Source organism: Pseudoalteromonas sp. OF5H-5 (assembly GCF_021530695.1).
In the GTDB taxonomy this organism is placed as follows: Bacteria; Pseudomonadota; Gammaproteobacteria; order Enterobacterales; family Alteromonadaceae; genus Pseudoalteromonas.
This window is the reverse complement of sequence record NZ_JAKGBF010000003.1, coordinates 1-57,671: the sequence shown is the minus strand read 5'-3', so window position 1 is coordinate 57,671 and position 57,671 is coordinate 1. Positions and strand designations below refer to the sequence as shown.

General features: G+C 43.4%; 52 protein-coding genes, 1 pseudogene and 1 riboswitch (1 of these 54 running past the window's edge). Of the genes and pseudogenes, 25 read left to right on the top strand and 28 right to left on the bottom strand.

Annotated elements, in window-relative coordinates; translation table 11 throughout:
• On the top strand, positions 1–67 hold the final stretch of the coding sequence (locus L1271_RS05205) for an MATE family efflux transporter (protein ID WP_235367105.1). 1,307 nt of this gene lie to the left of the window's left edge; only the last 67 of its 1,374 coding nucleotides appear in the window; its start codon lies beyond the left edge, outside the window; its stop codon occupies positions 65–67.
• A gap of 40 nt (positions 68–107) precedes the next feature.
• Here the strand turns inward: L1271_RS05205 and L1271_RS05200 are convergent, their stop codons facing one another.
• Complete coding sequence (locus tag L1271_RS05200; RefSeq protein ID WP_235367098.1) at positions 108–641, bottom strand: dihydrofolate reductase family protein; 534 nt, start codon at positions 639–641, stop codon at positions 108–110.
• 86 nt (positions 642–727) lie between these two features.
• On the opposite strand from L1271_RS05200, the gene L1271_RS05195 reads away from it, so the two are divergent.
• On the top strand, positions 728–1,285 hold the full coding sequence (locus L1271_RS05195; protein ID WP_235367096.1) for a TetR/AcrR family transcriptional regulator: 558 nt from the start codon (positions 728–730) through the stop codon (positions 1,283–1,285).
• A gap of 59 nt (positions 1,286–1,344) precedes the next feature.
• Here the strand turns inward: L1271_RS05195 and L1271_RS05190 are convergent, their stop codons facing one another.
• On the bottom strand, positions 1,345–2,139 hold the full coding sequence (locus tag L1271_RS05190; RefSeq protein ID WP_235367095.1) for a helix-turn-helix domain-containing protein: 795 nt from the start codon (positions 2,137–2,139) through the stop codon (positions 1,345–1,347).
• A 144-nt stretch (positions 2,140–2,283) separates the two neighbouring features.
• Here L1271_RS05190 and L1271_RS05185 point away from each other — a divergent pair, with 144 nt between their 5' ends.
• Positions 2,284–2,664 (top strand): DUF3224 domain-containing protein, encoded by a 381-nt coding sequence (locus L1271_RS05185; RefSeq protein WP_045988631.1) that lies wholly within the window; start codon positions 2,284–2,286, stop codon positions 2,662–2,664.
• 19 nt (positions 2,665–2,683) lie between these two features.
• Here the strand turns inward: L1271_RS05185 and L1271_RS05180 are convergent, their stop codons facing one another.
• The 3 genes from L1271_RS05180 to L1271_RS05170 all read right to left on the bottom strand — a co-directional run bounded on the left by L1271_RS05180 (position 2,684) and on the right by L1271_RS05170 (position 6,665).
• Positions 2,684–3,301 (bottom strand): HAD family hydrolase, encoded by a 618-nt coding sequence (locus tag L1271_RS05180; protein WP_069021016.1) that lies wholly within the window; start codon positions 3,299–3,301, stop codon positions 2,684–2,686.
• Positions 3,302–3,460: 159 nt separating this feature from the next.
• On the bottom strand, positions 3,461–5,962 hold the full coding sequence (locus L1271_RS05175; RefSeq protein WP_235367093.1) for an ABC transporter permease: 2,502 nt from the start codon (positions 5,960–5,962) through the stop codon (positions 3,461–3,463).
• Entirely contained in the window at positions 5,952–6,665 is a 714-nt protein-coding gene (locus tag L1271_RS05170) for an ABC transporter ATP-binding protein (protein WP_010376092.1), read from the bottom strand. Before L1271_RS05170 ends, L1271_RS05175 begins: the two co-directional genes overlap by 11 nt.
• On the opposite strand from L1271_RS05170, the gene L1271_RS05165 reads away from it, so the two are divergent.
• Positions 6,664–7,284, top strand: a complete 621-nt coding sequence (locus L1271_RS05165) for an arylesterase (RefSeq protein WP_010605587.1) — start codon at positions 6,664–6,666, stop codon at positions 7,282–7,284. The two genes, L1271_RS05170 and L1271_RS05165, sit on opposite strands and share 2 nt — an antisense overlap.
• 101 nt (positions 7,285–7,385) lie before the next feature.
• Here the strand turns inward: L1271_RS05165 and L1271_RS05160 are convergent, their stop codons facing one another.
• The 6 genes from L1271_RS05160 to L1271_RS05135 all read right to left on the bottom strand — a co-directional run bounded on the left by L1271_RS05160 (position 7,386) and on the right by L1271_RS05135 (position 13,962).
• Entirely contained in the window at positions 7,386–8,126 is a 741-nt protein-coding gene (locus tag L1271_RS05160; RefSeq protein ID WP_010605588.1) for a reprolysin-like metallopeptidase, read from the bottom strand.
• A gap of 16 nt (positions 8,127–8,142) precedes the next feature.
• Positions 8,143–8,844, bottom strand: coding sequence for a hypothetical protein (locus tag L1271_RS05155; protein WP_102058179.1), 702 nt, complete (start codon positions 8,842–8,844; stop codon positions 8,143–8,145).
• Between the two features lie 334 nt (positions 8,845–9,178).
• Positions 9,179–9,772, bottom strand: coding sequence for a 1-acyl-sn-glycerol-3-phosphate acyltransferase (locus L1271_RS05150; protein WP_206471867.1), 594 nt, complete (start codon positions 9,770–9,772; stop codon positions 9,179–9,181).
• Between the two features lie 279 nt (positions 9,773–10,051).
• A complete protein-coding gene (locus tag L1271_RS05145; protein WP_010605591.1) occupies positions 10,052–10,939 on the bottom strand; it encodes a hypothetical protein in 888 nt (295 codons plus the stop codon).
• 111 nt (positions 10,940–11,050) lie between these two features.
• Positions 11,051–11,539, bottom strand: coding sequence for a DUF6702 family protein (locus L1271_RS05140; protein ID WP_235367092.1), 489 nt, complete (start codon positions 11,537–11,539; stop codon positions 11,051–11,053).
• The gene (locus L1271_RS05135) at positions 11,539–13,962 is read right to left on the bottom strand and encodes a M1 family metallopeptidase (RefSeq protein WP_235367091.1); all 2,424 of its coding nucleotides are present in this window, start codon (positions 13,960–13,962) and stop codon (positions 11,539–11,541) included. Before L1271_RS05135 ends, L1271_RS05140 begins: the two co-directional genes overlap by 1 nt.
• Before the next feature lie 459 nt (positions 13,963–14,421).
• On the opposite strand from L1271_RS05135, the gene L1271_RS05130 reads away from it, so the two are divergent.
• The 4 genes from L1271_RS05130 to L1271_RS05115 all read left to right on the top strand — a co-directional run bounded on the left by L1271_RS05130 (position 14,422) and on the right by L1271_RS05115 (position 20,282).
• A complete protein-coding gene (locus L1271_RS05130; protein WP_010376069.1) occupies positions 14,422–14,661 on the top strand; it encodes a hypothetical protein in 240 nt (79 codons plus the stop codon).
• Positions 14,662–14,742: 81 nt separating this feature from the next.
• Positions 14,743–15,942, top strand: a complete 1,200-nt coding sequence (locus tag L1271_RS05125; protein ID WP_010605594.1) for an exonuclease SbcCD subunit D — start codon at positions 14,743–14,745, stop codon at positions 15,940–15,942.
• A 4-nt stretch (positions 15,943–15,946) separates the two neighbouring features.
• Positions 15,947–19,606 (top strand): AAA family ATPase, encoded by a 3,660-nt coding sequence (locus tag L1271_RS05120; protein ID WP_235367089.1) that lies wholly within the window; start codon positions 15,947–15,949, stop codon positions 19,604–19,606.
• A gap of 10 nt (positions 19,607–19,616) precedes the next feature.
• On the top strand, positions 19,617–20,282 hold the full coding sequence (locus L1271_RS05115; RefSeq protein ID WP_235367087.1) for a class I SAM-dependent methyltransferase: 666 nt from the start codon (positions 19,617–19,619) through the stop codon (positions 20,280–20,282).
• Positions 20,283–20,584: 302 nt separating this feature from the next.
• Here the strand turns inward: L1271_RS05115 and L1271_RS05110 are convergent, their stop codons facing one another.
• On the bottom strand, positions 20,585–21,127 hold the full coding sequence (locus L1271_RS05110; protein WP_328266060.1) for a DUF6942 family protein: 543 nt from the start codon (positions 21,125–21,127) through the stop codon (positions 20,585–20,587).
• Between the two features lie 439 nt (positions 21,128–21,566).
• Here L1271_RS05110 and L1271_RS05105 point away from each other — a divergent pair, with 439 nt between their 5' ends.
• From L1271_RS05105 to L1271_RS05095, 3 genes are all read left to right on the top strand, one after another.
• The gene (locus tag L1271_RS05105) at positions 21,567–22,103 is read left to right on the top strand and encodes a lipocalin family protein (RefSeq protein WP_102058187.1); all 537 of its coding nucleotides are present in this window, start codon (positions 21,567–21,569) and stop codon (positions 22,101–22,103) included.
• Positions 22,104–22,299: 196 nt separating this feature from the next.
• Positions 22,300–24,228, top strand: a complete 1,929-nt coding sequence (locus tag L1271_RS05100) for an alkaline phosphatase PhoX (RefSeq protein ID WP_010376054.1) — start codon at positions 22,300–22,302, stop codon at positions 24,226–24,228.
• A gap of 66 nt (positions 24,229–24,294) precedes the next feature.
• A complete protein-coding gene (locus L1271_RS05095) occupies positions 24,295–25,950 on the top strand; it encodes a hypothetical protein (RefSeq protein WP_235367083.1) in 1,656 nt (551 codons plus the stop codon).
• Between the two features lie 485 nt (positions 25,951–26,435).
• Here the strand turns inward: L1271_RS05095 and L1271_RS05090 are convergent, their stop codons facing one another.
• The 3 genes from L1271_RS05090 to L1271_RS05080 are packed head-to-tail and all read right to left on the bottom strand — an operon-like array spanning position 26,436 to position 28,653.
• The gene (locus L1271_RS05090; RefSeq protein WP_235367081.1) at positions 26,436–26,768 is read right to left on the bottom strand and encodes a DUF3325 domain-containing protein; all 333 of its coding nucleotides are present in this window, start codon (positions 26,766–26,768) and stop codon (positions 26,436–26,438) included.
• Complete coding sequence (locus L1271_RS05085; RefSeq protein WP_235367079.1) at positions 26,768–28,351, bottom strand: PepSY-associated TM helix domain-containing protein; 1,584 nt, start codon at positions 28,349–28,351, stop codon at positions 26,768–26,770. The genes L1271_RS05090 and L1271_RS05085 overlap by 1 nt, the downstream gene beginning before the upstream one ends.
• On the bottom strand, positions 28,348–28,653 hold the full coding sequence (locus L1271_RS05080; protein ID WP_010605602.1) for a hypothetical protein: 306 nt from the start codon (positions 28,651–28,653) through the stop codon (positions 28,348–28,350). Before L1271_RS05080 ends, L1271_RS05085 begins: the two co-directional genes overlap by 4 nt.
• Positions 28,654–28,854: 201 nt before the next feature.
• Here L1271_RS05080 and L1271_RS05075 point away from each other — a divergent pair, with 201 nt between their 5' ends.
• Together L1271_RS05075 and L1271_RS05070 are read left to right on the top strand one after the other, a co-directional pair.
• Positions 28,855–29,421 carry a uracil-DNA glycosylase family protein gene (locus tag L1271_RS05075; protein WP_010605603.1) on the top strand — a complete coding sequence of 189 codons (567 nt, stop codon included), beginning with the start codon at positions 28,855–28,857 and terminating at the stop codon, positions 29,419–29,421.
• 199 nt (positions 29,422–29,620) lie between these two features.
• Positions 29,621–29,977, top strand: coding sequence for a hypothetical protein (locus L1271_RS05070; RefSeq protein WP_010605604.1), 357 nt, complete (start codon positions 29,621–29,623; stop codon positions 29,975–29,977).
• Between the two features lie 51 nt (positions 29,978–30,028).
• On the opposite strand, the gene L1271_RS05065 is transcribed toward L1271_RS05070, so the two are convergent.
• Positions 30,029–30,874, bottom strand: a complete 846-nt coding sequence (locus L1271_RS05065) for an SDR family oxidoreductase (protein ID WP_235367077.1) — start codon at positions 30,872–30,874, stop codon at positions 30,029–30,031.
• A 103-nt stretch (positions 30,875–30,977) separates the two neighbouring features.
• On the opposite strand from L1271_RS05065, the gene L1271_RS05060 reads away from it, so the two are divergent.
• From L1271_RS05060 to L1271_RS05045, 4 genes are all read left to right on the top strand, one after another.
• Positions 30,978–31,874, top strand: coding sequence for a LysR family transcriptional regulator (locus tag L1271_RS05060; protein WP_235367074.1), 897 nt, complete (start codon positions 30,978–30,980; stop codon positions 31,872–31,874).
• Positions 31,875–32,218: 344 nt separating this feature from the next.
• On the top strand, positions 32,219–32,536 hold the full coding sequence (locus L1271_RS05055; RefSeq protein ID WP_102058193.1) for a helix-turn-helix domain-containing protein: 318 nt from the start codon (positions 32,219–32,221) through the stop codon (positions 32,534–32,536).
• A gap of 154 nt (positions 32,537–32,690) precedes the next feature.
• Complete coding sequence (locus L1271_RS05050; protein ID WP_235367063.1) at positions 32,691–32,933, top strand: hypothetical protein; 243 nt, start codon at positions 32,691–32,693, stop codon at positions 32,931–32,933.
• The gene (locus L1271_RS05045) at positions 32,930–33,583 is read left to right on the top strand and encodes a hypothetical protein (protein ID WP_235367061.1); all 654 of its coding nucleotides are present in this window, start codon (positions 32,930–32,932) and stop codon (positions 33,581–33,583) included. Before L1271_RS05050 ends, L1271_RS05045 begins: the two co-directional genes overlap by 4 nt.
• 89 nt (positions 33,584–33,672) lie before the next feature.
• On the opposite strand, the gene L1271_RS05040 is transcribed toward L1271_RS05045, so the two are convergent.
• From L1271_RS05040 to L1271_RS05030, 3 genes are all read right to left on the bottom strand, one after another.
• Positions 33,673–34,398 carry an ABC transporter permease gene (locus L1271_RS05040; RefSeq protein WP_174169110.1) on the bottom strand — a complete coding sequence of 242 codons (726 nt, stop codon included), beginning with the start codon at positions 34,396–34,398 and terminating at the stop codon, positions 33,673–33,675.
• A gap of 2 nt (positions 34,399–34,400) precedes the next feature.
• Positions 34,401–35,288: an ABC transporter ATP-binding protein gene (locus tag L1271_RS05035; RefSeq protein WP_235367059.1), complete on the bottom strand. Its 888-nt coding sequence runs from the start codon at positions 35,286–35,288 to the stop codon at positions 34,401–34,403.
• 147 nt (positions 35,289–35,435) lie between these two features.
• Positions 35,436–35,945, bottom strand: coding sequence for a DUF2141 domain-containing protein (locus L1271_RS05030; protein ID WP_010376030.1), 510 nt, complete (start codon positions 35,943–35,945; stop codon positions 35,436–35,438).
• 270 nt (positions 35,946–36,215) lie between these two features.
• Here L1271_RS05030 and L1271_RS05025 point away from each other — a divergent pair, with 270 nt between their 5' ends.
• From L1271_RS05025 to L1271_RS05015, 3 genes are all read left to right on the top strand, one after another.
• Positions 36,216–36,503 (top strand): pirin-like C-terminal cupin domain-containing protein, encoded by a 288-nt coding sequence (locus L1271_RS05025; protein ID WP_442960394.1) that lies wholly within the window; start codon positions 36,216–36,218, stop codon positions 36,501–36,503.
• Positions 36,504–36,512: 9 nt separating this feature from the next.
• Complete coding sequence (locus L1271_RS05020; protein ID WP_235367052.1) at positions 36,513–37,496, top strand: glutathione S-transferase family protein; 984 nt, start codon at positions 36,513–36,515, stop codon at positions 37,494–37,496.
• Between the two features lie 165 nt (positions 37,497–37,661).
• A complete protein-coding gene (locus L1271_RS05015) occupies positions 37,662–41,060 on the top strand; it encodes an ATP-binding protein (protein ID WP_235367050.1) in 3,399 nt (1,132 codons plus the stop codon).
• A gap of 46 nt (positions 41,061–41,106) precedes the next feature.
• Here L1271_RS05015 and L1271_RS05010 read toward each other — a convergent pair whose 3' ends face one another.
• The gene (locus tag L1271_RS05010) at positions 41,107–41,682 is read right to left on the bottom strand and encodes a DJ-1/PfpI family protein (RefSeq protein WP_211865402.1); all 576 of its coding nucleotides are present in this window, start codon (positions 41,680–41,682) and stop codon (positions 41,107–41,109) included.
• A gap of 238 nt (positions 41,683–41,920) precedes the next feature.
• Between L1271_RS05010 and L1271_RS05005 the strand changes: the two genes are divergently transcribed.
• The gene (locus L1271_RS05005) at positions 41,921–44,086 is read left to right on the top strand and encodes a M3 family metallopeptidase (RefSeq protein ID WP_235367044.1); all 2,166 of its coding nucleotides are present in this window, start codon (positions 41,921–41,923) and stop codon (positions 44,084–44,086) included.
• A gap of 62 nt (positions 44,087–44,148) precedes the next feature.
• Here L1271_RS05005 and L1271_RS05000 read toward each other — a convergent pair whose 3' ends face one another.
• The 4 genes from L1271_RS05000 to L1271_RS04985 form a co-directional block, all read right to left on the bottom strand.
• On the bottom strand, positions 44,149–44,826 hold the full coding sequence (locus L1271_RS05000) for a LiaF domain-containing protein (RefSeq protein ID WP_235367032.1): 678 nt from the start codon (positions 44,824–44,826) through the stop codon (positions 44,149–44,151).
• Positions 44,827–45,269: 443 nt separating this feature from the next.
• Positions 45,270–45,833: a manganese efflux pump MntP gene (locus L1271_RS04995; RefSeq protein WP_010605615.1), complete on the bottom strand. Its 564-nt coding sequence runs from the start codon at positions 45,831–45,833 to the stop codon at positions 45,270–45,272.
• 7 nt (positions 45,834–45,840) lie between these two features.
• Positions 45,841–46,011, bottom strand: a riboswitch (yybP-ykoY riboswitch).
• A 93-nt stretch (positions 46,012–46,104) separates the two neighbouring features.
• Positions 46,105–47,406 (bottom strand): sensor histidine kinase, encoded by a 1,302-nt coding sequence (locus L1271_RS04990; protein ID WP_235367025.1) that lies wholly within the window; start codon positions 47,404–47,406, stop codon positions 46,105–46,107.
• Positions 47,393–48,769 (bottom strand): sigma-54-dependent transcriptional regulator, encoded by a 1,377-nt coding sequence (locus L1271_RS04985; protein WP_235367024.1) that lies wholly within the window; start codon positions 48,767–48,769, stop codon positions 47,393–47,395. The genes L1271_RS04990 and L1271_RS04985 overlap by 14 nt, the downstream gene beginning before the upstream one ends.
• A 175-nt stretch (positions 48,770–48,944) precedes the next feature.
• Here L1271_RS04985 and L1271_RS04980 point away from each other — a divergent pair, with 175 nt between their 5' ends.
• From L1271_RS04980 to L1271_RS04970, 3 genes are read left to right on the top strand one after another with little or no spacing between them, the layout of a single operon-like run.
• On the top strand, positions 48,945–50,192 hold the full coding sequence (locus tag L1271_RS04980) for an efflux RND transporter periplasmic adaptor subunit (RefSeq protein ID WP_235367023.1): 1,248 nt from the start codon (positions 48,945–48,947) through the stop codon (positions 50,190–50,192).
• A 22-nt stretch (positions 50,193–50,214) separates the two neighbouring features.
• Entirely contained in the window at positions 50,215–50,904 is a 690-nt protein-coding gene (locus tag L1271_RS04975; protein WP_010605619.1) for an ABC transporter ATP-binding protein, read from the top strand.
• Positions 50,897–53,323, top strand: coding sequence for an ABC transporter permease (locus tag L1271_RS04970; RefSeq protein WP_235367022.1), 2,427 nt, complete (start codon positions 50,897–50,899; stop codon positions 53,321–53,323). Before L1271_RS04975 ends, L1271_RS04970 begins: the two co-directional genes overlap by 8 nt.
• Positions 53,324–53,367: 44 nt before the next feature.
• Here L1271_RS04970 and L1271_RS04965 read toward each other — a convergent pair whose 3' ends face one another.
• Together L1271_RS04965 and L1271_RS04960 are read right to left on the bottom strand one after the other, a co-directional pair.
• On the bottom strand, positions 53,368–54,828 hold the full coding sequence (locus tag L1271_RS04965; protein WP_235367021.1) for a dihydrolipoyl dehydrogenase: 1,461 nt from the start codon (positions 54,826–54,828) through the stop codon (positions 53,368–53,370).
• Positions 54,829–54,956: 128 nt separating this feature from the next.
• Complete coding sequence (locus L1271_RS04960) at positions 54,957–55,685, bottom strand: glutathione peroxidase (RefSeq protein ID WP_010605622.1); 729 nt, start codon at positions 55,683–55,685, stop codon at positions 54,957–54,959.
• 186 nt (positions 55,686–55,871) lie between these two features.
• Here L1271_RS04960 and L1271_RS04955 point away from each other — a divergent pair, with 186 nt between their 5' ends.
• The gene (locus L1271_RS04955) at positions 55,872–56,405 is read left to right on the top strand and encodes a DinB family protein (RefSeq protein WP_102058209.1); all 534 of its coding nucleotides are present in this window, start codon (positions 55,872–55,874) and stop codon (positions 56,403–56,405) included.
• Positions 56,406–56,551: 146 nt separating this feature from the next.
• Here the strand turns inward: L1271_RS04955 and L1271_RS04950 are convergent, their stop codons facing one another.
• Positions 56,552–56,815: a hypothetical protein gene (locus L1271_RS04950; protein WP_095727608.1), complete on the bottom strand. Its 264-nt coding sequence runs from the start codon at positions 56,813–56,815 to the stop codon at positions 56,552–56,554.
• Between the two features lie 263 nt (positions 56,816–57,078).
• Positions 57,079–57,671: pseudogene (locus tag L1271_RS04945) on the bottom strand (hypothetical protein); the annotation flags it as partial.

The following is a 57,671-nucleotide window of genomic DNA, read 5'->3' as shown; positions in this document are numbered from 1 at the left end:
GCGTGATTTATATCAGTTAAAGCATGCAGAGATGGAGGCTACGTCAGGTGATAAGCAGTGCGCTTAGTTGCATACTGTAGGCGCTTATTTTAAGCGCCTTCTTAGGGTTACCTTTGGCGTATGTAGTAATTTTTTACCACGCAATCTAAATATCTCACAGCATTCACATGTCTAAATTTAAGCGGTTCGTTTAATCCTCCGAATAAAGGTATTCCGCCACCTAAAATAGTTGGAATGGTCGTGATAATTAGCTCATCAATGAGATCTTGTTGAAGAAAGCTTTGTATGGTTTTTCCGCCATCAATGTAAAGGTTTTTAAAGCCCTGCTGAGCCAGTTGTTTGACGATATCTGTCAGTTCACCTCGTACAAGCGACACCTTATCTGAAAAGGCTTTTGGTACATCTTTAAGCGTATTACTTAGTACAAAAACAGGTTTATTGTATGGCCATTCGCAATCAAATCCTTGGATTGTCTCAAAGGTATTACGTCCCATGATGATGGCATCTACGCGGGCCATAAAATCGGCGAACCCCAAGTCTGAACCTTCAGAGTTGGGTAAATCGTGTAGCCAGTCTAAGCAGTTGTTTTTACCCGCGATAAAGCCGTCTAGACTTGCCCCAATATAGACGATGTTTGCCATCTTATACTCCAATTGAACTCTAAACTATTTCAAGATAAAATAAATTCTACGGCGTAGAATTTATTTTATCTTAGCGAGAGTAAACAATGAGTGTCAAGGATAAGAAGCGTGGCCGACCATTAGCTGAAGGTGAAGCACTAAGTCAGGAGCGGATCATACAAACAGCCAAATTGCAGATGAAGGAAAGCAGAAAAGTGCCTAGTATTCGAGCGTTGGCGAGCAGCCTAAATGTCGATGCGATGGCAATTTATCATTACTTTAAAAACAAACAGGCTTTGCTTGAAGCTTTGACCTGCTCTTTAGTCGATGAAATCTATGAACCTAGCTGCGCTGAAAAGTGGCAAACAGAACTACAAAAGCTCAGTGCAAGTTATTTACAGCTACTCGATGACTATCCAGGGTTGTTAACTGTGCTGCTATCAATGGACTCAGTAGGTCCAGCTCAAGTATTTCAAACTCGATTTGAAGAAGTGACTCAAACGCTTGAATTACAAGGGCAGGCACAACAAGATGCGATTTGCTTACTGGTTGATTATTTACATGGGGTAGCACTCGCTATGGAGTGTCACCCAGATAGAGAAGCGTTAAATGTCTCGATGACAAGCGGTGCAATTGCACTAATTTGTAAAGCGATTGAGGCTTAAGTGTCATTGCGTTGTGGCGTTGTAAAGGGGCATTACAACACATAGAGGCGAAGTACCTGTTAGGGGCGCTTGAGATAACGGTTTGGAGTGGTGCCGATTATTTCTTTAAAATCTCTTATAAGGTGGGACTGATCGGTATAGTCCAACTGAGCAACAATATCTGCCATCGTAGTCACATTGGATTCAAGCATTGCAAGTGCTTGGTGCAGGCGATACTTTCGAATTAGCCATTTAGGACTAAAACCTATGTAGTGTTGGCAAAGCCTTTGTATTTGTCGTATTGGCATGTCGCAGTGTTTAGCAAGTTGCTCAACCGTAAAAATATCGCTGTGATCTTGCAAGGTGTTGAGAATATATTCAGCCATAGCAGCACCTGTGCTTTGAGGGAGTGTAAACGACATTAAAAATTGTGATAGCACTTTTACCCGCTCTGCATCATCACTTGCCATGGTTAATGAAGAAACCAGCGGACTCGATGGCACATCGCAAAGATGCTCCCAAGAAAAGGTTTTATCGACACATGCCAAAGGGGTGATATTAAATTGCTCCACTAGGGCACCGACCCTAAATTTAACCCCCAAGAGCTGCCCTTTTCCACGCATTGTGTAATCGTATACTTTGCTTACAGGGCCAATAATTTTTATTTCATCGGTACTTTGCAGCAAATGAAAGTTGGGATCTGGTAAGTTTCTTTGTGTATGAGTTTTATTATCCGGCAAACACCAGTCGACAAACCAAAATTGCTCGACAAGATCTTTTAACTCTGTGCATGGGAAATACCGTCTAAGCTGGTAGTTTGGCGCGCTTTGTTGTTGGTGAAGTACGCCGTTGATTGGGCTAAGGTTAGATTTCATCGCTGCCTTGTTATGGATAGAGCTTATTGTTTGATGTCGTGTTTTTACAATACCAATTTTAAATTGCGTGCTAGATTTAAAACAAGCTGCATGAAACTGCAGAGCAAGGTCAAACTCTTCTACTATAAAATTAAGGGAAATGCGATGCAACTAACAGGTGTGTACGAAATTATCAATTGGCAAGAAACCACAGAAAAACAATTTGATGATGGTGCTAAACTCTCCAAAGCCGTGGTGAGCCTCAGTTATGAAGGCGAAATTGAAGGCAGTAGCGAAGTTTATTATCAGCTTCACTATACCGAAGAAGGAGATGTTGAGTTTAATGGCTTTGAAGCAGTAACCGGGGGCTTTTCTGGGCAACAAGGTAAGGTTGTATTGATGCACGATGGTCGTTTTAAGCACGGTAAAGCACATAGTAATTTTACGGTGGTACAGAGCGATGTTGACGCGATTGCGGTGGGTGACAAAGGGTCATTTGAGTCGACTGAGGGAAAAAAGGCAAACTACCAAATAACACATAACTGATAGCTTCAATGTTATTGCGCTAGGCTAAGTAGCGGTGTCTTCTCATGTCTAGCGTGTACAGCGCATCAACTAACTCAGCAAAGTGACTAATGACGACATCTGCTTGCTCTGCGTAGTGAGGTTTGTCATTGGGGGCAAACAAGCATGACGGCATATTGGCGTTATGTGCTGCCTCTATATCGTAGAGGTAATCGCCAACATAAACACATTGATAAGGTGGCACTTGCCAGGTCTGAGCAACTTGCAGCAGCGCGGCTGGGTCTGGTTTGGCTGGCGCATCGTCTCTTGTTAAAATCAATGGAATTGGCAATCCCGCTGTTTTAAGCTTCAATCGCGCCGCTTTTGCAAAGTTTCTGGTCACAACGGCAAGCGGGACCCCCATTCTCGAAAGGTGCGCAACAGACTCCTTAACCCCAGGAATAACTTCACAGTGCTGTGCGTCACATAATTCATGTTGGTGGACGATGTTCATGGCCTCTTCACGCATGTAAGGTGAAGGCAATGTACTGATAAAACTGAGTAAGTCTTGCCCTACCGGACAGCCAATTTGCGCCCGAATAAGTGAGAAGTCGAGTTCAGATGTCACTAGTGTGCCATCTAGGTCAAAAATAATGCCTTTAACCGGTATCCTATCCATTTTTAATATCCTTTGGTTTCGCATGTGTACTGCGTAGCCCTACTTAAAGGTAGGTACGTAATTGAAGTTTGTAAAGATCAAGACGATGGAGTTTTGCTTTTGCGAGATGAGTGGCTCACTGATGGTAACGGTGAGCCACTTTTTAGTCTTTTCGAAGTTTTATGCGAGTTTGCGTAGTAGCCCTTGCGTGTTTTGTTTCATGGTGTTCGCCACCATAAAGTAACCAATCACAGCGACGAATGTTGCGCCAGTTGCAGGCCCTAATAGCCAAATATAGGGGTGCAAACGGCCATCCACATCGAATGTTTGAACTTGGATCACCAACAGTGCAATGTCACTGACCACGGCAGCTACCAGTCCTGCTAATCCGCCAAGTAATAAAAATTCATAAAGCGTGGCGAGTTTTATCAAACGACCTCTGGCACCGAGTGTGCGCAAGATAACGATTTCCTGCATACGTTCGGCAAGGCTTGCCTGAACCTGAGAAATGAGCACCAAAGAACCGCTGATAAGCACGATACTAAGTACAAAGCTAATCGCCAGTGAGACTTGAGAAATCATCGATTGTGCCTGTTTGAGCTGGCTCTGAATGTCGATCATACTAATTGTTGGATACGCTTTCAAAAACTGACTAATAACCTTAGTGTCTGCTATTTCAAGCTTGGCGGCAGTAAAGTAAGTCACAGGGAATTGGCCGGCGATTTTATCGTTGAATATCATCACAAAGTTAGGTTTCAGCGAGCCCCAATTGACACTACGTAAACTCGTCACTTTGGCTTCAATTGTTTGACTATTGATTAGGAAGCTAAGCGTGTCCCCCACTTTTATCCCTACCCGCTCGGCAAGCCCTTGAGCGACGGAAACTTGAAGCGCATCAGAGTCATCAAACCACTCGCCATCGACTACTTCATTACCCGCTGGCAATTCATCTAACCAAGTAAGATTGAGCTCGCGCCCTACCCCATCACGTGCATCTTCGTCTTTTTCTTCACCCTCTTGCAGTGAGACCCTGCGTGCAAACTCTTCGCCATTTAGCGCATTTACACGACCCAAAAAGACGGGATAAAAATGTTCATGTTTGATGCCACTTTCATCGAGTTTGCTTTGCATTGGCTGAATTTCTTGTTCCATGATATTGATAAAAAACGCATTGGGTGCGTCTTCAGGAACTTGCATCTGCCAATCTGAGATCATGTCATTTTTCAGCACCACTAAAAACAACATTAATTTGATAGCCAGAGCAAAGCTAATAAGCTGTACCGCATTTGCATTGGCACGTTTTTGCAGTGTGGCAATGGCAAGAGACCAACTTGATCCCGGGCTCAACCCTAGTTTTCTGCCCGCTGAAAATAATAGTCGTGAGATCACGTATAGCACGACCATGAGTAGCAAGGTTGCGCCGAATAAAATCGCGGTGATCTTAATATCGCGACTAAATAGCCACATTAACCCGAAAATTGTTAATACTGAAAGCGCCATATGAATTCGACTAATCGCGATGGTGTCTCCAAGGTTGCGTCTTAGGACGCGCAGCGGCGGGATATCAAATAAATCTAATAGTGGTTTTAATGAAAACATCATTGCGCATACCACACCCACGGCAATGCTCAACAGCCAAGGCCTAAACCCTGCTTCAGGCAGGGCCGTATCCATAAAGTTAATCAGGTAAGCGGCCCCAACACTTTGCAGCCCGTAACCGATAGCAAGACCGACTACAACGGAAAAAAAGGTCACTAAAGAAAGGTGTAAAAGATAAATACGGCGGATGGTTTTGCGACTACCTCCGAGCGTTTTCATCATGGCGACGGGATCATATTGGCGCTCACAGTAGCGCTTTGCAGAAACCGCCATCGCTACGGCAGCGAGCATGATCCCAAATAGTCCAGCAAGGAGCAAAAAGCTCTCTGAGCGAGCTAAGTTTTCACCTAAAGGTGATTGCCTATCTTTTATTCCCTGCCAAGATTGGTTGCTTTTGAGTTGTGGCTTGAGCCAAGTGTAGTACTCTCCCAGCTGCTGCTCTGAGCCCGAAAATAATAGTCGGTAGAATACTCGGCTCCCGGGTTGAATGGCTTTAGTCACCGCAATATCATCATGATTAATAAGGACGCGTTTGTTCCCCGCCAGCGAGAAGAAAGGGGCATCAGGCTCGCTAATAAGCACCTTACTCACTGTAAACTGCCCTGCCCCTATTTCTACCACATCGCCAATTTTAAGGCCAAGGGAATAAAACAAGCCTTCGCTGAGCCATACATTGCCCTTTTTCGGAGCGGCTTGAACTTGGTAATTCTCGCCATTAAGGCTATCTCTTAAAGTAAGTTTACCTCTAAGTGGATATGTATCTGTCACCGCTTTTAGCGCGCCAAGTATTAACTCATCGTTGGCAAATAACATCGAGTCAAAATACACTTGCTTGGCGGTATTTAAGCCAAACTCTCGTGCTGTGGTCAGTACTCGGTCGTCGAAATCATGGTTGCTCGAAAGCCGCCTGTCAGCAGCGATAAAGTCTGCGGATTTTTGTTCTAGATTCAAACGGATCCGCTCGGTAATGGAAGACAAGCTAAACACAGTCAATACTGCAAGCGCAATTGCAGCTAGGATGATGGTGAGCTCGCCTCGTCTAAATTCCCTAGAGAATAAAGTAAGTGCTAACTTAAACCACATTGACAGCCGCTCCTTGTTTTATTACTTCTAGTTTTCCAGCTTCAATATGAATGATGCGATCACACTGTTGAGCGAGTTGCTCATCATGGGTAACAAGCACCAAAGTGGTGCCATTCTCTTTGTTTAGGTCAAACAGCAAACGCTCGATAAGATGGCCGTTCTTGCTGTCTAAATTAGCCGATGGTTCGTCGGCGAATAGGATTTTGGGTTTGCCAACAAAGGCTCTGGCTATAGCCACTCGTTGCTGTTCGCCACCCGAAAGTTGTGAAGGATAGTGCGTTAGACGATGAGACAAGCCAACTTTTTCTAATAACTCTGTCGCTTGATTTTTTGCACCTTTGTCCCCAGCTAATTCAGCAGGAAGCATCACATTTTCAAGTGCTGTTAAGCTTTGCACTAACATAAATGACTGAAATACGAAGCCGACTTTTTCTGCTCGCAGTTGAGCTCGAGCTTCTTCATCCATTTTTTGTAATGATTCGCCATCTAAATGAACTTCTCCTTTGGATGCGATATCTAATCCGGCAAGCAAACTAAGTAAGGTTGACTTACCTGAGCCTGAAGCGCCAACGATAGCCACGGACTCACCTGACTTGACAGTGAAATCGATATCACTAAGGATAGTGAGATTACCTTCAACGGTAGAGACCTGTTTAGTAAGGCCTTTTACTTGGATCATATTTAACTGAGAAAGCACTGACATGAAGTACTATTTCCTAAAGTTGTTGTTCATACTTGTTATTGTAATGACGCCGTTAAGCGCAAATGCCAAGCAAAAACTCATGATAGTTGGTGATAGCTTAAGCGCCGCTTATGGCCTGAAACAAGATGATGGTTGGGTTAAATTGTTACAAAATAAATACGAAACAGAACAAAATCCGATCGAAATTATCAATGTTAGCGTTAGCGGTCAAACAACAGGTAATGCTGTGGCAAAAATAAATCAGCAATTGAAAACGATTTCGCCTACTCATGTATTAATCGAATTGGGTGGTAATGATGGCCTACGCGGATTTCCTGTAAAAAGGTTAAAGGCAAATCTCACACTGCTGGTGCAATCTAGCCAACAAGCAGGCGCCAACGTTGCCGTAATGGAAATCCAAATCCCCCCTAATTTAGGTCCTCGCTATACCAGTATGTTTACCGAGAGCTACCAACAAGTGACAGAGCAAACCGGTAGCTACCTAATGCCCTACTTTATGCTAGAAGTGGCGGCCAAACCGGAATTAATGCAAAGCGATAACTTACACCCCAACAAAGAAGCGCAACCTCTAATCCGCGACTTTATGTATCAAGAAATCAATCAATGGCTGGAAAAATAAGCATACAAAGCACAAAAAAACCCGCTAAGAGCGCGGGTTTGGGTGTGTTTTAGTTTGAAACTTTAACTTATTGCAGTAGTGCTTAATTAACTACATTGCGATTACTTGAAGTTTGCGATACTCGTTTTAGTCGCATCTACCGTTTTCCAAGCATATGATTGACCAACTACACCATAAGGCACGCCGCCAAGAGACCAGTTCGGGTTAGCAAAGTAGTCGTATTGTGTTGCATTACCAAATACATGTGGATAAGCCATGATACTAGCAAAGTTGTCTTGTACACCGTGGCCCATGCCATCAACGTATACACCACCGCTGGTGTCACCTTGTTTGCGTGAATGCGCTAGACCTTGGTTGTGACCAAGCTCATGTACAAAGGTTGTTGCACCACAATCGATACCTGTAATGCTGAACATACGGTTGCTCATGCTTGAATATAGGTTGCCATTGCTACCTTGACCTACCCAAGCTAGACCACATGTGATGTAGTTACCATTGCGCTCACCTGTACCAAGTACCGCAACCATATCTGCACGCCAAGTATTACGAAGGTTAGCTACATAGCTACTGTTAGTCACAGAATCTAACCAAGCACTCGTTGGTGTGATGTTGTAGTTACCTAAGTTTTGTGTACCTGCAAGACGTAGTTGCAGATCGATGCCATTTTGGCTGTAAACTTGGTTTGTAAACGCAATCAGCTGATTGATTTTAGTATTAATGTTTGACGTAGCAGCCGCAGATTGATCGGTATAAAGAATGCCGATATCGACGGTTACTGCTGATGCGCTTGCAGATAGAGCGAGTGCCGTTGCCAGCGATGCTGCCTTTACTGTTGTTTTCATTGTTTTTCCTTTCTTTTTAGTTAACGTTACTTTTGGGTTGAAAAATATCTTTCTTCACAGAAACTGAGTTATGGTCTGTTTCGTCATGGCTATCATGCGGATGTAGTTCTTCTTCTTTGTGGGAGCGGTATAAGTCTCGCTTGGCAGCAATCCAGCCAAATTGATCTTTTGATTCAAATACATAGTTGCCACTTGGGGCGGTAAGTTGACCATATACGGCGTCTTTGCCTACGGTTAAAACGGTGGTATGGAAACGACCATCAGCACCGGTTACCTTACCAAAAACACTTTTATCGCCGTTTTCCGCTAAAGATATGCCTGTCACTTCTGCTACAAATGACTCTTGTGTTTGCGGAATTAACAATTCAAAGTTATCACCGCCTTCTAATTCTCTTAGTGTAGGTAAGTCAAACTCAATATACGCTTCGTTGCTTAAATCTTGTGGTAAAACCTTTGCGGCTGAAAGCACTGCTTTTGCTTTATTTGATACCTTATTCACAGCGTAAAAGTCGTTGCCCTTTTGTATTGGCGTCGCTGTAGGGGTGACCTGCTCAGGGCTCGATTCAAGCGTCTCATGCTTTGGAGTTGCCTGGTTATCAGTTTCTAAGTTGTGTGAAGCTTGAATTAAATTTACCTGTGAAGGTTGAGCTTCTGGCATCATTTTCCAAAAGGCAATTCCAATAAAACCAATAAGTAATGCAACAATGAGCACTCGCATAATTCACCACGATGACGTTAATAAGTAGTGAAATACTATTCATGATGCGGCCTTCTTATCAACTTTTAATTTACTGAATGTTTTCATTGTTGATGGTTAAAATTAAATATCTTCATGATATATATGTATAAATGTCATTAACAAATCTTTACAATGTGAGCGTGTTAAGTGTGTTATGGCTTGTAATTGTCAAGCTAATGTAATCAAAGTGTGCTGTTTCAAAGTGTTTGATTGGATTAGCTTTATTTTTTGAAATAGCTGATAGTTTTATTATTTTTTGTCTGAAATAATGGTATTTCAATTTAATCTTTTTGATCTTCATCGATATTTTTATTCATAGTCCTGATGCGTGTGCAGGGTATTTTGCCATTTGTTTTGAAAATTGTAGTTTGACTTGATTAAGTAACTGATCTGGCGTGAGCTCTGTTGTATTGTCGATCGCAGGCATAATAACAAAAGTTTTACTGCGGTAGTCTATTGCCATAGGCACAATGGGGACTTCGGCGGATTGCGCAATGTAGATGAAGCCTTTTTTCCATTCTGGAGTGTATTTACGAGTTCCTTCTGGAGCTAAGCCCAAAATCAATTTGTCGCTGGCATTAAAAATATCGCGAACCTGCGTGACCATACCATGCGGTGTATCTCGCCTAACCGGAATTCCACCCCATTTGCGTAATAACCAGCCAAATGGTGGGGTAAAAATGGTGTGCTTGCCTAAAAAGCGAATTTCAACATCAAGTGCAAGCTTGACAGCAATGCCAATAAAAAAGTCCCAGTTTGACGTATGCGGCGCGACGGCTGCTACAAACTTTTCTTCACTTGGGAAGGTGCCAGCTATCTTCCATCCCATCATCTTAAGCATCAAGCTACCAAGCTTTCGACCAATCGGGCTGTTTGAGCGTGGGATATTGGGTGGAATATTGATCAAGGTAATGGCCTTCTTTATTTGTGTTATTTGTTGGTGGTGAATTCATTCTAGCTGAAAGTTCTAGGGCCTGTTGACCGTTGCTGCAAAAACAAACTTGAAAGATAAACAGGGCTTAGGCACTAAGCGCTGGTGTGCGATGTTATCGTATAAAACGAATTACTGATTAGGCTGATAAATCTACAAAAAACTAGTAGATCCTTTACTTACACATACCAATCCCAAATTAATTAACCAAAGCCGATAATTCAAGTGTCAGTAGCTTATCACGCTGGACTGGGCCTAGTTGGGCGATATGCACTGGTGGATAGGTTGCCAAGTATATTTGGCGTTAAACAGGGTATCCCTTGTGTGACCACTCAAGTTTGGGTTTTGAAGTTTTAAAGCTTTCCTATCCTCAAATTTGGCTTTTGCAATGGCTTCACGAGTAATTGGATGATTGAAAAATAGTCTATCAAACGAGCCGTCTTCTATTGCTTTGTTGAGGCCATAGCTAAGGCGTTCTTTGAGTCGACTATTATTTTTATTGACGAAAAAGTACATAGCAGTGGGATAACAAAACGCGAACCTAGACTCTACTACTGTGCTATCCATGCTTTGTAACTCTGTCCATGGTTCGTGAAGTGCGCGAGGGAAGAGCTCAAAGCGTTTTTCTTCTAACATCTTTGGTAGCAAAGAAGCCATGCTAGTGACTACAACAAAGCCATTTTTTTCGTAGATTGAAGTATCGGGCCAGTCGATACCACTACCAAGCGTGAAACTCATTAATTGGGCGGGAGAGTGAAGCAAAGAGAGTCTTTCTTCGGTATCTTTGTGGATGAGAAATAAACGCGCGCCCATCATTCCTTTTAGTAGCGGCACATATACCGTCGCTAAACTCTTTTCTCTTTTGATGGATGTCATACTCCAGTGAACATCTAAAAGCTTCCCTTGCTCCAAAATTTCTAAGGTGCGTCCTTGAGGGGTATGATCGAAAGAGTTTTCACTGAGTTGGTAAGCGCCATATTTATCGCGGCTCTTATTTAGAGCCAGCCTTAATAACGCGATGTAGTAGTCTTGTTTTGGATCTGCAAATTCTTTAGAGATGTTATAGCGCACTAAATCGTTTGCACAGACGCTAAATGACGTCAGTAATATGCAGGTCAACACCAGCTTTATTGAGGCTATCATTCCTTTTCCTCATCGTGCATTAAAAAGTATTCTTTAACTTTAGCGCAGAACTTGAGTTGATAAAGTAAAAAAGGCACCGGAGTGCCTTTTAACTTTAGCGAGTTAGATAACCTAAAACGTGATGCTTAGCCAATCATCATTACCATCAAAGTGCAACGACCTGACTTTTCCTTTGCCTTCAAAGTTTACTAAATTGACTTGTTCTGACCACACATCTCTGAGTGCATTATGGCGCATTTTAAGTTCATTTATTGGTGAGAACAGCGGTGTTTCTTGATATACCCAAAAAAATTGGCCATCAATTTCCGCACCAACCAAATTTAAGGGCAGCACTTTACCTGCGCCTGTTTTTAATTCAACGCGCTTACTGACATAATTCGCAAAGCTTACTCTATCAGCAACATTGTTAAATATATCGGCATTGTGACTAAATAGGCTCTCTACCGCATGCTCAGTATCATGGAGATAGAATCTGTGCATGATTTCGATATTACCACTGCGTTCGTTAAATAACACCGTGGTGACCGCTGCTTTTAATTGGTGCGCTTGACAAAGCGGTGAAATCAGCACAAATAAACAGGCTAAGCGCCAGGTTTTCATTAGTTATCCTTTTTCTCTTCAAGTGGTTTTAGCTCGGCTTTAACGTCTTGCATGATATCGCGATACACTTTACCTTCACGTTCTTTCTTTTTATAGAGCTCTAGGCGAGATTCTATAATGCGTCTTGGGTAATGGTTATTCTCAATATCAACGTCAGCAGTTTCCCACCGCGGGTCAACGGTCACGGACGCAAGCGGTTTATCTTTATCTGTAATAATTAGCTTGCTGACGTTACGGGCATTGCGACGCCAAATCTCGGCAGGGATAGTCCGCTCTTCTTTGCTACCATCTTGGTACGTGAGCTCAAGTAAGATTGGCATCACGAGTCCACCGACATTACCAAACTTAAGTACGTAATAGTTTTTGTCTTCTTTTACCGCGCGCTCAAGAGTACGTTTTTCCCAAGGTTTAAGCTCAGATAAAAACTCACGATACTCATTTCGTTCTTCATTGGTTACCGTAAACTGGTCATTACTATCGTAAAAGTCTGTTATGTCTTGGTTTTTATCAATCCAAAGTGCGCGCCCTTGTTCTTGATTGCGTTTGACGAATAACGACATTGGTTTGTTCTTTTCAAACTCTCGTAGGCGGCCAAAATCGATGTCTGGGTTTTTGGTGTCCAACCGCAATTGATAGATTTTATCTAATGAGATATCGACATGATCTGTGCTGTAAAACCAGCCACGCCAGAACCAATCTAAATCGACCCCAGAAGCTTCCTCCATCGTTCTAAAGAAATCTGCTGGCGTTGGGCGTTTATATTTCCAGCGTAGGGCATATTCTTTAAATGCAAAATCGAATAGCTCACGGCCTAAAATCACCTCGCGCAGAATATTAAGCGCTGCAGCAGGTTTCGTGTAGGCATTTGGGCCTAAGTGCAATACGCTGTCTGATTGCGTCATGATTGGAGACTGATCTTCAGATTTCATGTAGGCAGCAACATCTCTTGGCTCAACGCCCCAAGGAATGGTGGGATCCCATTCGCGGCCAGCAACGCCATCTAAAAAGCTATTGAGGCCCTCATCCATCCATGTCCATTGGCGCTCGTCTGAGTTGACTATCATAGGGAAGTAGATGTGCCCTACTTCGTGAATGACAACGCCGATTAAAAAACGTTTCTCGGCCAGTGAATAGGTGCGAGAGCCATCATCTTGCAATTTCGTACGCGGACCATTGAAAGTGATCATCGGATATTCCATCCCACCGACAGGACCATTTACTGATTGCGCGGTTGGATAGGGGTAATCAAACGAGAAGCGTGAATAGACTTCCATGGTATGAATAACGGCTTCGGTGGAGTACTTTTTCCACAAGTCACCCCCCTCTTTGGGGTAAAATGACATGGCCATCACGAGAGGCTGCTCGTCACCACCTTGCTGATAGCCTTTAGCATCCCACATAAATTTACGTGATGAAGCCCAAGCAAAATCTCGCACATTCTTGGCCTTAAAGCGCCACGTTTTGGTGTCGTCTGTACCCGCTTTTTCGTTCTCTAGCGCTTCTTCTTCAGTAACGACGAATACCGGGCGTTTTGCTGTTTTTGCTTGCGCTAGTCTGTCACGCTGGGTTTTGCTCAGAACTTGCTTTGGGTTATCTAACTCACCGGTTGCAGAAACGATATGATCGGCCGGCACCGTGATTTCAACGTCGTAGTCACCAAACTCGAGCGTGAATTCACCACTGCCAAGAAACGCCTTGTTGGTCCAAGCTTCATAATCTGTATACGCCGTTAGGCGAGGGAACCATTGCGCGAGCAAAAAGATGTCATTACCGTCTTTTTCAAAGTGCTCATAACCCGAACGTGCGCCAACGGCATCTTCTTCAACAATATTAAAGGCGAAGTCCATACTAAATTGTAGATCTTTACCTGATTTGAGTGGTTCGTTTAGGTCAACACGCATCATGGTATCAACAATTGTGACCTTGAGCGGTTTACCGCGACCGTCCTTGACATTATTGATGATAAAACCAAGCTCAGTGTCATCCATAAACTGCTGGCGTCTGAGTTGATTTAGTGAAATTTTTGCATGTTTTGTAACCGGATTACTCTGTAATTCGTTCCCAAAAGTTGCAGTGCGTTCAGCAATTGAATCATTTTTGAAGATATTTTGGTCTAATTGTAGCCATAAATATTTGAGGGTGTGAGGAGAGTTATTTTTGTAATGTATGGTCTGCGTAGCGGTTAACCTTTTGGCTTTCTCGTCCAAGTTTACATCAATATCATAATCCACCTTTTGTTGCCAATAACGCTCTCCGGGCTCACCGGCTGCGCTGCGGTAGATATTTGGGGTCGGTAAAGTCTCATCTAATTGGCGAAACTTATCTTCAAAATGCCCTTTGGTTTGCGAAATGGCGCTGGCGTGTGCGACACCGGATAGCGCTAGTGCAACCAATAAAGGCATGGCTGGTGTTGATTTTTTCATTGTTATTTCCCATTTTATCGTGCCAAAGCATTGACCAATAAACATTTTTATTTCAGTTTTTGCTCGGAGTGAGTAGAGGGGATTTGCATGGTGACAAAGGAAGACAAATAAAACCTTCTACGTGTCAATAAACTGACAAATAAAAACACATAAATCAAAGTTTTGAGATAAAGTAACAAGATTTAGGCACGACTGAAATTACGCTGTTTTGAGTGTTTTTTAATCTGTTGTTTTTGATAGAAAAAATACAATGCTCAAAAAAATTAATTTGTATGCCAAAAAGGTATTTTGCTGGGTTATTGTCTACATTTTATAAATAAATAAAGAAAACAAAATTAGTTGTTGATATTGACCCAAGTTTGTCTTTAAAATCGCGCACTTTACAATCTATGGGTAAAACTGGCGTTAGTTTTGCTCTGTACTAAATACCCGTTTAGCGAATCGAATGTGGTGGGCAGTATGGATTTCTACATACTAAAAAAACAAGAGAAGTTTGTTGCAATTCCTGCAGACGAACAAAACTGTAAAGATTATTTAGATGACGGCTATTTTTATGTTGATAAAGTAGCTGCCTGTAACGAGAAATCGGCGATTAAACGCGTGCAAGATAAGCATAGTCGTGTTTTCAAGTTACCTGCTAAATTCTTTTTACTGGCATTACCTATAATCATTTTTGCTTGGTGGCAGTTGACTCACTAAGCTGTTAAAGCGTCAATATTCACAAGACGAATATTGCTCGACGATGCTATATTAGCGTTTCTATAGGAAAAGGAACGCTAAATGAAGGTTTTACACACGTCTGACTGGCACTTAGGGCAATCGTTTTACGAGCATGATCGCAGTGAAGAGCATCAGCTGTTTTTAGACTGGCTATGCGATGCGCTGGTTGAACAGCAAATTGATGTACTGTTGATCAGCGGTGATATTTTTCATACCGCAACACCGCCCGCGAGTGCTGAAAAGCAACTGTATACCTTTATCCAAAAAGCATCTCAACTGTGTCCTCAGCTGCACATTATTCTGATTGCAGGCAACCACGATTCCGCTAATCGCATTGAAACCGCAAAACCACTCTTAACCTTATTCAACACCCATGTTATTGGACGCTTTAACAAGCAAGCGCCTGAACAAGTTGTTATCGATTTACCCATCGCCGCGCAGCATATGCATGTTGTGGCAATGCCATTTTTGCGCAGTGCTGATTTACCAAAACCGCTAGATGACGAGTTTGACTATCAAACCGGGGTACAATTAGCTTATCAGCATGCGCTAAGCACGATAGAAGAAGTGAAAGGTCCTATTGTGCTAATGGGGCATCTGCACGCCAAGGGTGGAACGATTTCTGAAGATTCTGAGCGTAACCTCAACATTGGCGGCTTTGATGCGGTGTCTGCCGGCGTGTTTGGCGAGCAGTTTGACTATGTTGCGCTAGGCCATTTACATAAAGCGCAAACCGTCGCTAAGCAAAGTGCTATCAGATACTGCGGCACACCTTTGCCAATGTCATTTTCCGAACGCAATTATAAGCATCAAGTATTGCTCGCTGAATTTAATGAGCAAGGTCTGGTCGATGTAAACCCCCTTTACGTTCCCCGTTTTAAAGATGTGTTATATATCCCTGAAGATGGTGCAAAGCGCTTGGCTGAATTATGCGAAGCTATCGCGGCGCAGGATTTTAGCAAGTTCGATAGCGCTCCCTATGTTCGCTTAAAATTATCTGCAGCTGAAACCAATAGCCGCTTTCGGGCCGAGATTGATGAAGCGCTAAAAGGAAAGGATATTAAGTTCTGTGGTATTGAGCGGGTGTCTAAAGGCGCAGCTGCCAGTGAGTGGTTGTTTGAAGATTTGGGCAAAGTTGAATCGTTATCACCCAATACCTTGTTGGATATTGCCTATCGCGAAATTGAACCTGAGCAGGAAAAAGCACCCGCGACATTACATGAAAAATTAGCAGAAGTGATCGCGAGCATGGAGGAGTAGTGCAATGAAACTTGAAAAAATATTAATCACCAACCTTGCCTCTATAGAAAGTGCTGAAGTCGACTTTACTGCGGCACCACTCAAAGACACCGGTCTTTATGCCATTACCGGTGATACAGGGGCGGGAAAAAGCACTTTACTGGATGCGGTTTGCCTTGCATTTTATGGCAAAACCGCACGGTTAAAATCGGACGACAAAGAGAAAGTTGCCTTTAATGGCGATAACATTAAGTTAAACGACCCGCGAAACCTATTGCGTCGGGGCTGTGTTGCGGCATCTGCTAGCGTGGTTTTTATTGCTCAAGATAGCAAACGTTATCAAGCTAGTTGGTCGGTAGAGCGCGCTAGAAAAAGCCCTAAAGGTAATTTAAAAACTGCCACTATTGAGTTGTTTAGCCTACCAGATATGACCCTAGTCTGTGAGAAGAAAAAAGAAACAGAACAAAAAATCGAACAGCTAGTCGGGCTTAACTTTGAACAGTTTACTCGAGCTGTGTTGCTTGCTCAGCATGAATTCTCCGCGTTTTTGAAGGCAGGGGGAGATGAACGGGCTCAGTTACTAGAATGTCTTACGGGTACCGAAAAGTTCAGCAATATCGGTAAAGCGGTTTTTGAAGCGCACAAGCAAAAGAAAACTGAGCTGCAATCTCAGCAAGATAGGCTAGGTCAAATTGTGCTCTTGTCACCAGAGCAGCATGCCGAACTTGAAGCACAGAAGTTGGGATTGCTTGATACAAGAAATCGACAACAAGAAACAAGTACAAAGCTGCAAGCTCAGCTGCAATGGCTCGCGGATGTCGAGCTAAGAAAGCAAAAAATAGCTGAGGTGGAACACTCGCTACAAACGCTTGAGCAGCAAATAGAAGAGGGAAAGCCACAGCAGGAATATGCGCAGCAAGTCTTAAAAGCCAATGAGATGCGTGATAACCGTGAGCAGCATGAGCTGGCGGATAAACGCGTTGCGCAGCTATCTCAAGAGCGGCTAGCACTGCAGCAACAAGATTTTGCATCCGCCATTACAACGCTCAAAGCAAAACAGCAGCAACTGGAACAGCAGCTTATTACGCAGCAAGCCAATTTTGTAAAGTTAGAACCAAGCTTTAACAGCATTCGTATATTGGATGAAAAGCTGAGCCTACACAAAGCGCAAGAACGAGAAACTAAGCCCTATCTCGACAAGCACGCCAATCTTATTGCGCAACATGAAGCTGCAATACAGAAGTATCAAGTGCAACAAGGCGAAATCGCTACTGAATTGCAGCAGCTAGAGCATGAGCAAGCGAATTTGCACTCAGTTAGCAATATTGCCGGGCAATGGAGCGTGGTTCAGCCTCAATTTGATGATCTGCAAAAGTACCAACAACAACGTAACGATCATGAAACCCAGTTGCAAAAATTACCGAGCGAACAGCAAACGCTAGGTACACAATTGAGCAAACATGAGGCTGAGGTACAGCACCTACAAAAGGTTTACGACACCGAAGCCAGCGCGCTCTCCGCATTAAAAGAAGCACTCGCACCTTTGACTCAACAAGACCTAAATTTGGCATTGCAGAACTGGTCTCTATGCGCGCAAGCCTATCGTAGTATCGAAGAAGGGGATGCCTTGCTGCATCAGTTACGATCGCAACAAACGCAACATCATATTGGCTTGGAAAGGCTTGAGATACTGATCCGAGATACCAAGCAGCAAGACGAGTTGTCTAAGCAGCGCCTAGCCCTAACTCGTGATAACTTGGAGCAAGTGCAGTTACGCGCAAGTGAGCGGATCAGCGATTTACGCGCTCAATTGCGAGCAGGGCAAGAATGCATGGTATGTGGCTCAAAAGAACATCCTTATGGTGTAGAGCACATCGATGCCCATTGGGAGCAGTTACTATCGGATTTTCGGTCTCAGTATCAAGCTGCTGAGCAAGCTCGTGAGCAAGTGTTGCAGCGTTATAATCAACAAGTCGGTGAAAAAGAGCGTGAAAATGCGCTATGGCAGTCAGTCACTCAGGAAATTGCTCACTGCACTAAGCAAATAAATGAGAATCGCGCTCGACTAGATGCGTTGAGTGATGAGTATAAAGTTGGCAGCGCTGAGCAAGCTGAATTGCAACTCGTGAGTATTCAGTCACGGCTAAATGAACTATCCAAGTTACGCAATAATATCGACCGCCAGTGGCAATTGGTTCAGCAGGCACAACAACACCTCGAGCAGGCTAAACATAAAGGGCAGGCACTTCAGCAGCAGCACCATGATTTAGGTAATCATATTGCCTTTTTGCGAACCGAATATGATCAGCTATCACAAACAGTGGATGCCTTACGCAATCGACTTGAAGCGTTAATTTCCGATAAGTCGTGGTGGCAAAACTTTGATTCATCTCCTCAAGCTGCCATTAGCCAACTTAAAACGGGGGTGCAAACTTGGCTAAAAACCACCGAGCGCACCGATGCGTTAACGGCGGAAAAAGTTCAGCTTGAGCATCAATTACATCTTGTCAGTCAACAAAAACAAGATGAAGCGCAGCGACTTGAAGAATTAGAACATACGCTTTTACAACATCAGCAGAATATTGAACGCCTCAATCGCGAACGTGCTGAATACTTACCACAGCAGCACACCAGATTGGATGATTGGATTGCAGAGCTTAAGCTGCAAGAACAGCAAAGCCGAGAGCAGATCACACAAACCCAGCTAGCGCTGAGTCAAACCGAAGCACAGCGTGAAAAGACCCAACACAGTCTGACGCAACTAGAAAAGCAAATTGCCGAGCAAACATCCCGGTTGCAGCAACTTGATGCGCGTTTTGAACAATGGTTGCTCGACCAGCAAGGGCAGCTAGACAAAGTAAAAGTATTAGCGTTACTTGAGGTTTCTTTGGATGAAGCTCGAGCGAATTTAGAAAAGTGTGCGCAAGTTCAACAAGCCTTTCAAAACACTAAGCTGCAGCTTAGTCATCAGCGTGAAGAACTCAGCCAACTTGAAAGTAAGTACCCTGATGGGGTTGATAGTGAACAAGTTAAGCAAAGTCATGCCGAGACGACGCAAGCACTTGAACAAACTCAAAATCAGTTACTACAAGTGCAAAGTGCATTAGAGGTTGATGCTCAGAATAAACAACAATTCTCTTTGCAAGCGGCAAATCTCGCTCAGTTGCAACAAGACTACGAGCAGTGGCATTTGCTAGATAAGTTATTAGGCGACGCAACAGGCAAAAAGTTGCGTAATTGGGCGCAAACGCAAACGCTAAAAATCTTATTGCAGTATGCTAACCAGCAATTGCATACGCTTTCTAGACGTTATCTGCTTACCAACATTGAGCAATCTTTAGAAATTGCGGTCATAGATAAAGATATGGCTGACGAACAACGTAGCGTCAACACCTTATCTGGAGGAGAGTCCTTCTTGGTATCTTTATCTTTAGCACTTGGACTTGCTGCACTTTCATCAAATAAAGTGCAAATACATTCATTATTCATTGATGAAGGGTTTGGTACGTTAGACCCCGAGACGCTAGGTGTCGCAATTGATGCACTAGACGCGTTGCAATCACAAGGCCGCAAGGTTGGAGTGATCTCGCATGTTGCTCAGATGAGCGAGCGGATCGCCACCCGTATCCATGTGAATAAACAGCCGGGAGGCTACTCATCTTTAAATTTAGTACCACGAACATAAGGAAATTTGGATGCCGACTTTTACGGGCGAAGAAGCCCAAAACTACGACTCTAGGATCACAAAACTGGTGCCAGGTTATGCGTTAATTCACCAACTTACCGGGGCGCAACTTTTAGCACTTTACCCAGATAGCGCAACCATTTTGGTTGTGGGTGCAGGGACAGGCAAAGAAATTGTAGAGCTTACTCAGCTAAACCCGAGTTGGCGGTTTATAGCGCAAGATGTATCTGCTGATATGTTGGCAATTGCAGATCAGCATTTTACTAAGTTGGGCCTACAGGAGCGTGTGCAGATCCATCATGGCGCGATTTCACCACAGGCCTACCAAGCGGATGCAGTACTGTGCTTGCTGGTGATGCACTTTGTAAAAGATAACGGCGATAAAGCAAGCTTGTTTAAACAAATGAGTGAGCAGCTAAAGTCGAATGGGCGTCTTTTTATTGCCGACTTAGAAAAACCTGCGACAAGCTTTGAACGTGAAGCGCAATTAATTGTTTGCAAACAACTTGGGCTGACTGATGTTGGCGAGCAGCGTATGAGGGTGAATTTAGAACATGAGTTTTACCCCGTGGATAAAATGCGCCTTGCAGAGCTGCTAGACACCGCAGGTTTTGGCATTGCCAAACCTTTCTTTAAAGCCCTTGGCTTTGCGGGCTTTGTGGTAGATAAGCAGTAGTTTTTATCTAAATAACCTGAGCTTCGGATAAATAAGCCAGACCATATTCGGGTTTGGCTTTTCCTTTCTTACTCTTTCAAAGTAGCTTACATTAAGTTAGTAAAATAGTGATCTATACCAAGCCAATTGCTGCTCTGCCACTGGCGTCACCGCGCTTTATCTAAACCTCAGGTCATTTACTTCTAAAAAGTTAGTAAAACTCTGATCTCAATGACCATGATGCGGAAGGGAGATCAGTATTTTACTTAGTAAAAGTTTGATCTATGCACGAATTGGCATGCTGTTTAGTTGCCGCCTAATATCTAACTTTGTCTTATTATATCTACTAACTTATTGATTTTTATATCACTAATCTGGCGGTAATCCAAAAATGGCGAAATGATAAGGCGCAAGTTATAGTCAACGGCGAACTCATCATCTAGCCAAATTAGATTGTTAGTAAAAATCTGATCTCTAAGCAATGATTTCGCGTAGGTGCGTCCTGCAATTATATGCCAATCGTATGTTTTTGCTGAAAAATCAGGCGTTGAGAAGAGCAGGGCTTCTTGACTTGAAGCTTGAAGTAACGCGCTATCTCGATATGACTGCCAAGTTGAATAGTTAGTAATATCGTGATCTGGCAGCTTTGCAGCAAATAAAAACTTGGCAAAAACATTGAAGATTTTCCGCCAACCATTGCCGCAATGCGCATTAATATGTTCGATCTCCCTATTGGCTAACGCACTGACTTGCATCAAATTATTATAAGGTTCTATGCGTGGCGGATGTTCAATATAAAACGCAACCTTACCCGTTGCTACACCCAAACCATGAGTTAGTATTTTTTTGCTCTGTGCTGTATTCATCATACTTTGCTGCGATCTATTCATTTACACGTAAGTTTAAAATAAATAAAGTGAAATTGGCATGGTAAGGGTTTGAATTAAATTTTGCTTTTACTAGGGCCTGTTGACCTTTGCTGTTTGATTTTTGTTTCCCTGAGTGGGTTTTGGTCGCGGCGCTCGACTTGCCGCCTAGTAATCTAAGCAAAAGTTGAGCAACAATGAACAAAGCGCACTCAGGGGAACCCAAAGGGCAGCGCCTGATTGGCATTTCTAATGCGTTATCGCCTGACTCACATAGAATAACTATGCTACACAGGCTCTTCCTTGTATAAATGGCAATCAAACTGCTGCAAAAACAAACTTGAAAGATCAACAGGCCCTAGGTAAAAAATCGAACCTATCGTTAATCTTAGTGCTTGGTTACTACGTATGACATCAAGATGGAATATGGAGAACTTATATGAAAGTACGACAGCTATTTTTCACAGCGATTTTAGTGCTTGCAGTTTCAGCATGCACAGGGCTGCCTGAGGGCATCAAACCAGTTAAAGACTTTAATGTTGAGCGCTATACAGGCACTTGGTATGAAATCGCGCGATTAGACCATTCATTTGAAAGAGGAATGCAGAACGTCACGGCAACTTATAGCCAAAATCCCGACGGTTCAATTAAAGTCGTAAATAAGGGATATGTAACAGAGGAAGGAGAGTGGAAAGAAGCGGTTGGCAAAGCTAAGTTTGTTGCAAATGATGAAATAGCGCATCTGAAAGTGTCATTTTTTGGTCCGTTTTATGGCAGTTATGTGGTATTCGAGTTAGATGAAGACTACCAGTATGCATTTGTTACCAGCTACAATCGTGATTACCTTTGGTTGCTTTCTAGAGCACCTAAAGTGTCGGATACCGTAATGAACAAGTTTAAAACCATGTCAGAACAATATGGTTTTAACACCAATGAACTTATCTATATGAGACACGAAACCGTTCGAAAAGAATAGTGTAAACCCCCTTTACACTAAAGTTCCTTTTATGGGTATTTTAACTTGCTAACAGAAGGGAGGCTGTATGTGAGTTGAGTATAAGTGTCTTATTCCTGTAGGAAATGGTTAATAAATCATTCAGTCAACTGTAACAGGAACACTTCACACTGTTGCACGCTTTACAAAAAATAATACTTAGGAACTGGAGTAACTCATGAAGCGTGTAGCATATTCTCTTATTGCAGCAGCAGTTGCAATGGCACTTACAGCCTGTGATGGTGACGATGGAGCACAAGGTCCTGCGGGTCCTCAAGGTGAGCAGGGCACTGCTGGCCAAGACGGTGCAAACGGCACTAATGGATCGAATGGTACTAATGGCTCAAACGGCACAAATGGACAAAATGGTACTGACGGACAGGATGGTCAAAATGGACAAGACGGCCAAAATGGTCGTGATGGTAGTTACAGCGTACCAGGCCTTGTTCGCATCGCAACCGTCCCAGCTGGTGCTGAAGTAACTGGTCTATTTCTTTCTGAAGGGGGGGACTTGTTCTTCAACGTTCAGCACCCAAATGACACCAACACAGCTACTGATAAGTTCAATAGCAAGCCATTCAATACAGGTACTGTCGGTGTACTAACCGGTGTGAACTTTAATAATCTACCTGCAAATATCCCAAGCGCGCCAGTTCCAGCTTCGACCATGGAACAACAAACCGTGATTTCTGCAATTGGTCAATATCAAATTCTAGGCCAAACAGGTGACACATTCGCAAACCTTGGCACTAAAGGGTTAGCGGGTGGTTTGGGTGTACATTACAGCATCTCAACTGGTGAAGAAATCATTAAAAATGATAACCCTGATTTCAATGGTTATATTCCAGTCGATGCAAACACAGGTTATCTATTCACAAACTGGGAAGCGTACCCAGGTGGTGTCAGTCGTTTGAAAATGAGTAAAGCGACAACGGGTAAATGGTCAATCGAAGAAGCCATGATGGTAGACTTCGACGGTGTTAAAGGCACAGCAGCCAACTGCTTTGGTTCAGTATCACCTTGGGGCACACCGCTGACTTCGGAAGAATGGATTGTCTGGTCTGAAGTTGATTCAACACAAGATCCACAGTGGAATAATCCTGCTGAAACAGGCAATGACACAATGGAAGCGTTAATGGCACCTGATTTCCCTAACCCTTATCGCTACGGTTACATTGCGGAAATCAAAAATCCTACAACCGAAACGCCTGATGTTGTAAAACACTTCACAATCGGTCGTTATGAGCATGAAAACTCAGTTGTAATGCCTGACCGTCGTACTGTTTATTCATCACAAGATGATACCGGTGGCGTACTATTTAAATTTGTTGCAGATCAACCAGAAGACTTAAGTGCAGGTACCCTATACGCAGCAAAGCTAACTCAAGATGCGGGCCTTACCGATCCGGCTGTAACTGGCTTTGACATTAGCTGGGTTGAGCTGGGTAGCGGCAGTAATGCACAGATTGAAACTTGGGTGGCTGAGTACGACGGCATCAATGAGACTGACTATGTTGAAGGTCAAACAAGCTATTTGTCTGTTGCTGATGTAAAAGCGTGGGCGGAAGGCGCTGCTACTTATCCAACAGTTGCAAACGGTGGCGGTAAAGTAACGGCAGGTAAAGCGATGGACAACCGCGCTATCTTCCTAGAGTCTCGTCAGGCTGCACGCCAAAAAGGCGCTACGGCTGAATGGCGTAAACTTGAAGGCTTAAGCATCAACCATAACCGCGTACTTGAGGCGGTAACTGGTCAAGATGTTGTTGCCGGTGAGGTGGTAGATAAAGCCTATATGTATATTGGTATCTCTGATATCGACAACACCATGATTGATGGCGAAGGTGACATGCAGCTTTCTGCGCGTGTTAAAGATTGTGGCGGTGTATACCGTGCTCATATCGATAACAACTATAACCTAACTCGTATTGAGCCGGTTGTTATGGGTGCAACTTACCGCTCGTCACTAACTGGCGCTGAGCGTTGTGATGTCAATCAGCTTTCACAGCCTGATAACGTAATCGTTATGGAAGATGGTCGCATCATTATTGGTGAAGATGGCTTCCAAGAAAATAACACGCTTTGGCTATATGACCCTAAAGCAAAATAATTAAGCAAGTAGCAGTGCACTGAATGGTGCGCTGCTTTTTTTTAGCAAAATTTTGGAGTCATAAAAATGAAATACGTTAGCCTAACTCTAGTGGCATTGACGAGCGTAGCCTTGTTTGGTTGTAATGATGAACAGACTCAAGGGCTAACCAATACCGCACTTATGTCGGCGCAAACTACAGCACCTTATAAACAGGGTGATGATATTCCTGCGGCCGCATTTATGCAGCACAATGAAGTCTATAACCCCGAATCAGTGATCCCTCCTCAGTGTTACACCAAAACGGATGGCGTGAATAACCCTTGTTATGCCTGCCATCAATCATATGATGAAAAAAACCGACCAAACATGATGCGCGATGCCAATTTACAAGGCGCTTATGAGTTTTCCGATCTTGGGTTTAAAAACCATTGGAAAAACCTGTTTAAAGATCGCTCTGAGCTTATCAAGGATATATCAGATCAAGATATTACTAACTGGGTCAACCAAGATAATTACACCCCTTTTATCGAAAAACTAAAAAATAGCCCTGACTGGAAAGGTGAGATCACTCCACTTAACAACTTGGCATATCCAGAAAAAGCGTTCGATGAGCTTGGTATAGCAAAGGACGGCAGTGGCTGGGTGGCATTCAATTATAAACCTTTTCCTAGTACTTTTTGGCCAACCAATGGCTCGACGGGGGATGTCATGATCCGCCTTGCTGACGCCTTCAGAGAAAAGGGCGAAACGTATAATCAGGACGTTTACCTTGCCAACTTAAGTTTGGTTGAAATGGCTGTAAAGGGGCTTGACGAAATATCAACGCCAGTGATTTCTGAGTCGCGAATTGGCGTAGATTTAAATGGTGATGGCAAACTCACGAAGATCACTAGCATGCTGCGCAGTGAACGTTACCTTGGTGATGCCAATACTATCGAGCTTGCTCATCAGTTATACCCACAAGACACCGAGTTTTTACATACCGTTCGGTATATTGGGGTGGATGATAATGGCCAAGTATTTAATGCGCCAAGAATGAAAGAAGTGCGCTACATGAAGAAGCACAACTTTAAATCCAAGCAGTCACTCGGTGCTGCTTACTACAGAGAAGCGAAAGAAAAGTCATTCGAAAATTACCCACAAACGCTTTATTTGGGCGACCAAGGGATCAATAACAACTTTGGTTGGACGATTAACGGTTATATAGAGGATAAAAATGGCGCACTTCGTCCGCAACATGAGCAAGAGCTTGCATTTTGTAATGGCTGTCACAAAACCATTGGCTCAACCTATGACCAAACCTTCTCGTTTGCGCGTAAAGTTGAAGGCAAACTGGGTTGGGGTTATATCAATTTAAAAGAGATGCAAGACGTACCTAACAAAGGCGAAGAGCAGGGCGAATTCTTGACCTATATGATGCGTGTTGGCGGCGGTGATGAGTTTAGGCAAAACCAAGAGATGCTAATGCGCTGGTTTAACGAAGATGGCACGGTAAACAGCAAAAAAGTGCAGTCTGCGAAGAACCTTTATGAATTGATCACACCATCAAAACCACGTGCGCTGGCGCTGAATAAAGCCTACTTAACCATTGTCAAAGAGCAAAGCTACCTGTTCGGTCGTGACGCCACTATAGTAAAAGCGCGTAATGTGCTGGAACAAGTCGATGATTCTCAACAGCCTCTAGAGCCAGAGCACCGATATGTGTGGGATATGCAGCTGGATTGGAATAAAGCCGAGTAAATCGTGTTCAGGGTAGGGGCGCTTCCTACCCTGAGTTGATAAAGGCTCAAAGATAAAGGGACTGGCACTGATAAACAGCCATCATCCTAAGAGGTAGTTTCAAATTGAAATTGCACGCTAATCTTCTTATCACATAGACCTTGAAGGTAAGATAAAGCTTAAGCTCGGGTCAGAGCTGAATTACTCTTCTCGCTTTCTGGATCAGAATTTAACTAACCAACAGATTTCCTTTGGCACTTAGATCAGAATTTTACTAAGTTAGTCCGAGAACAAGACTACCAGATCATATTTTTACCAACTGATTAAGCTAATTGAGCTCATGAGATCATGATTTTACTAACCTAACTTAGTTTGAGTTAGTAAATTTGCGGTGTATAGCGTCATTATTGCTGATATTTTATGCTAAATGATGTGGTTTCAAAGAGTTAACAAAGGAATGTTAGTAAAATTGTGATCTAAAAAAGGCGCCATTAGTGGCGCCTTAGTTAAAATATGATCCAATACAGCGTACTGAGCAGCATAGTGATAATGACTAGGTAAAATAGTGATCTGAAGTAACTAGGTTTGGTCGCGAAGATAGCGACAAGTAGTAATACAGCCAAGGTCATATAACCAATAAACTCTAGGCTGCCGTAGGTTCCCTGAGTCTTAAGAGCAAGTGCTAAGCTGCCGCTAAGGCAGAGCCAGCTGGCAATGGTTAATTGGTTTGTTATGTTTCCTTTTGGGCGTGTACCAAATACTTCTTTATAGTGATTGGGCTTTGCTACTGCAAAACCCATAAATGCTAGCAGGCAAAGTAAAAACGTTAGCCATTCCATTAGGCGTTTACCTCGCGTTTTGCTTGGCGACGCGGTGTCGCTGGTGCTGCTTTGGTACTGCCGAGCTTTTTGGCTTGAACCAAGAAACCGAATGCGATACCAAGAGCCATCACATCAAAACCAAATAATACCCACTGACCATTAATGAAATAGCTCACGAGGCTGCCATCAGTCGTTAGCATGTTTACGACAGGCAGTAAGCCCCATATGATTGCATTTACTTTCGCAGATAGCATCCACGCGAGCCTATCCAACTTAAATAGAGCGGCCAGAGTGAATATTCCCCACGTAACAAAGAACGCCAGAACTTCTTTGTCTGCACGTCCAGTTAATTCTATTGGAAGCAAACGATTTGCATAAAAGAACATCGCTGTTGCGGCTGGCAGCCCCATGATGGTGCCTAAATTGAGCGACTCCACAAGCCTAAGGCCTACACCCGGCTTGTCATCACCCTTGAGCTTTTGGCGTAGTCTTTTTGCCCACATAACAGCACCCGTTGCAATCATGGCACAACCTGCTAATCCGGCAACAAAGTATAGCCAACGTAACAGTGGCTCCGCTAAACGCCCGGTGTGCAGTGCTATCATTCCGCCGTAGAGATTTTCAGCGCCAGACAGCGTCACATTGTGTGTTTTTAACAACTCACCAGATGCCGCGCTATACATCCAACTGGGTGGATCATCCTGCACTGCGCGTTGAGCATTGGCATAAAGCTTAATCGTTGCACTTGCATCCCCTGGCGATGAGATCACAATGCGGCGAAGCGGTGCATCACCAGAGTTAGTAAAATAATGATCTAACGCTGTATTTAATGCGAGCCCCTTCAGTGGTTGTCCCGCCTCTTGGGTAGGGGCCAGAAATGGATAGCGTTCGGCTCTAAGCGTTTTTGTATCTTCAAAGCGCTGTTCGGCGGGCTGTGGCAGTAACATAAAAATGAGCGTCACTAGGCCGGTGTAAGTGATCATAATATGAAACGGTAATGCCACCACGGAAGAAACATTATGAGCGTCAAGCCAACTTCTTAGCCCTTTCCCATTTCTAAATTGGAATAGGTCTTTGAAAATGCGTTTATGGATCACCACGCCAGAAATAAGCGCAATCAACATAAACAGAGTTGCAAAACAGACTATCCAACGCGCGGTGATCGCGTTCATGTAATGCAAGTCAAAATGCAGACGGTAAAAAAAGTTACCGCCTCTAGTCTCCCTAAACTCAGGAAGTGCCTCCAGCGTTACTGGGTCAAGATACTCAGAGTGACGTTTTCCGCGCCTTTCTCCTTCGGCTGGCTTTTCGGAGTACATTAATAGCAGGCTTGGGCGACGCTCCGTCGGCATTTCAATACGCCAAGACTCGGCGTTTGGCGCTATATCTTGAAATCGTTCGATACTCTTTTTGACCGTTTCATTTTGTTGGGCACTATCATAATGAGGTAGATGGTGCGTTGCAGGTTGCGCCCACAGACTGATCTCATGTCTGAAAAAACTCGCAGTACCAGCAAAAAAGATTAAAAACAGCAACCAACAAACGAGTAAACCAACCCAAGTGTGTAGCCAAGTCATACTGCGGAAAAATGACTCTCTCACAGGGAGCCTCCAAAATGCGTCAAAGTACCGTAAAGAATACAAAGTAGTCCGATCATGCCAAGAAATACCTTTTTAAAAGAGCGGCATCCAAACACCCAAATAAAGACAATGGCGTAAAAGACGATGCCAGTTGTTAATGCATATAACAGCGCATCTAGGCGCGGAGTAGGTAAAGTTAAAGCCAATAAAGATGAAGCTAAAACAGTCACGTAATAGCCGCCGAAAATAGCGATGAAAAAGCGTGCAAGCACTTCAGCTCTGTACAAAATAGCCTTATTATTTGTGTTATCCCGACTAGGCATAGCACCCCTTTAAAAGACAGCAAACGTAATAGAATATTATCCAATAATTTGCATCTAAATGATAGTGATTCGCACTTGTTTTAAGTTGAGTGGAGTCGTTTTAACGACTAAGCACTTTAAGTTTTGTTGGTTAAATGGGGTTTTGAATATGGCTATGCCATAATGACCCTTGGTGTCATTGGGTAAAATAAGTAAGGAAAGATGGATATTTTTGAACGTGTTAGGCAGTGCAAGCTTTGTGATAAAGCGCTTCCCATGGGGGCAAAACCTATCATCCAAGGCAGTTATAAGGCCAAAGTCTTAATTATAGGCCAAGCGCCGGGGTTAAAAGCACATCAAACCTGCCAGCCGTTTAATGACCCAAGTGGAGATAGATTGCGAGACTGGCTGGGTGTAAGTCGAATACAGTTTTATAACCCTGAACTCTTTGCCATTATGCCAATGGCATTTTGTTACCCTGGTAAAGGGAAATCTGGAGATTTACCACCACCTAAAATCTGCGCGCCCACGTGGCATTCTCAGGTGCTAGCTACACTCAGCCACGTATCGCTGACACTACTTATTGGGCAATATGCGCAAAAATGCTACTTAACGCAATATTCATCAGTAACTGAGATGGTAAAAAATGCTGACTTTTCCAGTCAAAGTCATTTGCCATTACCTCATCCCAGCCCTCGTAATCAGATCTGGTTAAAAAAGCACGACTGGTTTGAAAAAGACAGTGTACCGCAGTTAAAGACAAGAGTTTCAGCTGCGCTATCATCTTGATAATGCGTTAATTAAATTTTCACTTAATGCTTTAGGGTTAGGTTTAAAATCAAAGGCAATCTGATAGGTTTAAAACTAAGGAATAAAGGTCATATCAGCTAATATTTATCACCATTTAGTTGCGTAATTACGAGTATTACCTCATACTCCAGCCTGTTTACATAACAAACACTTTTTAACATTTTCAAAGGACTTGATAATGATATACAAAACTACCGGTTGGGCTGCTGTACTCCTTTCTCTCGTCGCATTTTATCCAAGTATGCAACCTGGTGCGTTTTCCGTTATAGGCTTCTACTTATGCCTGTTCTCCCTCATTATCGCAGCATTTGCGAGCCATATGGATAAACCGATTTATTTTCGCAGCGTGATCACACTGTCTCTTGTTAATATCTTATTAGTGAATGATGGTACTCGTGCAAGCCTTTGGTTTGGCCAAAGCGACTGGGTTTATATCGGCTCTATGTACGGTATCTTTTTAGTCGTGGTGAGCATTTGTGGCTTTTTAGTGAGTCGAGACTTATTGATATCAACCTTAGAAGGTAAGGTTGAGTAAAAAATAAGTGCACAAGCAAAGCCCGTGCACAAGATCAGCGGTAAAATATGCTTAATTTTTTGCGAGCGACTGGGCCACCGTTGTGGTCGGGCGACCAATCAACTGGCTGAGCGCATTACTCTGGGTTGCCAAATATCCTTGTTGCGCTTGTGCCTCAGCGTCAACCAATAACGCAGCAAACGCCGCTGGCACGCCGAGAGCAACCAAGTGGGCCAAATATTCTTCGTCAGATACAAACTTTGCTTTTACTTCAACTTGAGTATGCTTTGACACCGCTTGTGCCAAACCTGCAATTGTAAATGCGTGATCGCCAGCCAGCTCATAGACTGAATTGTCGTGGCCAGCGCTACTTAATATGGTGGCAGCAGCCAATGCGTAGTCTGCACGAGCAGCGCTGTTGATCTGAGCTTGCGGCGCGATTGAGGTAATCGCATGATTTGCTGTAAATACAGGTACTAAATCAGTGTAGTTCTCGTTATACCATCCATTTCTCAGCATGCTATAAGCCACGCCGCTTGCTCTCAAATACGCCTCTGTTTCTTTGTGCTCTTTAGCCAGCTCTAGTGGTGAATTGTCCACATTCAAAATGCTGGTATAGGCAATTAAGCGCACTTGGTTTTTCACTGCGGCGTCAATAACTGCTTTGTGTTGAGCTGTTCGGCTTCCGATCTGATTGCCTGAGATCAGTAGCAGTTTTTCAACACCTGTAAGTGCTGCGTCAAGTGTGTGCGGTTTGTCGTAATCAGCTTGCCTTACGGTGACCCCTAAATTGGCGAGTGCCTTTCCTTTATCGAGATCTCTGACTAGAGCCACAATGTGTTTGGTTGGTATCTTTTGTGCCAAAAACTCGATAACTAATTGACCTAATTTGCCTGTTGCGCCTGTGATTGCGATCATGATGTATACCTCTTTTGAAAATGAGAATGTATTGGATGTGGCTATTATGCGTGGTAATTTTTGTTATCATAAGTGGGTTAATTCGATATGGTGAGTTCTGAAATTGAGTACAATAGACTTAAATGCATTAAAACTATTAGCAATATTTGCAACGGTTGTGGATGCGGGAAGCTTTGCTCAAGCTGCGCGAAAGCTCGCGACTAGCCGTTCTAGAGTGAGTGAACAAGTGTCCCAGTTAGAGACCATGCTGGGTGTTCGACTACTGCAGCGTAGCACGAGGCAACTCACGCTAACGCGAGAGGGGCGTGACATTTTGGCTCAAGCGCATTCATTGCACGCTATTTTGGATGATGTTGAGGTATTGCTCGATAACAAAGAGCCTCATGGTATGGTCTCAATAACCATGACCCACGACACCGCACATAAGTTTCTGTTACCAAAACTTTCTGAGCTCACGGCGCGATATCCGAAGATCCAATTAAATATCATCGTTGATGATGATAAGCGCGATATTATTAACGACCAAATAGATCTCGCCATCAGGGTTGGCTTTCCTAAAGACAGCGCACTGATTGCAAGGCAATTACATCAAGAATGTTTTAAGCTCTATGCAAGTCCTAAACTGATAGCATTGCATGGGTTACCAAGCAAAGACACACAGCTAAACCAGCTACCTTGGTTACTGTTAGAGCAGGCTAAATCAACGGGGATGACGCAGTTTTATCGTGGCGGTGAAGCCGTAAACTTTACACCAACTCAAGTACATTGGTGCAATTCCCCCATGCTGTTACAACAAATGACAGTATCAGGGTTAGGAGTTGCGCAGTTATTGCCTTCTACTGTGAAGCAAGAAGTTGAGCGTGGGGAGTTACAAATGATCTGTCCAGAGTTAAGTAGCGAGCAACTGGTGTTTTCTCTCATTTATCCATCACGTAAACAAATTCCGCCTAGAACACGGGCGGTGATTGACTACCTATTGGAAGCGAATCTGTTTGGATAGTTTTGGTTCTCATATTGACAATTTTAAGTCGATGGAGAACGCATACCTTTACCAAACATAAATAAACACGCGCTGTGTAAAGGCTGTGCACTTATTTTTGTTTGCTGTTCTCCTTTGCACAAAAAATCATGCAAAGGTTAACAAATTGAAACAAAATGGTCTTTTTTACGTCACTAAAGCTTGAAAAATAAAATTGATACGATAGACTCGCGTTTACAGTTTAGATACAAAAACGCAACTTGGTTTTGTGCGCTATCAGTCAATAATAGGTACTAAATACACTTGTCTACTGTTTAATCGGTGGCTGAAAGCGCGAGCACAACTAAAGAAAAAGGAATGTGTTGGTGGGTGAATATGACAAACGTTTTACAGGAGATGATTTGCGCCGCATGCGTAAAGTGGCAGGTAAAACCACAAGTGAAATGGCGAGGCTCGCAGGAGTTGAGCGAGGCACCTACGAAAATTATGAAAAGGGTGTGAGTAAGTTTCCTTACGAATACTTTGAAATTTGGTGTGACGCGTGTGGAGTAAACCTTACACCACTGCGGGACCAGATTAAGGCCCTACGAGAAAAAATAGACGACACTAAGCTTTGGCGTAAATCTCCAACTCCCCGCAGTGACAAACAAACCAAAACAGGCAAGGGAGACAGTGAGGTATGAGCAAAGTCTATTGGCAGGGGCGAGTAGCGTATCATTTTTTACAAGTGTTACCTTGTGTTTTGGATTGCAACAAGGTGTTTGCATTTGTATTGGCAGCAGGTAAAGTAAGGTGGAGTCTATACACCGCAAAACTTAACCTAGAAAGGACGTCATCATGCGCTTTTTAAAAAATAATACAACACGCCAGTTTAATAACCTAATGCAATTTATTTCCATCATTATCGAGGTTGTAGTTCCAAAACCTTGCACAAATATTAATAAATTGAATAGTGTGCCTTTGGCCAACGAAGATATTGACCTTGTTATAGGTGGAGTTGGTGGCAATAAAATAAAAGACCCAAAACTAGAACCGGAAAGTCGCTCTCCCGGTATCAATCACTTCAAGGAAACACAATGAAGTTATCCTCTATTTTCTTAATATTTGGAGTGGTCATTGCCACTCTATTTTCAGCGGCATATTTTAATATTGAACTTTATACGTATAGTGCGATACTTTTGAGCGTTCTAGTATTGTGCTATTTAGGAAAGAAGCTGGAGAATATAAAGCATATAGCTGTAATACTCTTCTCGTTGGTAGTAATTGAGTATGTAGTAGTTTCATTCCTATTTAAGCTTAATTCACAAGGCTTGCCTGCCTTTCAAACGAATGCACTAATTTTTGGTACGCACTTTCTTGTTGATCTGGTTATGTTGCTGTTCTTGAAATACAGAGTGCGTTTTTCATTACGCTATATACGCCGGACAAACCCCGATAATTGGCGCGCCATCTATATGACTCATGCTGATCCACTGCTTTATGGTATCTTTTTTGCGTTTGTTTTAGTGGATTTAGCTGCCTTTGGTGAAAATATTATCCGTAATTTAGAGTATTTAGGCGTTGATGAAGCGTTTGCTAAACAATTTTGGAGCTGGGGTTTAATTTACTACAACTACGAGATCCTTAAGTCGATTTTGTTATCTTGTGTTATTACCACGTTATTGGCAACAATCTTTGTTGAGCGGCAGCGACCCGCCGAAGCAGAACCTGAATTTGAGGCTAAGCCTTAATATCTAAGTTAAATTATTTTCTTACTATTGATCCTTATTGGGGCCTGCATCTGCAGGCCTTTTTATTGCCACATTAAGTATATTGTAGGTTAAGCCTGCTTAAATTTAATTTGCGCGACAAAGAATAATGCAAGCGTTTGTGTAATTAGGACGGCCACATGGAGATAAACTGGAAAACCCAAGGTGGCATCAATGGTCGAAAGCGCCAATTGGGAAATATGGAAAGTGGGCAACAGCCAAGCAAACCATTGCATCGCTTCAGGGAATAACATGATAGGCAGCCACAGGCCAGAAAGCAACGAGAGTGGTAGGTAAATTAAGTTAACCACCGCAGGTGCCGCTTTTGCTGACACTGACAGCCCAACTAACAGCCCTAACATACACAAAGGCAAGGTGCCGAGCAGGGCAATGGCAATCACGAGTAACCATTGAGCTAAACTTAAAGACACGCCGGAAAATAATGCCAGCAAGCTCATTAAGCAGGCTACGAGCAATGAAAAAGCCGTCGCACTCACACATTTTGCGAGCAGATACTGATAGGGAGAAACGGGAGAGAGCTGCTTGAGTATCAGCCAACCATTTTGCTTTTCAAGGGCGACGTTAACGCCAAAGGAAAATAGCGCAGGTCCTATCATGCCAAATATCAGATAATTGATATACATATAGTTATGGGAGTCATGATGACTGAACACCACGCCGAAGAAAAGATAAAACAAGCAAGGAAATAGTGTGGCTGGGATCACAAAACCCTTACTTCTAAATGTGCTCAAAAGTTCAGTTTTGCTTTCAAGTATAAAGGATGCTGTGTTTATCATGGTTAAGCGCTCCTAGCATTCATTAGGGATAAATAAGCTTCTTCGAGGCTCATTGGGGCTACATACAAATTGCGGATAGAAAATTTTTCTAATACCTGCTGCACAATATGGTTTGGCTCATCCGTCAATATAGTGAACTGCTCGCCTTTAACATGCAGATCTATCATAGGAAATGCGTTAACCAGTGCAGCAGCAGGTAGGTCGCTGGTGAACTTGATTTGTGAGCGACGATAGGTGTTGGCAAGCTCAGGTATGTCGTTAAGCTTGGTACACTTTCCTTCTTTTAACACTAACAATTCATCCGCTAATGCTTCTGCCTCGTGAAGATAGTGTGTGGTAAGGAGTACCGTTTTATTTTGTTGTTTTAACGTCCGTACGGCCTGCCACAGTTGCTGCCTTGACTCTACATCCATACCAACACTAGGTTCATCCAAAAAAACAATGTCGGGATTGCCTGCTAGTGCAATTGCCATAAACAGTCGTTGCTTTTGACCTCCAGATAACGTATCGAAAGTTTGTTCTAAAAATGGTGCTAATTGGCAGAGTGAAATTAACCGCTCCAATGGAATTGGGGTTTGATGGTAACTTGCAAATAACGCCAGAAACTCCCTCACCTTGGTTTGCAGAGGTAGCCCGCCTAACTGCATCATGGCACCTACGCGCTGGCGACAAAAGTCAGACTCTGGCTGATGACCAAGAACAGAGACTAGTCCTGATGTGGGTCTTAGTCTGCCAAGCATTATATTGATCAGGGTGGTTTTTCCTGCGCCATTTGGACCAAGAATGGAATAAACCTTACCCTGTTCAAGCGTAAGGTTTAGGTCTGCTAATATTGGCTTAGTATTGTTGTATGCAAAACTGATATTTGATAACTCAATGGCGTTGCTCACCGTCTTCGCTCCTACTGAACTGTACGATTTGCAGTATGCGCTGCTATAAGATGAAGCGTGAGTGAGGGTTGTCAGAAAATAAAATGACAAATGTCAGAACTTAAAAGGTAGCTCACAGGCATTGCAGCACCTGTGAGTATTTAAGCATTACAGCCCCGTCATTTTTGATAAATGCGTAGAGAGGGCAAGTTGGATCTTAGTGTCAGGGGCCTTTACAGTAAACAAAGCCTCTTCAAAATCGCCTTTTGAAAAGCTATCGTGAATGTTATTCGACAGTGCATAAGGCTCACTTGGCATGCCGGTAAATGGGAAGATCATCCGATCCATGCCGCCATCACCATCTTCGTCATGGATCACGTGGATCGCATACTGGCCTGCAGGCACGCCTTCAAAAGTGACCGTCGTGGTAGGAGTTTGTGGTGTGACAATCAGCTTGCGAAAAAAGTGAGCGTCTGGATCATTCACATTTTTATCGCTGTGGTAGTCAGCGCTATTGTCAAATAACAGTACTAGCATTTGACCATCGGTATTGGTCACATCAGTGATCTCAACCGTAAGATTCGTTGGGGGACCTGCAACCGTATTTACGCTTACCGGACTTGTTGAACTACACGCCGCAAGTAGTGCCAGCGCAAACAATAAACTTAGGGACCTCATCCTTTGCTCCTATTAAGGGTTAAATTGTAGCTCCACAAGCTTGTCAGATAATTGTGTAAATACTGTTAAAAATTGTTAGGTGAGAGCAATGTTAAAGACTGTTCTGACCAGTGTGACTACGCGTTGTAATAGATTGGAACAATCATTCGACGCAATAGAACGAAATAGCCAAATTTGACTAATTTTATTCTCGCGCAGGTTTGGTAGGCTAACTATTAAATAATTGCGCTGAACTGATTATTCCAAGTTCAGGTTAACCCGAGAGCTATTATGAACATTATCCGAACGAACAAAGCACAGGCAACACAAGATGGTGCTGGCGTAAATATTAACCGCATCGCTGGATTTGAAAACTATGGGGAGCAAACGTTGCTTGAGCTTGACCCAAGTCAAAACCTTGATTTCCTCGCGACGGATGATGTTGGCTTTTTGATCCTCGCAGGGCAGCCGATTAATGAAAAAATAGCGCATATGGGACCATTTGTGATGAATACCCAAGAGGAGCTTCATCAAGCGGTAAAAGATTATCAACAAGGACGCTTCGGCGATATTGTATAGGGGGTTTACATGGGATTATTAATTGACGGTCAGTGGCACGATAAGTGGTATGACACAAAAAGTAGCCAAGGCAAGTTTGAGCGTGAGTCTGCAAAACTAAGAAATTGGGTAACAGCAGACGGCAGTGCGGGGCCAACGGGTAAAGCGGGTTTTAAAGCCGAATCCAGACGCTACCATTTGTATGTTTCCCTTGCGTGTCCTTGGGCTCATAGAACGCTTATTTTCAGACAGCTTAAACAATTAGAGGCGCATATTGATGTATCGATTGTAGACCCTGATATGTTAGATCAAGGTTGGTGTTTTACCAGTCAGCGTCCAGAAGTCGGTGATAGCCTGTATCAGCTCAGTTTTATGCATCAGCTGTATACGAAAAAAGACCCAAATTATTCGGGTCGAGTCACGGTGCCAGTCCTTTGGGATAAACAAACGGAGCAAATCGTGAGCAACGAATCGAGTGAAATCATTCGTATGTTTAATCGTGCCTTTAACCAGATAACGGGAAACGACACCGATTATTACCCAGAGGCGCTACAGCATGAAATCGATGAAATAAACGACTTTGTTTATCACAATATCAACAATGGCGTATATAAGGCCGGATTTGCGACAACCCAAGATGCTTATCACAATGCGGTAAGCGCGTTATTTAACGCGCTAGATAAGCTCGAAGCAAGACTCGCTGCGCAACGTTATCTTGTGAAAGGACAATTAACGGAAGCCGACTGGCGATTATTTACGACTCTCATCCGTTTCGACAGCGTGTACCATGGTCACTTCAAGTGCAACATTAAGCAAATCGAAGATTACCCCAATATTTCTGCGTATGTGCGTGACTTATATCAACATCAAGGTATTGCAGATACGGTTGATTTTTACCACATTAAAAGGCACTACTACTTTAGCCATACGATGATCAATCCAACCCAAGTGGTACCAGAAGGGCCAAGCATTGATTATCACCGTTTTCATAATCGCAAAGGCATTACGTTGTAAATGACCTGACTTATTATTCTGAGTCCATGGTAAGGAACCTTTGTCTTTATGCCTATTTGGACTAGATTTAATAATGCGTTTGCTTATAGCTGCTCCTTGTGCTTAAGTGCAAACGCATTTTAGGTCTTTATGCCTAACAGTTAGACCACTGTCCAAGGAGAAAATGTGTCTTCTTCCAATATTGCTAAGGGCGCTATTGTACTGCTGCTCGCCGTGATGGTGAGTGCCATCTTATATTTTGAAAACAGTATCCATCGCGACCTTAACGAAAGCTTTTATCAGCGCTTAGAGCAGGTACATTCGGCGCAAAACAATATTTATTTGGGAGAGATCGACGATAACCGCCGGTTTCTTTATTTTCTGCTAGACACCCCGCCAATTCAGGGGATCGCCAGAGCGGAAAAAAACGATGGTATCGACCCTCAAGAAAACACGCCGCTTGATGTTTGGCGGGCACGACTAAGTACGATTTTTAGGTCAATGTTATATTCGTATGATGGCCTTAACCAAATCCGCCTACTTGACGCCCATTCTGGGATGGAAATGGTTAGGGTTGAGCGACAGCTAGGGCAGGTAATTGCTGTATCCGATAGCAAACTACAAGATAAGAGCGAAAGTGATTACTTTATCCAAGCACTGCAACTGCCAGAACGCACTATCTATTCCACAACAATCAACTTAAATCGCGAGCACGGACAAGTCGTCACGCCTTTTCAACCAACCAAACGTTTTACTTTACCGACTTACGATATAGATAACGACTTATTTGGTATATTGGTAATTAATACCAATGCTGAAAAGATGATAGACAGAATTGTCTCTCAAGCGCCAAGTATGCAACAAGTGATGCTCTTAGGTGCAGATGATTCGTTTATTTATCATCCTGAATTTTCGCTACGATACAGCAAAGATATAAACCCCGAAATCAACTTTCAAACATTATATCGCGTGACGCCATGGTCCAATAAAATCCAACTGGTGGAAGAAAAATCAACGGGAGAGCAGTTTCTTGCGCTCATTAGCAAGGTTGAAGGGGCTAACTTTAACAACTTAGAAGTTAAGCTCGTTAATCTTATCCCTTTTGCTGTTTATCAGCAAAGCCTCAATGAAAAACGATTAACGACCTATGTTTTACTCGCTATTGCCTGCGGTGTATTCGCTCTAGTCTTTTTTGCATTTTGGCAATATACGAGCAGTTTACGTGCGCTCGATTCAACGCGAGCAGAGTTTAAGGCGATTTTAGATGGTGCATCAGATGGTGTGCTTGGCTTTGATAGCAACTTAAAGCTCACCAGCTTTAATGAGTCGGCACAGCGCTTCTTTAAACAGCTGAATAACAGTCGTTTAGGTAACAACCCACAGTTTTTGCCAGAGGCTGTGCATCAGTTTTTATTTCACTATGCCAATATGGTTTTACAGGGCGAAGTGGTGGAGTCTAAGTCATTACAACTAGACTTAAATGCCCATGAAAACATCTGGCTTTCACTTAGTTTGTCTCCAATCTACGCAGGAAATGGACGCATTCAGGGGGTCGCACTATTCGTTGAAGACATCACAGCGAAAAAAGAAGCGGAAGCACAGTTAGTTGGAGCAAATGAACGACTGGAGCAAGAGGTGAAGGAGCGTACCAAAGAGCTGGTGGACGCTCGGGATAAAGCAGCGAAAGCGTCAGAAGTGAAAAGTGCATTTATTTCCACTATCAGCCATGAAATGAGGACGCCTCTCAATGGGATTTTAGGATCACTAAACTTGGTGAGAAAAGAGCCCGTTACTAAGCACCAACATAAGTACCTAGAAATGATGGAAACCAGCTCGACTACGCTTTTGTCGTTAATTAATGATGTACTGGACTTGTCGAAGATAGAAGCGGGTAAGCTGGATATCGATAATGAACCATTCAACCCGCTCTCTGTCATTGAACATGTCGCGCTGTCTATGTCGGCGAAAGCCAAAGAACAGGGTATCACTTATATTTTGGACCAAACTGGTTTAGCGCATATTGAACTGTGCGGGGATGCGGCGCGCGTTAAACAAATAATTTATAACCTCCTTAGTAACGCAATTAAATTTACTAAAAAAGGTCATGTGAAATTGACCGTTACCACCGAACAGTTAGACGACACGGTATGGCTGAAAGTCACAGTTGAAGACACTGGGGTTGGAATTGAAAAAGCTAATCAAAACAAGCTATTTCAATCGTTTAGTCAAGAATCTGCTAATACCTCGAACGAGTTTGGTGGAACAGGCCTTGGACTCTCTATTTGTAAGCAGTTAGTTGAAAAAATGCTCGGTCATATTCACTTTGAGAGTGAAAAGTTTAAAGGCAGCAAGTTTTGGTTTGAATTACCGTTTTCTAGTGCGCAAACTAAGCCCATCAACGTGCCTGAAGTATTGGCCGGCAAAACAGTCTCTGTGCTCAGTAAAACCAAATTGGAGTCAGACTCTATCGCTAAGCTTATCGCTAAATGCGGTGGTGAGTGCGTTGAGAAAGAGACGCAGAGTGATATATGCATCATTACGAATGAGCAAGATTATATGCAAATGAAATCAGCTCAAAATTATTTTGAGAAACTTATTTTAGTGGGGGATGAGCTTCAGAATATTAACGATGCTGATAACATAGTGCATATCTCTTCACCTCTTCGGGTTGGAGAATTTGTCGCGCTATTTGACTTAAATAAAGCAATTCGATTACAGCCTAGCTTGAAGAAGTCAGGTGAGACAGTCGCATTAAGTGGTAACTTGGTCGCGGGCTGTCACTTTTTGGTGGTAGACGATAATCAAATCAACCGGATTGTGGCAAAAGGTATTTTGGAAGGACAAGGAGCTAAGGTGAGTTTTGCCGTTGATGGTCAAGATGCTGTGAACAAGCTACTGTTATTTGAGCATCAAGAGGTTGATTTTGATGCTATCTTTATGGACTGTAATATGCCAGGAATGGATGGTTATCAGGCCACAAGAGCGATCCGTCAAGGTCAAGGTGGCGATAAGTATAAAGATGCGATCATTATTGCGATGACTGCCAGCGCCCTTGCGGGTGAAAAAGAACGTTGTCTCAATGCAGGAATGGATGAGTTTGTGACTAAGCCTGTGGTCGTCGAACAGTTATTTGACGTGCTAGATGTGCTAGGTGTGCATGCTAAGGATGATGACTCTGTGCTTATTCACCCGTTTGAAAGCGTGGCAGAAGAGCAAACGGGCATGCCGATAAACGAAGCTGACGTGCTCGAGCGCCTCTCTGGAGATGAAGAATTACTTAAAAAGGTGTACACCTTATTCTTGAATGACTCTGAAAATCAAATGCAACAGCTTAGATTGAGTATCAAAAATAGTAATTGCGACGCTTCGGCAAGGTACAGCCATGCACTTAAAGGTCAAGCTGGTGATTTAGCTGCAGAAACACTTTTTGATCTGCTCGATAAAATAGAGACTTATGCGCGTGAGCACCAAGCAGGGCAGTGTAAATCACACTTGGAACAGGCGCAAAGTGAATACGATAAAGTCGTCGTATTTGCGAAAAAGCGCGTGAGTGAGTTAGAGTTCGCAGATATCAACAATGGCTAGAGTGAGCGAGGCCTTCGTTTAATAATGGTGGGTTTACTCATCATTATTAACTTCTAGGCCAGTCATAATCCATTTGGGTTGCGGTCTTTCTTGCTACCGATTGCCCAAAGCGCTTTTTCACCAGTTCTAGACTCATATCGATACCTGCCGAAATACCCGCTGAGCTAGTAAAATTCTGATCCATTACAAACCTTACGTCCTCAACGACTTCTAAAGAGGGATATTGTTCTCTCAAATCGTCGATATCCTGCCAGTGGGTGGTGACTCGCTTGCCATCAATAAGGCCTGCTTCGGCATATAAAAACACACCTGTACAAACAGATGCACACTGAGAGGTATGGTTCGCTGTTTCTGCAAGCCAATTAAGTACGTTGTGATCACTGCAAATTTGGTGATGCAGTCCGCCGACTACGATGAGCAAATCAAACTTTGGGTGCGAGTAGATACTGTAATGGGGGTTTACACTCATGCCGCCACGCGAGGTAACAGGAACATGACTTGGCGCGACAAAGCTGACGTTAATTGGGGTTTCGATAAATCGCTTTGCGGTATTGAATACCTCAAATGGGCCACAAAAATCTAAACACTCCGCACCGTCATAGATGAAAATACCAACTTCCATTATTTTTCCCTACAGATCAGTTTTTTACTAACTTGGCTGATTTTAGTTAAATTTTCAAGGTAAATTGTAACAACCCATGAAAAAACTCCACTCACTATAGTTTTAGTGTCTTTAAGCTACTATGAGTACTAGCATTTTTGCTCTATCGCAGAGAACCTTGTTTCTCCCGCAAAGCGATTGCACTTTTAGAGACGATCCGTAATATCTATCCCACGATAACAACAAGCGATGAAACAATATGTTCAAACCTTCCATCACATTATTAAGTGCAGCTGTATGTTTAGCCCTTGCGGGTTGTGCGGGCACAGCAGAGCAAAGCCAAGAACCAGTAAAATCACTGCAAAGTAAGCAATATGATAACGTGCTTTTACAGGAGTTTTCAGGTCCTTATCAAGGCGTTCCTCATTTTGACAAAATGAAGCTTGAAGATTTAGAAGCTGCGCTTGAAATTGGTATGGCTGATAATTTGAAAGAAATTGAAGCAATAGCCAATAATCCAGCTAAGCCAACTTTTGAGAACACCATTGTTGCACTAGAAAGAGCGGGTGCTCCTTTAGATCGCGTTTTTACCTACTACGGCCTTTGGAGTGCAAATATTTCAAGCCCAGAGTTTAGAGAAATCCAATCGCGAGTTGTGCCTAAGTTTTCAGAGTTCAGCTCTAAAATCACCCAAAACCAAGCGCTTTTTGAACGGGTAAAAGCGGTATACGAAGGCGCTGAATATAAAAAGCTAACGGCAGAAGAGCAGCGTATTACTTGGATGCGTTATAACGGCTTTGCCCGCAATGGAGCGACGCTAAAAGGTGAAGACGCTAAGCGTTACGCGGACATTAATCTTGAGCTATCAAAGCTACATACTAAATTTGCAAACAACGTCCTTGCAGATGAAGAAAACTATGTAGTCTATCTCACTAAAGACCAGTTGTCAGGTTTGCCTGAGTCGTTTGTTGCGTCGGCAGCGGCTGCTGCAAAAGCGCGCGGTAAGGCGGACATGTACGCGATTACCAACTCTCGTTCATCAATGGATCCATTTTTAACCTACTCAACAGAGCGTGAGTTACGCGAGAAAGTATGGAACAACTACTATAACCGTGGCAACAACGGTGGCGAGTACGACAATAAAGCGATTATCTCTGACATCCTAAAGCTTAGACATGAACGCGTTAACTTACTCGGCTACGATAATTACGCGCAGTGGCGTCTTGAAGACCGCATGGCGAAAAAGCCTGAAAATGCGATGGCGCTGATGAAAAAAGTATGGCCTGCTGCAATTGCGCGCGTGAAAGAAGAAGTAACAGACATGACATCTATTGCTAAGCTTGAAGGCAATGATATAAAAATCATGCCATGGGATTACCGTTTCTACGCTGAGAAGGTTCGCCAAGCTAAGTATCAATTGGATTCAAACGAAGTTAAAGCCTATTTACAGCTAGATAATTTGCGTGAAGCGATGTTCTATGTAGCAGGCCGTCTGTTTAACTTTGAATTCACTGAAGTGCCAAAGGGCTCGGTGCCTGTATTCCACCCTGACGTTCGTGTTTGGGAAGTAACAGACAAAACCACTGGTGATAATATCGGCCTTTGGTATTTAGACCCGTTCGCACGTAAAGGTAAACGATCAGGTGCATGGGCGTTGTCATATCGTAGTCATACAACATTTGATGGTAAAACAAATGTGCTTAGCTCAAACAACTCCAACTTTGTGAAAGCACCAGAAGGTGAAGCGACCTTAATTTCTTGGTCAGATGCAGAAACCTATTTCCACGAGTTTGGTCATGCGCTGCATGCGCTTTCATCAAACGTGAAGTATCCAAGTTCAAACTCTGGTGTTCGTGACTACACCGAGTTCCAATCTCAGTTATTGGAGCGTTGGTTGGCGACAGACGAAGTGATCAATCGTTACTTAGTTCACTATAAAACAGGCAAACCTATGCCTAAAGCGTTAATCGAGAAAATCAAGAAGTCAGCAACCTTTAACCAAGGTTTCGCGACGACTGAATACCTTGGATCGGCTATTATGGATATGCTTTTCCATACCACAGATCCTGACAAGATTGGCGACCCTGTTGCATTCGAAAAGTCTCAGTTAGGTGCGCTAGGCATGCCGGACGAGGTCGTGATGCGTCATCGTACAACTCACTTTGGTCACGTATTCTCAGGTGAAGGTTATTCAGCGGGTTACTACGGTTACCTGTGGGCTGAGGTATTAACTTCTGATGCAGCAGAAGCGTTTGCAGAAGCGCCAGGTGGCTTCTACGACAAAGACGTTGCACAGCGTTTAGTGGATTACCTATTCTCAGTTCGCAACTCAATGGATCCAGCAGAAGCGTATCGCAAGTTTAGAGGCCGTGACGCTGAAGTTGAAGCGCTTATGCGTGATAGAGGCTTTCCTGTAGAGCAGTAAAAAGTTTACTCTGCTATTCGGATAATAAAAAACCCCTGAACCAAGGGGTTTTTTATTAAGCTTTAGCTTTTGGATTTCGTGCCGTCACCAAATAGGGATTTAAGGCCGTCGGCAAATTGCTTTATTTGTGCTTTCATTGAGCGCTTTACGCTAATTTCAATGCTACCCAAAATCATTCTACCGTGAACATAAATTCGTGGACGCTGTTTCACCTGCCCTGCAGATGCAAGCGTATTTCTAGTGTTTTCTACTGAACCCATAACATTACGAATATCGGTGATGACATCGACTGTGTCTGGTACGAAGATTTCATCACTGCCTAAAATGCAATCTATATAAATATGTACTTCAGGGTGACTAAAAATTGCGTTGGTAAAATCTAGTTCCAAGCTGCCAAGGTAATTTTTTAGTTGGATCTCTTTAGGTACGATCCACTCGCCACTGCGATGGTTGGAACTAAGTATAGAGGTAATGCTTATCGCCTCAGCACCATCTACGCTTGAGGTAAATTTTGGACCCAAACGAGCGGCTTTTTCGCTGTGATATCTTGCATCCGACTTTAGCGGTAAATCAGCACTAAGTGCTGCAATTTGTTCTTGTTCGTTCAGGTCGTATGCTTTATCCAATCGTCTCTCGAATGCATCAGCCGAAAGCTCACCGTGGCTGTAATTTAGAATTAACTGGTCAATCACCTCTTCCCTAACGGATTCGAGAGGCCTATCTTTTAATGGTACAGACATATGGTTGGTTCCGTTCTCTTGATTTATGCTTATAGAAGCAACAACCAAGCCAACATTAAATCATTTATAAAACAAGTGGTTAGTGTTTTTTAATATCAACTTACTCTATTTATTTACTAATATTTAGTTGTACAAAATAGTATTTGGTCAAAATTACCACTATTAGATGGCAGGCAACGCAGTAGCGCAGGTGTAGTTTGATATTGTCAGTCACTTTGCTATGGTAGTAGGTGTTCGCAAAACAACCAAAGGAGATTAGTTATGGCGAAGAAAAGCGATGTCAAAGCGCTTAAAAAAGAGCTGAAAGCGCGTAAAGCAAAGATTGAAAAGCATGAAGCAAAAATCAAAAAGCTGAAAAAAGCGATTAAAAAGGCTTAAAAGCCAAGTAGCCCTAACGTAAAGGGATAAGCAAGTGAGCGGTAAATATACCGCTCTTTTTGCGATTAAATCGAAAGATGGCTATATAGCAACCAAGTTCCCACACAGATTAAGATCACCCCACCAAAGGTTTCAGCTCGACTACCAAGGAACTTTCCAGCCGAATGCCCAATCATCACACCAATTGTTACCATCATGGTGGTGGCAAGGCCAATGAGCGAAGCGGCGAGCCATATATTCACATCAACAAATGCGAGACTGACACCGACAGCCATTGCATCAATACTGGTACCAAACGCTGTGATAATGGTTTTTAACCAAGGTTGCTTTGCGTGCTGTGCTGGCGCATCGTCATTACCCTTAAGGCTCTCATAAATCATATGAGCGCCAAGTCCTAACAGTAAGATAAAGGCAATCCAGTGATCCCAAGCCTCGACATAGCCAGCTGCAGATTGTCCTATTAACCAGCCAATCAGCGGCGTACAGGCTTCAATAACACCAAAAATGAGGCCGATTTTTATGGCTTCGGTAAGCCGAGGTGATTTTAGGCTGGCGCCTTTACCGATTGCCGCGGCAAACGCATCGGTAGACATGGCGTATGCTAACAGTAGCAGGGTGACGAAATTCATTTACATTGCTCCGGTCGGGCGATTTGAGTCCACGACATATCCACACGCCCGACCACAGGCATGGATATATCGATGGTCTCGCCAACCGAGAGGTGTCCGCACCATGGCATTTTGGCCAATTATGTTGATACGAACTCTTCCGAGCATTGGAAGCTGGCTACTCCCCAACGAGTTGCGATAATATCAAGAATTGTTCTAAATAGAAATCTAAGTTTATAGCTAGCTCTACACGATATGGTGAATGAGTTGGCTCCATTTTTAGTTATTTATCTTATAGCAATACACTAAAGCAGCTCCCTTTTCCTACTTCAGAGGTTGCGCTGATCCGCCCTTTGTGGCGATGGATAATTTGTTGGCTGAGTGCAAGTCCAATTCCTGAGCCATGAGATTTCGTGGTAAAAAATGGTACGAATATTTTCTCAAGTGCGCTGGGCTCTATTCCTTCCCCGTTATCAGCAACTTTGATCTCACATTTGCCGTAGCGATTAATCGTTGCTGATATAGTCACTATTTTTTCTTGGCTGTTATGTTTCATGGCATCTTTGGCGTTATTTAGTAGATTGAGCAGCACTTGCTCTATCATCTTTCTATCAACATTAATGCTCAGCGCAGCGGGCGTCACGTCAAAGTGTAGAGTGATATTGGCGTCACTAAAGTCGCTTTTTATCAGTGGTGTAATGTCGTCAAATAAAGTCTGTACCGCAAGCGGTTGGAGGTCAAGTTCAGGAATATGCGTGAGCTTTCTGTAGTTATCAATAAAGCCAAGTAAAGACTGGCTTCTAATACCAATCGCTTGCAGGCTTTGTAGGTAGTCTTCAACGAGTTCTTGGTCTGTCACCGCTTCAGCTAACTGATTATTGGTGATATTAACTAGCGTATTTGAGAGTGAATAAATCGGTGCGACGGAGTTTCCTATTTCATGGATAAGCACGCGGATCAGCTTTTGCCAAGACTCGATTTGGGTACTCTCTAGCTGCTCTGAAATCGCGGTGAAAAGCCAAAGTTGGTACTGATTACCTTGATTGGAAAACGTAAAATATTTAAATAGTAAGTCTTTGGCGATGTGGCTACCTACTTTGGCTTGTTCAAGCTCTGGGTGTGCTGCAAGTAATGAGTGTCCAGACTCTGCGCCGCGAATATCCAACAATTGCTTTGCGCTGTTATTACAAATCAAAATGGTGTGGCCATTTTTGATAAGGATCAGACCTGCTTCTATGTGTTGTAGCATGGTTTCGTAAGTAGTGACGAGCTCTGCCTGTTTGGTTTTATCTTGCTGAGCTTTCTGAATAAGCTCGTTACAGGTTGTAAGTGCTTGCTTACTTATTGGGTGCTTATTATCAATTCTAAAGCTGCCATCTTGATACTTGAGCGCAGTAAACACCTCTTCGAATTGTTGTTTCTGTCTTTGCAGTGTGGCAATAGACAGCACTGTGAATAGCACTGCAATCGCAATGGATAACCCACTAAACAAAAAGACGTAGCTGTGGAGAAAGCCCAACACACCAAGTGTGGCGAATACAATGGCTGCGAGTTGAAAAATGGCCATGCGAACGAGGCTATTATTCCACATCATACTTCTCCATTTTACGGTACAGTGACGCGCGGGTGATCCCAAGCGCTTTAGCCGCATGGCTGATATTTCCCTTAAAGTCTCGGACCGCCCGCTCTATGGTGTGCTGCTCTATTTTTGCGAGGTTATAGGTGTCAATAAAGCCCGCACTCTCCTCAGAGCTTGCCCCTGGACTGGCGAGCTGAAACTGTAATTGGGTTGAGTCAGATAAAATAACTGCGCGTTCAACCAAGTGTTGTAATTCTCGGATGTTACCGGGCCATTGATACTTGACTAAATCAGCCATCATTTTGTCGCTGACCGTTTTGCACTGTAGCTTGTACTTTTTGCTGTATAGATCAGCATAAAACTCAATAAGTAGTGGAATATCTTGGGGTCTATCTCGTAGTGCTGGAAGTGTGATCTCTACGGTATTAATGCGGTATAACAAGTCCTGACGAAAACTGCCTTCGCGCACCATGTCATACAAATTCATATTGGTTGCGGTGATAAGGCGCAGATCAACCTCTATTTGTTTGCTGCCTCCCACTGGTGTAACCACTCGATTTTGGATCGCAGTAAGCAACTTTCCCTGTAACTCGAGCGGAATATTGGCTATTTCATCTAAAAATAAAGTACCGGATTCCGCAAGCTCAAAGCGACCTGGCTTATTGGCTTTCGCATCTGTAAATGCGCCTTTCATATGGCCGAACAATTCACTTTCGAACAAAGAGCTGGCTATCGTGCCCATATCGACAGACATGAAGGTATTGTCTTTTCGTAAAGACTGTTTATGTAGCTCTCTGGCAACGACTTCTTTACCTGTCCCGCTTTCGCCTAAGATTAAGACATTGGCATCGGTTTTGGCGGCCTTTTCTATGGTTTGAAAAACTTGCTCCATTGCTGGACTCGAGGCAATTAAATGCTCGAATGGTTTGTTTTGCGCAGCCATTGAGATTTGTGCGATTTGCGTGAGCTTCTTGGACTTTTGCCGTTGTGCGCTCAACTCGATGCAATTGGCAACCGTTGCGAGTAGCTTTTCATTTTGCCAAGGCTTGAGGACAAAATCGTTGGCACCAAGTTTGATGGCATCCACTGCCATCGTTAGGTCGCCATAGGCGGTGAAGAGTACAACCACGGCATCTTCATCCAAGGCTTTTATTTGTTTTAGCCAGTAGAATCCTTCGGCGCCGGAGGTTGATTCTCGAGTAAAGTTCATGTCGAGCAATATCAGTGCAAAGTCCTGTTCCGACATTGTTTTAGCGATATCGTGGGGATTATCTAGCGTCACGACTTTTTTGTAATATTGTTTGAGCAACATTCTCGTGGCGACGAGAATTTCGCTGTTGTCGTCGACAACTAAAATTGCCTTATCGCAGATAGTCATTACATTTCCTTTCCTCATCAAACTGTACGATATCGTACACTAGGTGTTTAATTTTTTTACACTCTTTTGTTCCATTATTCCATAAAATTATTTTATGCCTTTGATTTTTATTTATTTTTTAGTTTGGCATGAAACTTGAGTTATTAGGCTAACCTAAACTCAAGAGAGTGACAAAATGGACAGAAAAATAACACCTAACAAAAGATTTCAGCTGTGGTGGCTGGCGCTACCTGTCATCATGGTAGCGTATTTTGCATTTGATAGTGCAGCGAGTAGCAGCGGGGAGCGTGTTAATCTGGCGATGGATAAAGTCAAGATAAGTACAGTGACAAAGGGCGAGTTTCATGATCTTATTCCGCTTAGAGGCAGCATCATGCCGAGTAAGTCTGTGTATCTAGATGCCATCGAAGGTGGGCGAGTCGAAGCGCGCTTCGTCGAAGAAGGTGCGATGGTTAAAAAGGGTGACAAACTGCTCGCACTGAGCAACACCAGTTTGCAGCTAGATGTGATCTCCCGTGAGGCGCAGATCTCAGAGCAGCTCAATAACCTACACAATACCCGCTTAGCGATAGATCAAAACCGTTTAAACTTAAAACGAAACCTATTAGAGCTAGATTTTCAGGTAAGTCAAAGTGAGCGAAAGCTTGCGCAGTTCAAGCGCCTTGGTAGCGGGAATTTAGTTTCAAAAGATGAGCTACAAGCGGCCGAAGATGAAACTGAGTATCTAAAAAACCGCCGCAAGTTAATTATTGAGCAGCAGCAACAAGATGAAAAAATCCGTACGGCACAAATTGCACAGCTAGAAGATAGCGTCGAGCAGCTTAATAAAAACTTAGGTTTTGCGCGTAAAAATCTTGAAAATCTAATTATCAAAGCGCCTATGGATGGTCAATTGACTGCGCTAGATGCGGAATTAGGCGCGTCAAAGGCGAGAGGAGCACGTTTAGGGCAAGTTGATATTGTGTCTGAATATAAAGTGTCGGCCCAAATTGATGAGTTTTACCTAGGCCGTGTGTATGCGGGACAAACCGCAAGGTTAACGCTGCAGGGAAAGCCGTATGAGCTAACGCTCGCAAAGGTCTATGCCGAAGTGTCAAATGGCCGCTTTGAAGTGGATTTAACTTTTAATGCTGCGCTGCCCAGCGACATTCGTAGAGGTCAAAGTTTGCAGTTGGAGTTGTTATTAGCAGATGCGAAAGCCGCGACTCTAATACCAAATGGTGGATTTTATCAAGATACCGCTGGCAAGTGGGTATTTGTACTAGAGCAGGGCAGCCAAGTGGCGGTGAAGAAATCGGTGACGTTTGGCGAGCGTAATAACAAATATATTGAAGTACTTGATGGGCTGGCAGTCGGCGACCGAGTGATCACTTCAAGTTACAGCAGCTTTAAAGACATGCAGTCAGTCAGTTTGACTCGTTAATAGAATTAAAAGGCAAAAGAATATGTTACATCTAACTAAAATAAATAAAGTTTTTCGTACTGAGCTGGTTGAGACTTACGCCCTTGAGGATGTCACGGTGACCGTAGAGCGTGGCGAGTTTGTTGCTATCATGGGGCAGTCAGGTTCAGGTAAGTCTACCTTACTCAATATCATCGGCATGCTAGACCATATTGATGGTGGCGAGTATGTTTTTGATGGCAAGGACATCAGCCATTTAAGTGAAGGTCAGCTTGCTGATATTCGTAAAGACAATATTGGCTTTATCTTCCAAAGTTTTAACCTTATTGATGAGCTCACTGTGTATGAAAACGTTGAGCTTCCGCTTATTTATCAGGGGATCTCTAAAGCCGAGCGAGCACTGCGTGTGACAGCCGTGCTTGAAAAAGTGAATATTGCGCATCGCAAAGATCATTACCCACAGCAACTTTCAGGTGGTCAACAGCAAAGAGTTGCAGTTGGACGTGCCATTGTCGCAAAGCCAAAAATGATTCTAGCGGATGAGCCAACCGGTAATCTTGACTCAAAAAATGGTGAAGAAGTCATGGGGCTGTTAGCACAGCTTAACCAAGAAGGGGTAACGATAGTCATGGTGACGCACTCAGATCACCATGCAAATTACGCGCATCGCACGATCCATGTTTTGGATGGCCATATTGTTTCGAGTCAAATGCAGGAGGTTCGCTGTGCTTAAAAATTACTTGTTAATCGCGTATCGCAGCTTGCTGCAACAAAAACTCTACTCAACAATCAATATTTTGGGTTTGGCGATTGGTTTAGCTATTTGTATCAGTATGGCTATTTTTGTTGAATCTGAACTGGGTTACGACAAGTTTATTAAGGGTCATGAGCAAATCTATCGCTCGTCTGTAAAATGGATGCCGCCAAGTGCGCCTGAACAATACTATGCGCAAGGGCAAGTCTTTAACGCTGAAAACTATCAAGCACACTTTGAAGAAGTGGTTGACGCTACTCGCTTTCGAGAAGTGAGCGTTGCGCTTGGGCAAGGCAAGGAAAGTTTTCTTCATGATGGTGTATTCCTCGCGGATCCCAACTTCGTCGATTTTTTCTCCTTAGATGTAATTGACGGAGAGCGTCAGTCGGCACTTGAGGCTCCCAACACTATTGTTTTAACCCAAGCAGCTGCAATGCTCTATTTTGGTCGCACGAATGTTGTTGGAGAATCTTTACTTGGTGCAGGAAAGCTACCGTTAAAGGTTAGCGCCGTGATAAAAGACTTGCCACTGCGCACCCATTTAAACGTCTTTGCGCTCATTAGTATGGCTACGGCCACCACTTATTATGGTGATAACAGCTGGCAGCGTGACCCAAGTTTTAACTATTTCACCTACGTTAAATTAGCGGATGGGGTAACCGGTGAAGATGTTGAAGCAAAAATCCCAAGTTATTTAGAAAATCATTATGGTCCGGGAACTAGCGACACCCTTGGCTTTGAATTAATGCCTATCACCGATATTTACCTTCACTCTCATCAGTATGGTGAAATGAAAGAAAATGGTGATATCAATACCGTTTATTCGTTTAGTGTTATTTCAGCGCTTATTCTCTTTATTGCGTGTGTTAATTTTATGAATTTGTCGACTGCCACAGCAACCAAGCGCGCAAAGGAAGTGGGAGTACGTAAGACATTAGGCGCTAAACAGCAGCATTTAGTTATGCAGTTTGTGGTTGAGGCGATGATGTTGAGTTATATCGCGTTGATCATTGCTGTAGCGCTGGTTGAGGCTGGTTTACCTTTGTTTGCGAGTTTTATCGGCAAGCCGCTCAGTTTTGACTTCTATTCAGAGCCGTTAGTGTTGACTACGCTGTTGCTTTTAGGGTTATTCGTTGGCTTAATCTCAGGCGCATACCCAGCCTTTTATCTAAGCCGCTTTAAACCTGCTAAAGTGCTTAAAGGAGAAGTGACACAGGGTAAATCTGGTGCGCTGCTGCGTAAAGGGCTGGTGGTATTTCAATTTAGTGTCGCCGTGGTGCTTATTATCGCCACCACGGTATCTAACCAGCAACTAAAGTACGCAAGAGCCATAGAGCTCGGTTATGACAAAGACAATACTTTTGTGCTGAGCCGTCTTTATACAGATATCGCCAGTCAACAGCGTAGCGCATTAAAAACACAACTGCTCTCTCACCCAAGTATTGTCAGCGTGACAGCAAGTTCAGCGGTACCAACAGAGACCATTGTCGATGCTTTTGGGATGGTTAATCCAAAAACACAATTGTCGCAGACCATGCCGACATTGGCAGTAGATGAAGATTATTTTAGCAGCTACAACATTAAGTTACTGAGTGGCCGAGGGTTTAGTCGCGATTTTCCTGCCGATAAGTTTGCGATGCCGAGTGCAGCTGAGCCAAATCCGCGTTTTTCGGTTGTGATTAATGAAAAGGCGGCGCAGAGTTTAGGATTTAGTGCTGATGAAGCAGTTGGTAAAACATTTGAAGTACGATTAACTCGGCATTCAAGCGCTACGGCGACTATCATCGGGGTGACGCAAAACTACTATTTTTCTTCGCTTAAAACAGAGATAAGCCCAACGTATCACTTGCTAAGAGAGAATGAAGGCAATTCGATGGCGATAAAATTTCAAGGTGATACAGCGCAAACTCGCGACTTTATAGAGGCCACTTGGCGCAAGCTAGTACCAGAACAAGAAATGGAACTGACTTATCTACAAACTAAATTTGAGCAGATGTATCGCCAGGAAGACAAAGAAATCATTGTGTTTAATTTGTTCTCTATGCTGGCGATTTTCATTGCTTGTTTAGGCTTATTTGGTCTTGCCTCTTTTACTACAAAAAGGCGCACCAAAGAGATTGGGGTGCGTAAAGTGCTTGGTGCTTCGGTGATGGATATCGTGATATTGATCAATAAGGAATTCTCAAAGCAAGTGCTGATCGCAAACCTGATAGCGTGGCCGCTTGCGTACTTTGTGATGCAGCAGTGGTTAAACAATTTTGTCTATCGTATTGATCTTTCAATCGTGCCATTTTTGATTGCAGCAAGTTTAGCATTTGCAATTGCTTGGCTAACGGTCGGCTCGTTGACGCTAGTTGCCGCACAAGCGCGGCCTGTAAAATCATTAAGATACGAGTAATTGCAACAAAACAGGCCTCACAATGAGGCCTGAACAGAGATAAGTTAAGCACCAGGACCACATTCCAAGCAGTGCTTGATAATATCCGGGCCAAACTTCAAGTTTGCATTTAGATTTCGCAGTGCCGTTCTTAGGCCTTCTTCTATCACTGGGTGGTAGAAAGGCATTTCGAGCATTTGTGGCACGGTCATCTTGTTTTGTAGCGCCCAAGCAAGTAAATGCGCCATATGCTCAGCAGCAGGGCCGACAAATTCGGCACCTAAGAATAATCCGGTGCCTTGCTCAGCGTAGACTCGCATATGGCCTTTGTTTTTTAACATCACGCGGCTGCGGCCTTGGTTTTCAAAGCTTACCTCTCCGATGGCAAAGCAGCCACAATTGCCATATTGCTTTTCCAACTCTTTATAACTTGCTCCAACCATGGCAATTTGTGGGTCGCTAAATACCGCCGCAAGCTTTGCACGGCGCAGTCTCACTCTCACATCGGGGAAGCGACCGGCATTTTCACCTGCAATCGTGCCTTGATCTGCGGCTTCATGTAGAAGCGGGATCTGGTTGCTGGCATCACCTGCAATAAAAATGGGGGCGTTACCTGAGCCATCAATACATTGCATGGTATGTGGGTCGGCTAGCGGTACGCCTCGGTCATCAAGCTCTAGCGTGGTATTTTCTAGCCCTAAGTTATCAACATTGGGCACACGACCTGTGGCTGCCAACACATAGTCAAACTGCTCGGTTTGCGGTTTCCCTTGTTTGTCAATGTAGGTAAGCTCGGCTTTGTCACCGACCTGTTTCATATCTGATACTTTGGCATCTGTGTCGAGGTAAAACTCATCACTGAACACAGTGGTAGCATAGTCTTTGACGATTGGATCGGTTAGTGGTCCAAGGCCACCGCCGACACCAAATACTTTGACCTTTACGCCAAGTCGGTGTAGCGCTTGACCTAGTTCTAAGCCAATCACGCCGGGGCCAAATACGGCCACTGAGTCGGGTAAATTGTCCCAGTCAAAAACGTTATCGTTAATGACTAAGCGGTCGCCAAAATTATTAAACACACCGGGGTAGCTAGGTCTTGAACCTGTAGCGATAACAAAACGTTTGGCTGTGATCTGAGTGTGGTCGTCCAACTGTACCGTATGGCTGTTGATAAATTTTGCACTGCCGCGTAGTTTATCTTGCTCAGGTAGTTCGTCGACAGCTTCGACGACAAAGCCAACGAAGCGATCTCGCTCATGCTTTACTCTCGCCATAACCGCTTTACCGTCAATTTCAGCGGGTTTTACATTAATACCAAATTTAGGTGCGACTTCAATTTGATGTGCAGCTTCAGCTGCGGCAATCAGTAACTTGCTCGGCATGCAGCCAACCCGAGCGCACGTTGTGCCGTATACGCCAGACTCAATCATCAGTACTTCTGAGGTATATTTTTTGGCATTTCTATAGGCGCTGAGACCTGCTGTTCCCGCACCAATCACGACTACGTCGGTGTTTATCTTTTTCATTTTTTGCTCCGAAATCAGAAAGTGTAAACCCCCATGACAGCCATTAGCTATTGTGTTTTGTTGTGTTGAGGGGGAACATTTTGACTTGGTGAGCAAGTTCACCAAGTCATGTTGTGGGGGATGAGTGATTAAGCGAAATATTCAGCTAAATCATCTGAACCACCGATGTGTTTACCACCGATAAATACCTGCGGCACGGTTTCGCGACCAGACAGCGCTTTAAGACTGGTTAGCGATGCTTGTTGACCAAGTACCAGCTCTTCATATGCCAGTCCTTTTTCTTTTAGCAAAGCTTTGGCTTTTTCACAGAATGGACAGCCAATCTTGCTAATAACGGTAACCGGCTCTGGTTTGATTTGGCGCGGGTTAATGTACTCCAGCATAGTATCTGCGTCTGATACCTCAAACGGGTCGCCAGGCTTTTCTGGTTCGATAAACATTTTGTCAATCACACCATCTTTTACCAGCATTGAATAACGCCAGCTGCGTTTGCCAAAACCTAAATCGTTTTTATCAACTAACATGCCCATGCCGTCAGTGAATTCGCCGTTACCGTCAGGTAGTAGTGTAATATTCTGCGCTTCTTGGTACTGTGCCCATGCGTTCATTACAAACGTATCATTAACGGATAAACACACGATTTCGTCGACACCATTTTGTTTAAATACGCTAGCAAGCTCGTTATAGCGCGGTAAGTGCGTTGACGAACAAGTTGGTGTAAAGGCACCAGGCAAAGAAAATACAACCACAGTTTTACCTTTAAAAATTTCATCGGTGGTGACGTGCTTCCACTCTTCATTTTCTCTAATTGGGAATGTAACCTGTGGTACGCGTTGACCTTCAATATTCTTTAACATTTTGCTTTCCTTCTTAAGTTGATGGAGCCATTATGCCGCGCGCATTTTGATTTGTATAATTGATAGTTAAGATTAAAGTGTTCAATAAAATTGATTGTTTTCAACTTCAAATATTTGTATTTTTTAACCTAGCCAATGCCGCTAAGTTGAGGTTAGTCAATTTTTACGGGAACAGGGAATATTTAGATGAAAGCAAACTTTGAATTAATGGCGGATTACAATCGCTGGATGAACGAAAGATTATATGAAGCTGTTTCGGGATTGAGCGTCACGGAATTACACCAAGATCGAGGGGCTTTTTTTGGATCCATTATGGGATCGTTAAACCATATTCTTGTTGCCGATATTATTTGGCTTAAGCGCTATACAGAGCATAGCCATCATGCTGAAGCACTGAATGCTGTAGCAACAATGCCTCTGCCGACAAAGCTTGATGCGATGCTGTATGAAGATTTTGCAGCGTTGAGACAGGCAAGGGCGGAAATGGATAAGGTGATTATTGAGTTTGCGAATGAAGTCACTGAGGAGGCGCTTGCAGCCGATTTACACTACAAAAACACACAAGGTAAAACCTTTTCTCGCAAGTTTGGTTTTCTAGTGCATCATTTATTCAATCATCAGACGCACCATAGAGGGCAAATAACGACATTACTCAGCCAGATTGGTATTGATATGGGAGAAACCGATCTATTAGCTCGGATCCCCACATCATTTGGTTAGTGCTCTGGCTGGTTTTACCGCTTCGTTATGTCTAGTGTTTTGTGCTAGCAGCAATGAGAAGGGTTGTAAAGCTAGACATTAGCTCTACAGGCCTTTAAAAACCGTGGTCGGTAAAGCCTGTTAAGAAGAATTTCACTCGCTAACTTTCACAATAACTCTGAATAGAGCTCCTCTAGCCACTCATGAAGGTCCTCTATGGAGTCAAAATCTTCGTCTGTTAGTTCTTCATACTCTGTTAGTGAAATAAGATTTAAGTCTATAGCCTCCCGAAGTTGGGCTCTGACTTTAATCAAGTCATAAGGGTAGTCTTCTCCAATGCCGACAGCTCTTCTCAAAATACTGGGGTCATAGCTTTCAACATGACAATAAGTTTTTAAAATGGTTCTTAAAGGATCTTCAAGTTTATTCATCGTATATTTACTTCTTTAGTTCAGGGTATAATGTGTGCAATTTAATGTTACCATCTTCTATTAGATATATAGCTTTGGCATTTCCGTTTGAAAAATCTGTAACCTCGTATCCAGTGGGGTTTTTCTTGGAACCTAGTCTAGTTATTCCCCGTACAGCACTTCTGTAGTTAGAGCCAAAAATATCTTCAAGTGGTATTTATGCGCTCCTCGTTTATTCCGTTGAAACAACGCTATTGAGCGAATCAAGAAAACGTCGGCCCACGTCACACTGACTCCTCAAACCACAAGCCGAATAGCGTAGTGGGAGGTGGGTTATCCGCCGAGAAGTTATGCTTTTCTGGTGTGGTGTTGACGTCGTCTAGGCGTTTTACCGTGGCTTGCATGCCTTCGATGGCAGCGTCTGGGAGCAGTAGGTCGTAGTGCCAACTGGTAGACATGTCATCAAGTGAATCGCGTAGGCCTTTGACGATGTTTTTAACTTCCGTGGCGGATTGTTTTCCTAGGTCTTGCCAGTTGATGTCTCTTAGGTATTTAACTGGGTCGCCTTTACCGACTTTTCTTTGGGTAAAAAGCCGCAGCACGGCAAGCGCAGCCGAGAGCGATTCTCCAGTATTTTTTAAGATAACCTTGCCCACGCCTTTGACTGCTGAGCCCACTACTGGCACTAAACCAATGCCGGTCAAGGTAAAGGCAAGCCAAGCGTCAGTGTCGTTGGCTTCATCATCGTCAGTCAGTAACATGACATTGGCAATGATATCTCGTAAATCCATGACTTGGTCGATAATTGGTATCATGGAAATCAAGGTACCTACCACGATTTGTGACGTAGAGGGGTTTTGATTAAAGTCGCCTTGCA

What these genes read in the sequence shown, in the direction of transcription:
- L1271_RS04985 (WP_235367024.1), bottom strand. Translation starts at nt 48,769, where the DNA reads ATGACTATCTGCGATAAGGCAATTTTAGTTGTCGACGACAACAGCGAA.
- L1271_RS05130 (WP_010376069.1), top strand. Translation starts at nt 14,422, where the DNA reads ATGGATTTCTACATACTAAAAAAACAAGAGAAGTTTGTTGCAATTCCT.
- L1271_RS05010 (WP_211865402.1), bottom strand. Translation starts at nt 41,682, where the DNA reads ATGGAAGTTGGTATTTTCATCTATGACGGTGCGGAGTGTTTAGATTTT.
- L1271_RS05090 (WP_235367081.1), bottom strand. Translation starts at nt 26,768, where the DNA reads ATGGAATGGCTAACGTTTTTACTTTGCCTGCTAGCATTTATGGGTTTT.
- L1271_RS05095 (WP_235367083.1), top strand. Translation starts at nt 24,295, where the DNA reads ATGAAATACGTTAGCCTAACTCTAGTGGCATTGACGAGCGTAGCCTTG.
- L1271_RS05165 (WP_010605587.1), top strand. Translation starts at nt 6,664, where the DNA reads ATGAAGTACTATTTCCTAAAGTTGTTGTTCATACTTGTTATTGTAATG.
- L1271_RS05145 (WP_010605591.1), bottom strand. Translation starts at nt 10,939, where the DNA reads ATGATAGCCTCAATAAAGCTGGTGTTGACCTGCATATTACTGACGTCA.
- L1271_RS05190 (WP_235367095.1), bottom strand. Translation starts at nt 2,139, where the DNA reads ATGAAATCTAACCTTAGCCCAATCAACGGCGTACTTCACCAACAACAA.
- L1271_RS05175 (WP_235367093.1), bottom strand. Translation starts at nt 5,962, where the DNA reads ATGTGGTTTAAGTTAGCACTTACTTTATTCTCTAGGGAATTTAGACGA.
- L1271_RS04995 (WP_010605615.1), bottom strand. Translation starts at nt 45,833, where the DNA reads ATGAATTTCGTCACCCTGCTACTGTTAGCATACGCCATGTCTACCGAT.
- L1271_RS05140 (WP_235367092.1), bottom strand. Translation starts at nt 11,539, where the DNA reads ATGAAAACCTGGCGCTTAGCCTGTTTATTTGTGCTGATTTCACCGCTT.
- L1271_RS05065 (WP_235367077.1), bottom strand. Translation starts at nt 30,874, where the DNA reads ATGATCGCAATCACAGGCGCAACAGGCAAATTAGGTCAATTAGTTATC.
- L1271_RS04955 (WP_102058209.1), top strand. Translation starts at nt 55,872, where the DNA reads ATGAAAGCAAACTTTGAATTAATGGCGGATTACAATCGCTGGATGAAC.
- L1271_RS05115 (WP_235367087.1), top strand. Translation starts at nt 19,617, where the DNA reads ATGCCGACTTTTACGGGCGAAGAAGCCCAAAACTACGACTCTAGGATC.
- L1271_RS04960 (WP_010605622.1), bottom strand. Translation starts at nt 55,685, where the DNA reads ATGTTAAAGAATATTGAAGGTCAACGCGTACCACAGGTTACATTCCCA.
- L1271_RS05200 (WP_235367098.1), bottom strand. Translation starts at nt 641, where the DNA reads ATGGCAAACATCGTCTATATTGGGGCAAGTCTAGACGGCTTTATCGCG.
- L1271_RS04965 (WP_235367021.1), bottom strand. Translation starts at nt 54,828, where the DNA reads ATGAAAAAGATAAACACCGACGTAGTCGTGATTGGTGCGGGAACAGCA.
- L1271_RS05100 (WP_010376054.1), top strand. Translation starts at nt 22,300, where the DNA reads ATGAAGCGTGTAGCATATTCTCTTATTGCAGCAGCAGTTGCAATGGCA.
- L1271_RS05125 (WP_010605594.1), top strand. Translation starts at nt 14,743, where the DNA reads ATGAAGGTTTTACACACGTCTGACTGGCACTTAGGGCAATCGTTTTAC.
- L1271_RS05170 (WP_010376092.1), bottom strand. Translation starts at nt 6,665, where the DNA reads ATGTCAGTGCTTTCTCAGTTAAATATGATCCAAGTAAAAGGCCTTACT.
- L1271_RS05080 (WP_010605602.1), bottom strand. Translation starts at nt 28,653, where the DNA reads ATGCCTAGTCGGGATAACACAAATAATAAGGCTATTTTGTACAGAGCT.
- L1271_RS04950 (WP_095727608.1), bottom strand. Translation starts at nt 56,815, where the DNA reads ATGAATAAACTTGAAGATCCTTTAAGAACCATTTTAAAAACTTATTGT.
- L1271_RS05020 (WP_235367052.1), top strand. Translation starts at nt 36,513, where the DNA reads ATGGGATTATTAATTGACGGTCAGTGGCACGATAAGTGGTATGACACA.
- L1271_RS05180 (WP_069021016.1), bottom strand. Translation starts at nt 3,301, where the DNA reads ATGGATAGGATACCGGTTAAAGGCATTATTTTTGACCTAGATGGCACA.
- L1271_RS05030 (WP_010376030.1), bottom strand. Translation starts at nt 35,945, where the DNA reads ATGAGGTCCCTAAGTTTATTGTTTGCGCTGGCACTACTTGCGGCGTGT.
- L1271_RS04975 (WP_010605619.1), top strand. Translation starts at nt 50,215, where the DNA reads ATGTTACATCTAACTAAAATAAATAAAGTTTTTCGTACTGAGCTGGTT.
- L1271_RS05185 (WP_045988631.1), top strand. Translation starts at nt 2,284, where the DNA reads ATGCAACTAACAGGTGTGTACGAAATTATCAATTGGCAAGAAACCACA.
- L1271_RS05025 (WP_442960394.1), top strand. Translation starts at nt 36,216, where the DNA reads ATGAACATTATCCGAACGAACAAAGCACAGGCAACACAAGATGGTGCT.
- L1271_RS05155 (WP_102058179.1), bottom strand. Translation starts at nt 8,844, where the DNA reads ATGCGAGTGCTCATTGTTGCATTACTTATTGGTTTTATTGGAATTGCC.
- L1271_RS05195 (WP_235367096.1), top strand. Translation starts at nt 728, where the DNA reads ATGAGTGTCAAGGATAAGAAGCGTGGCCGACCATTAGCTGAAGGTGAA.
- L1271_RS05160 (WP_010605588.1), bottom strand. Translation starts at nt 8,126, where the DNA reads ATGAAAACAACAGTAAAGGCAGCATCGCTGGCAACGGCACTCGCTCTA.
- L1271_RS04990 (WP_235367025.1), bottom strand. Translation starts at nt 47,406, where the DNA reads ATGATGTGGAATAATAGCCTCGTTCGCATGGCCATTTTTCAACTCGCA.
- L1271_RS05005 (WP_235367044.1), top strand. Translation starts at nt 41,921, where the DNA reads ATGTTCAAACCTTCCATCACATTATTAAGTGCAGCTGTATGTTTAGCC.
- L1271_RS05120 (WP_235367089.1), top strand. Translation starts at nt 15,947, where the DNA reads ATGAAACTTGAAAAAATATTAATCACCAACCTTGCCTCTATAGAAAGT.
- L1271_RS05040 (WP_174169110.1), bottom strand. Translation starts at nt 34,398, where the DNA reads ATGATAAACACAGCATCCTTTATACTTGAAAGCAAAACTGAACTTTTG.
- L1271_RS05070 (WP_010605604.1), top strand. Translation starts at nt 29,621, where the DNA reads ATGATATACAAAACTACCGGTTGGGCTGCTGTACTCCTTTCTCTCGTC.
- L1271_RS05050 (WP_235367063.1), top strand. Translation starts at nt 32,691, where the DNA reads ATGCGCTTTTTAAAAAATAATACAACACGCCAGTTTAATAACCTAATG.
- L1271_RS05075 (WP_010605603.1), top strand. Translation starts at nt 28,855, where the DNA reads ATGGATATTTTTGAACGTGTTAGGCAGTGCAAGCTTTGTGATAAAGCG.
- L1271_RS05110 (WP_328266060.1), bottom strand. Translation starts at nt 21,127, where the DNA reads ATGAATACAGCACAGAGCAAAAAAATACTAACTCATGGTTTGGGTGTA.
- L1271_RS05105 (WP_102058187.1), top strand. Translation starts at nt 21,567, where the DNA reads ATGAAAGTACGACAGCTATTTTTCACAGCGATTTTAGTGCTTGCAGTT.
- L1271_RS04980 (WP_235367023.1), top strand. Translation starts at nt 48,945, where the DNA reads ATGGACAGAAAAATAACACCTAACAAAAGATTTCAGCTGTGGTGGCTG.
- L1271_RS05135 (WP_235367091.1), bottom strand. Translation starts at nt 13,962, where the DNA reads ATGAAAAAATCAACACCAGCCATGCCTTTATTGGTTGCACTAGCGCTA.
- L1271_RS05045 (WP_235367061.1), top strand. Translation starts at nt 32,930, where the DNA reads ATGAAGTTATCCTCTATTTTCTTAATATTTGGAGTGGTCATTGCCACT.
- L1271_RS05000 (WP_235367032.1), bottom strand. Translation starts at nt 44,826, where the DNA reads ATGTCTGTACCATTAAAAGATAGGCCTCTCGAATCCGTTAGGGAAGAG.